This is a genomic window from Frankia canadensis (genome assembly GCF_900197875.1).
Lineage (GTDB): Bacteria > Actinomycetota > Actinomycetes > Frankiales > Frankiaceae > Frankia > Frankia canadensis.
Genome location: NZ_FZMO01000001.1, coordinates 1 through 57,671, shown reverse-complemented (window position 1 = coordinate 57,671; position 57,671 = coordinate 1). Strand labels below are relative to the sequence as shown.

At 67.7% G+C, this 57,671-nt stretch carries 47 protein-coding genes and 1 pseudogene (1 of these 48 running past the window's edge); 17 read left to right on the top strand and 31 right to left on the bottom strand.

All coding sequences use genetic code 11. From position 1 onward, the window contains the following. From C1A33_RS00240 to C1A33_RS00225, 4 genes are all read left to right on the top strand, one after another. A protein-coding gene (locus C1A33_RS00240) for an amidohydrolase family protein (protein ID WP_101829498.1) crosses the window boundary here: on the top strand, positions 1-1,088 show its 3' portion. It extends 133 nt beyond the left edge of the window; the window shows 1,088 of its 1,221 coding nt (coding positions 134-1,221); its start codon lies beyond the left edge, outside the window; its stop codon occupies positions 1,086-1,088. Positions 1,089-1,214: 126 nt separating this feature from the next. Continuing rightward, on the top strand, positions 1,215-1,568 hold the full coding sequence (locus tag C1A33_RS00235) for a hypothetical protein (protein ID WP_101829497.1): 354 nt from the start codon (positions 1,215-1,217) through the stop codon (positions 1,566-1,568). Position 1,569: 1 nt separating this feature from the next. Continuing rightward, on the top strand, positions 1,570-3,252 hold the full coding sequence (locus C1A33_RS00230) for a GMC family oxidoreductase (protein ID WP_101829496.1): 1,683 nt from the start codon (positions 1,570-1,572) through the stop codon (positions 3,250-3,252). Between the two features lie 86 nt (positions 3,253-3,338). Further along, on the top strand, positions 3,339-3,791 hold the full coding sequence (locus C1A33_RS00225) for a limonene-1,2-epoxide hydrolase family protein (RefSeq protein ID WP_133150517.1): 453 nt from the start codon (positions 3,339-3,341) through the stop codon (positions 3,789-3,791). A gap of 602 nt (positions 3,792-4,393) precedes the next feature. On the opposite strand, the gene C1A33_RS00220 is transcribed toward C1A33_RS00225, so the two are convergent. The 13 genes from C1A33_RS00220 to C1A33_RS00155 all read right to left on the bottom strand — a co-directional run bounded on the left by C1A33_RS00220 (position 4,394) and on the right by C1A33_RS00155 (position 20,213). Beyond that, positions 4,394-6,022 carry a long-chain-fatty-acid--CoA ligase gene (locus C1A33_RS00220; protein WP_207770081.1) on the bottom strand — a complete coding sequence of 543 codons (1,629 nt, stop codon included), beginning with the start codon at positions 6,020-6,022 and terminating at the stop codon, positions 4,394-4,396. Between the two features lie 112 nt (positions 6,023-6,134). Continuing rightward, positions 6,135-6,899 (bottom strand): SDR family oxidoreductase, encoded by a 765-nt coding sequence (locus tag C1A33_RS00215; RefSeq protein WP_243407040.1) that lies wholly within the window; start codon positions 6,897-6,899, stop codon positions 6,135-6,137. A 33-nt stretch (positions 6,900-6,932) separates the two neighbouring features. Then, positions 6,933-7,883: an MBL fold metallo-hydrolase gene (locus tag C1A33_RS00210; RefSeq protein WP_101829493.1), complete on the bottom strand. Its 951-nt coding sequence runs from the start codon at positions 7,881-7,883 to the stop codon at positions 6,933-6,935. Between the two features lie 30 nt (positions 7,884-7,913). Then, on the bottom strand, positions 7,914-9,386 hold the full coding sequence (locus C1A33_RS00205) for an aldehyde dehydrogenase family protein (protein ID WP_207770080.1): 1,473 nt from the start codon (positions 9,384-9,386) through the stop codon (positions 7,914-7,916). A gap of 61 nt (positions 9,387-9,447) precedes the next feature. Further along, on the bottom strand, positions 9,448-10,419 hold the full coding sequence (locus C1A33_RS00200; RefSeq protein ID WP_101829492.1) for an aminopeptidase: 972 nt from the start codon (positions 10,417-10,419) through the stop codon (positions 9,448-9,450). A gap of 102 nt (positions 10,420-10,521) precedes the next feature. Beyond that, entirely contained in the window at positions 10,522-11,538 is a 1,017-nt protein-coding gene (locus tag C1A33_RS00195) for a PDR/VanB family oxidoreductase (RefSeq protein WP_101829491.1), read from the bottom strand. A gap of 213 nt (positions 11,539-11,751) precedes the next feature. After that, positions 11,752-12,312 (bottom strand): cysteine hydrolase family protein, encoded by a 561-nt coding sequence (locus tag C1A33_RS00190; RefSeq protein WP_133150516.1) that lies wholly within the window; start codon positions 12,310-12,312, stop codon positions 11,752-11,754. Positions 12,313-12,360: 48 nt separating this feature from the next. Beyond that, a complete protein-coding gene (locus C1A33_RS00185; protein ID WP_207770079.1) occupies positions 12,361-13,497 on the bottom strand; it encodes an amidohydrolase family protein in 1,137 nt (378 codons plus the stop codon). Positions 13,498-13,547: 50 nt separating this feature from the next. Beyond that, positions 13,548-13,865: an AtuA-related protein gene (locus C1A33_RS00180; RefSeq protein WP_101829488.1), complete on the bottom strand. Its 318-nt coding sequence runs from the start codon at positions 13,863-13,865 to the stop codon at positions 13,548-13,550. Between the two features lie 4 nt (positions 13,866-13,869). Beyond that, positions 13,870-15,324: an aldehyde dehydrogenase family protein gene (locus C1A33_RS00175; RefSeq protein ID WP_101829487.1), complete on the bottom strand. Its 1,455-nt coding sequence runs from the start codon at positions 15,322-15,324 to the stop codon at positions 13,870-13,872. After that, on the bottom strand, positions 15,321-16,664 hold the full coding sequence (locus C1A33_RS33965; protein ID WP_165818157.1) for an acyl-CoA dehydrogenase family protein: 1,344 nt from the start codon (positions 16,662-16,664) through the stop codon (positions 15,321-15,323). The genes C1A33_RS00175 and C1A33_RS33965 overlap by 4 nt, the downstream gene beginning before the upstream one ends. A 25-nt stretch (positions 16,665-16,689) precedes the next feature. Then, the gene (locus tag C1A33_RS00160) at positions 16,690-17,478 is read right to left on the bottom strand and encodes an ABC transporter ATP-binding protein (protein WP_101829486.1); all 789 of its coding nucleotides are present in this window, start codon (positions 17,476-17,478) and stop codon (positions 16,690-16,692) included. After that, the gene (locus tag C1A33_RS00155) at positions 17,475-20,213 is read right to left on the bottom strand and encodes a branched-chain amino acid ABC transporter permease/ATP-binding protein (RefSeq protein ID WP_101829485.1); all 2,739 of its coding nucleotides are present in this window, start codon (positions 20,211-20,213) and stop codon (positions 17,475-17,477) included. The genes C1A33_RS00160 and C1A33_RS00155 overlap by 4 nt, the downstream gene beginning before the upstream one ends. Positions 20,214-20,587: 374 nt before the next feature. Here C1A33_RS00155 and C1A33_RS00150 point away from each other — a divergent pair, with 374 nt between their 5' ends. Beyond that, a complete protein-coding gene (locus C1A33_RS00150; RefSeq protein ID WP_165818156.1) occupies positions 20,588-21,775 on the top strand; it encodes an ABC transporter substrate-binding protein in 1,188 nt (395 codons plus the stop codon). Positions 21,776-22,300: 525 nt separating this feature from the next. Here C1A33_RS00150 and C1A33_RS00145 read toward each other — a convergent pair. The 5 genes from C1A33_RS00145 to C1A33_RS00125 all read right to left on the bottom strand — a co-directional run bounded on the left by C1A33_RS00145 (position 22,301) and on the right by C1A33_RS00125 (position 26,979). After that, complete coding sequence (locus C1A33_RS00145) at positions 22,301-23,086, bottom strand: SDR family NAD(P)-dependent oxidoreductase (protein WP_101829483.1); 786 nt, start codon at positions 23,084-23,086, stop codon at positions 22,301-22,303. Positions 23,087-23,456: 370 nt separating this feature from the next. Next, positions 23,457-23,933, bottom strand: coding sequence for a VOC family protein (locus C1A33_RS00140; protein WP_101829482.1), 477 nt, complete (start codon positions 23,931-23,933; stop codon positions 23,457-23,459). A 20-nt stretch (positions 23,934-23,953) separates the two neighbouring features. Next, positions 23,954-25,540, bottom strand: a complete 1,587-nt coding sequence (locus tag C1A33_RS00135) for an AMP-binding protein (protein ID WP_101829481.1) — start codon at positions 25,538-25,540, stop codon at positions 23,954-23,956. 129 nt (positions 25,541-25,669) lie between these two features. Continuing rightward, positions 25,670-26,182 (bottom strand): cupin domain-containing protein, encoded by a 513-nt coding sequence (locus tag C1A33_RS00130; RefSeq protein ID WP_133150514.1) that lies wholly within the window; start codon positions 26,180-26,182, stop codon positions 25,670-25,672. A 95-nt stretch (positions 26,183-26,277) separates the two neighbouring features. After that, complete coding sequence (locus C1A33_RS00125) at positions 26,278-26,979, bottom strand: GntR family transcriptional regulator (protein WP_207770078.1); 702 nt, start codon at positions 26,977-26,979, stop codon at positions 26,278-26,280. A 527-nt stretch (positions 26,980-27,506) separates the two neighbouring features. Between C1A33_RS00125 and C1A33_RS00120 the strand changes: the two genes are divergently transcribed. Both C1A33_RS00120 and C1A33_RS00115 read left to right on the top strand, forming a co-directional pair. Further along, positions 27,507-28,385, top strand: coding sequence for a sugar phosphate isomerase/epimerase family protein (locus C1A33_RS00120; protein WP_133150513.1), 879 nt, complete (start codon positions 27,507-27,509; stop codon positions 28,383-28,385). Continuing rightward, positions 28,382-28,909 carry a carboxymuconolactone decarboxylase family protein gene (locus C1A33_RS00115; RefSeq protein WP_101829477.1) on the top strand — a complete coding sequence of 176 codons (528 nt, stop codon included), beginning with the start codon at positions 28,382-28,384 and terminating at the stop codon, positions 28,907-28,909. Before C1A33_RS00120 ends, C1A33_RS00115 begins: the two co-directional genes overlap by 4 nt. A 372-nt stretch (positions 28,910-29,281) precedes the next feature. Here C1A33_RS00115 and C1A33_RS00110 read toward each other — a convergent pair whose 3' ends face one another. The 4 genes from C1A33_RS00110 to C1A33_RS00095 are packed head-to-tail and all read right to left on the bottom strand — an operon-like array spanning position 29,282 to position 33,474. Then, positions 29,282-30,373 carry a Zn-dependent alcohol dehydrogenase gene (locus tag C1A33_RS00110; RefSeq protein ID WP_101829476.1) on the bottom strand — a complete coding sequence of 364 codons (1,092 nt, stop codon included), beginning with the start codon at positions 30,371-30,373 and terminating at the stop codon, positions 29,282-29,284. 59 nt (positions 30,374-30,432) lie between these two features. Beyond that, positions 30,433-31,773 (bottom strand): acyclic terpene utilization AtuA family protein, encoded by a 1,341-nt coding sequence (locus C1A33_RS00105; RefSeq protein ID WP_207770077.1) that lies wholly within the window; start codon positions 31,771-31,773, stop codon positions 30,433-30,435. A gap of 31 nt (positions 31,774-31,804) precedes the next feature. Beyond that, complete coding sequence (locus C1A33_RS00100; protein ID WP_165818154.1) at positions 31,805-32,605, bottom strand: SDR family NAD(P)-dependent oxidoreductase; 801 nt, start codon at positions 32,603-32,605, stop codon at positions 31,805-31,807. Between the two features lie 56 nt (positions 32,606-32,661). Continuing rightward, entirely contained in the window at positions 32,662-33,474 is an 813-nt protein-coding gene (locus tag C1A33_RS00095; protein ID WP_101829474.1) for an enoyl-CoA hydratase/isomerase family protein, read from the bottom strand. Positions 33,475-33,671: 197 nt separating this feature from the next. Between C1A33_RS00095 and C1A33_RS00090 the strand changes: the two genes are divergently transcribed. The 3 genes from C1A33_RS00090 to C1A33_RS00080 are packed head-to-tail and all read left to right on the top strand — an operon-like array spanning position 33,672 to position 36,165. Next, positions 33,672-34,658, top strand: a complete 987-nt coding sequence (locus tag C1A33_RS00090) for a TIGR03621 family F420-dependent LLM class oxidoreductase (protein ID WP_165818153.1) — start codon at positions 33,672-33,674, stop codon at positions 34,656-34,658. A 41-nt stretch (positions 34,659-34,699) separates the two neighbouring features. Then, complete coding sequence (locus C1A33_RS00085; protein ID WP_101829472.1) at positions 34,700-35,128, top strand: carboxymuconolactone decarboxylase family protein; 429 nt, start codon at positions 34,700-34,702, stop codon at positions 35,126-35,128. Between the two features lie 32 nt (positions 35,129-35,160). After that, on the top strand, positions 35,161-36,165 hold the full coding sequence (locus C1A33_RS00080; protein WP_165818152.1) for an aldo/keto reductase: 1,005 nt from the start codon (positions 35,161-35,163) through the stop codon (positions 36,163-36,165). A 207-nt stretch (positions 36,166-36,372) separates the two neighbouring features. On the opposite strand, the gene C1A33_RS00075 is transcribed toward C1A33_RS00080, so the two are convergent. Together C1A33_RS00075 and C1A33_RS00070 are read right to left on the bottom strand one after the other, a co-directional pair. Then, positions 36,373-37,488, bottom strand: coding sequence for an acyl-CoA dehydrogenase family protein (locus C1A33_RS00075; protein WP_101829470.1), 1,116 nt, complete (start codon positions 37,486-37,488; stop codon positions 36,373-36,375). Between the two features lie 101 nt (positions 37,489-37,589). Further along, entirely contained in the window at positions 37,590-38,735 is a 1,146-nt protein-coding gene (locus C1A33_RS00070; protein WP_243407030.1) for an amidohydrolase family protein, read from the bottom strand. A gap of 193 nt (positions 38,736-38,928) precedes the next feature. On the opposite strand from C1A33_RS00070, the gene C1A33_RS00065 reads away from it, so the two are divergent. Genes C1A33_RS00065 through C1A33_RS00055 form a run of 3 tightly spaced genes read left to right on the top strand, consistent with a single transcriptional unit; the run spans position 38,929 to position 41,161 of the window. Next, positions 38,929-39,393 (top strand): VOC family protein, encoded by a 465-nt coding sequence (locus C1A33_RS00065; RefSeq protein ID WP_165818151.1) that lies wholly within the window; start codon positions 38,929-38,931, stop codon positions 39,391-39,393. Further along, entirely contained in the window at positions 39,383-40,186 is an 804-nt protein-coding gene (locus tag C1A33_RS00060; protein WP_101829468.1) for an SDR family NAD(P)-dependent oxidoreductase, read from the top strand. Before C1A33_RS00065 ends, C1A33_RS00060 begins: the two co-directional genes overlap by 11 nt. A 45-nt stretch (positions 40,187-40,231) precedes the next feature. Next, on the top strand, positions 40,232-41,161 hold the full coding sequence (locus C1A33_RS00055) for an SDR family oxidoreductase (RefSeq protein WP_207770075.1): 930 nt from the start codon (positions 40,232-40,234) through the stop codon (positions 41,159-41,161). A gap of 211 nt (positions 41,162-41,372) precedes the next feature. Here C1A33_RS00055 and C1A33_RS00050 read toward each other — a convergent pair whose 3' ends face one another. Next, positions 41,373-42,140, bottom strand: a complete 768-nt coding sequence (locus tag C1A33_RS00050; RefSeq protein ID WP_101829466.1) for a 3-hydroxyacyl-CoA dehydrogenase — start codon at positions 42,138-42,140, stop codon at positions 41,373-41,375. 272 nt (positions 42,141-42,412) lie between these two features. Here C1A33_RS00050 and C1A33_RS00045 point away from each other — a divergent pair, with 272 nt between their 5' ends. The 4 genes from C1A33_RS00045 to C1A33_RS00030 all read left to right on the top strand — a co-directional run bounded on the left by C1A33_RS00045 (position 42,413) and on the right by C1A33_RS00030 (position 48,380). After that, the gene (locus C1A33_RS00045; protein ID WP_101829465.1) at positions 42,413-43,576 is read left to right on the top strand and encodes an acyl-CoA dehydrogenase family protein; all 1,164 of its coding nucleotides are present in this window, start codon (positions 42,413-42,415) and stop codon (positions 43,574-43,576) included. 281 nt (positions 43,577-43,857) lie between these two features. Further along, a complete protein-coding gene (locus C1A33_RS00040) occupies positions 43,858-44,796 on the top strand; it encodes an NADP-dependent oxidoreductase (RefSeq protein ID WP_101829464.1) in 939 nt (312 codons plus the stop codon). An 856-nt stretch (positions 44,797-45,652) separates the two neighbouring features. Continuing rightward, positions 45,653-46,906 (top strand): ABC transporter substrate-binding protein, encoded by a 1,254-nt coding sequence (locus C1A33_RS00035; protein WP_101829463.1) that lies wholly within the window; start codon positions 45,653-45,655, stop codon positions 46,904-46,906. Between the two features lie 445 nt (positions 46,907-47,351). Further along, a complete protein-coding gene (locus tag C1A33_RS00030) occupies positions 47,352-48,380 on the top strand; it encodes an alcohol dehydrogenase catalytic domain-containing protein (protein ID WP_101829462.1) in 1,029 nt (342 codons plus the stop codon). A gap of 491 nt (positions 48,381-48,871) precedes the next feature. On the opposite strand, the gene C1A33_RS00025 is transcribed toward C1A33_RS00030, so the two are convergent. From C1A33_RS00025 to C1A33_RS00005, 6 genes and pseudogenes are all read right to left on the bottom strand, one after another. Further along, positions 48,872-49,720, bottom strand: a complete 849-nt coding sequence (locus C1A33_RS00025) for an ABC transporter substrate-binding protein (RefSeq protein ID WP_101829461.1) — start codon at positions 49,718-49,720, stop codon at positions 48,872-48,874. A gap of 219 nt (positions 49,721-49,939) precedes the next feature. Continuing rightward, positions 49,940-52,303 (bottom strand): acetyl-CoA acetyltransferase, encoded by a 2,364-nt coding sequence (locus C1A33_RS00020; RefSeq protein ID WP_101829460.1) that lies wholly within the window; start codon positions 52,301-52,303, stop codon positions 49,940-49,942. Beyond that, on the bottom strand, positions 52,297-54,771 hold the full coding sequence (locus C1A33_RS00015; RefSeq protein WP_101829459.1) for a CaiB/BaiF CoA-transferase family protein: 2,475 nt from the start codon (positions 54,769-54,771) through the stop codon (positions 52,297-52,299). The genes C1A33_RS00020 and C1A33_RS00015 overlap by 7 nt, the downstream gene beginning before the upstream one ends. 939 nt (positions 54,772-55,710) lie before the next feature. Continuing rightward, on the bottom strand, positions 55,711-56,922 hold the full coding sequence (locus tag C1A33_RS00010; RefSeq protein ID WP_165818149.1) for an ABC transporter substrate-binding protein: 1,212 nt from the start codon (positions 56,920-56,922) through the stop codon (positions 55,711-55,713). Between the two features lie 393 nt (positions 56,923-57,315). Further along, positions 57,316-57,462, bottom strand: coding sequence for a hypothetical protein (locus tag C1A33_RS34455; protein ID WP_165818148.1), 147 nt, complete (start codon positions 57,460-57,462; stop codon positions 57,316-57,318). A 24-nt stretch (positions 57,463-57,486) separates the two neighbouring features. Beyond that, positions 57,487-57,671: pseudogene (locus C1A33_RS00005) on the bottom strand (ISAs1 family transposase); the annotation flags it as partial.

Genomic DNA, 57,671 nt, shown 5'->3' with positions numbered 1-57,671 from the left:
CCGGCAAGCACGGCTACCGGGTCGTCGACGATCCCGACGCCCCCGACGCGGTCTGGGTCGACCAGTGGGAGTACGAGGATGTGCGCAAGGTCATCCCGGTAGGCGAGGCGCAGGTCGGGCCGCTACGCGACCGCTACTACCGGGACCTGGCCACCTACGATGAAATGGCCCCTGGCGTCCACACCCAGTCCGCCCGCCTCGCCGACATGGACCTCAACCACACCGAGGCGGCGATCTGCTTCCCATCGGTCTCCCGTTTTTGCGGACAGACCTTCCTTGAAGCTCACGACAAGGAACTGGCGCTGCTGTGCGTCCAGGCCTACAATGACTGGATGATCGACGAGTGGTCCGCGGGTGACGGCTACGGACGCCTCATCCCCCTGACACTCATCCCGCTGTGGGACATCAAGCTTTCGGTCGACGAGGTCCACCGCTGCGCGGCGAAGGGTGCACATGCCGTCGCCTTCTCCGAATGCCCGCCATACCTCGGCCTACCCAGCATCCACTCCGGCTACTGGAACCCGCTCTGGCAGGCCTGCGAGGAAACCGACACGGTCGTCAACATGCACATCGGGTCCTCCTCGACCTGGCCACGCACGGGCCCCGACTCCCCCGGCCTCGTGCCGAAGTCACTGAGTTTCCAGAACTGCCAGGTCGCCTTCACGGACTGGCTGGCCTCGGGCCTGTTCGAAATTTTCCCCACCCTCAAGATCGCTCTCACGGAGGGGCAGGTCGGCTGGATTCCCTTCATCGCCGGCCGCCTCGACAACGAGTGGGAACTCGGCGACCTGTTCGAAGAGAACATCCGTACCCGCCTACCCAAAGCGCCGAGCCACTACATCGAAGGCCACGTGTACGGCTGCGTCTTCGACGACGTCGCAGGCCTGCGGATGCGCGACCAGATCGGCATGGGGCAGATCATGTTCGAAACCGACTACCCCCACGGCGACACCAGCTTTCCGCATTCCAAGAAGATGGCGGAAAAACTCGTGACCGGGGCGGGACTCTCGCAGGACGAGATCTACCAGCTGATTCGCGGCAATGCCATCGAGGTCTACGGCCTTCACCGCTGGGGAATCACCCGCTGACCGGCCACGATCAACGCGGCGCCACCGGTTGGCGCCATCGAGCCGGATAACCTCGCCGTCAATCATGACCGCGAACCGAAGGTGGACTCTGCGGCCGCCAGTTGAGCTGTGGGAGCAGGGATCGTTATGACCGATTCGACGGACGCAAATGCGGTGGGTACCAACGCGCTTATCACCCTGTCGGACGTCTATGTCGCGGGACACTGGGTCCGGGTCGGCGATGAGCAGATGATCGACTTGGTGGACTCGAGCACGGAAGACGCGTTCGCTCGGGCCCCTCTCGCCGAGATCGAGGTGGCGGTTGCTGCCGCGCGGGCCGCGTTCGACTCCGGTCCGTGGCCGGCGATGTCACGCAAGAAGCGGATGGCGTCGGGTATCGGGCGTGAGTTCGGCCCGGAGCGCCTCGACCCGTATATCGAGGTTCGGGCGACCTTCCTGGACGGCGCGCCGCGTGTGGCGCTGGCTCCGAGCATGGCCTGAGATGACCACGACGTTTGACTACATCATCGTGGGCGGCGGCACCGCTGGCTGTGTGCTGGCCTACCGGCTCAGTGCCGATTCGGGTGCGTCGGTGCTGTTGTTGGAGGCCGGCGGTCATGACCGGTCGCCCAACATCCGAATTCCGGCGGGTACGCAGCGGCTTAGCCGCAAGTACGACTGGCAGTACCGTGCCGAGCCGGACGCGTCCCGCGGTGGCCATGTCGACACCTGGGCTGCGGGCAAGGTGCTCGGTGGCGGCAGCTCCATCAACGGGATGGTCTGGGTGCGGGGCGACCCGGCGGATTTCGACGAGTGGGCCAAGGCCGGCTGCGATGGCTGGTCGTATGCCAATGTGCTGCCTTACTTCAAACGCGCCGAGCATTTCCACGGCGTCGGCGACCCTGGCTACCGTGGGTCGCAGGGGCCGCAGTCGGTGAGCCCGATCCGGGTCGACCATCCTCTGACCACGTCGTTCATCGATGCCGCCGTCGAGGCCGGACATGCGTTGAACCCGGACTACAACGGGCAGACTCAACTCGGCGTCTCCCGGGGGCAGGCCAGCCAGCGCCGGGGCTGGCGGGCCAGCACGGCCCGGGCCTACCTGGCCCGAGCGGCGCGGAGGCGCAATCTCACCGTCCACACCAATGCCGTCGCCTCGCGTCTGCTGTTCGAGGGGACGCGGGCGGTCGGCGTCGAATACCTCCATCAGGGCGAGGTCAAGCGCGCGCACGCCAGCACGGAGGTGATCGTCAGCGCGGGCAGCATCGGCTCGCCGAAGCTGCTGATGCTCTCGGGTGTCGGGCCGGCCGGGCGGCTGACGGAGCTCGGCATCCCCGTGGTGGCCGACTCCCCACTGATGGGCGAGAACCTGCAGGAACACCCATATGCACACATGTTATATGGCGTCACCATGCGCACCCTGAATCGTGAGGTCACGCCGGCCGGAATGGTGAAGCACGGGCTGAATTTCGTCATCCGAGGCCGCGGAGCGGCGACGGCATCCCTGGGGCACGCGGTGGTTTTCGCCGGTAGCAAGGATCGCACCGAGATCGAGATCCTCTTCGGCCCGTTCGGCGTGAACTCCGGCAAGATAAAAAAAATGTCGACAGCGCTACCCGACAGTGCGGAACTGAGCGAGTACGAGAAGTTCCAGGCCGTGCTCGCGTCCTCCGCGGCCTATGACCACGACGTGCACGACATGCAGCTGCTGCGCACGTCCAGCGTGATCGTCATCCCGTCGGTCACGCATCCCAAGGGACGCGGCCGCGTCGGACTGCGCTCGGCCAACCCCGCCGACCCGCCGACGATCCACCACGAGCTGATCGGCCATCCCGACGACCTGCAGGGCCTCGTCAACGCCTGCCTGACCGCCCGGGAGATCTTCACCCAGCCCAGCCTGAGCAAATACGTCACCAGCGAGGAACTACCAGGAGCGGTCGCCCAATCCGAGGACGACCTGCGCCAGTGGCTGCGCAAGTTCGCACACCGCGGCTCGCACGCCGCCGGGACCGTACACATGAGCTCCAACCCGACCGCGCCACTCGACCCCACCCTGCGCGTACGCGGAGTGGAGAACCTACGCGTCGTGGATGCCTCGGTCATGCCGACGCTGACGAGCGGGAACACGAACGCCCCGACCATCATGATCGCCGAGAAAGGCGCCGATCTGATCCTCGGCCGCTAAGAAGTAAGACCGCTCTAGGCCGGCGGCGGACCGCATCCTCGGAATCATACCGGTGTCGAGGACATCCAGTGAGCAAGGAGAGATTCATGGGAGCCGCAGGAGATGTCGTACGGAAGTTCTGCGCCGCGTTCGCGAGTCTGGACGCCAGCAATCTCCGGCCCTTCCTGACACCGGAGACCGTCTTCGAGAACGTCCCGCTGACCGGGCAGTTCCACCGGGCCGTCGGCGTCAACGAGATCGTCTCTCGGATGCAGTCGAAGCTGAGCATCTGCGTGGAGACCGACTTCAAGATCCTTTCTCTGATCGAGGACGGCGGCGTGGTCTTTGCCGAGCGCAGCGACTACTTCCGCTTCCCAGCAGGAACCTTCCCCACAATCGACGCTCACGAGTGGTTGGTCTGCTCGAGATGGGACGTGGCCGACGGCAAGATCGCCCTATGGCGCGACTATTACGACGTGACGAGCAGCCTGAGCGCGCTGGGCGTGTCCTGGCAGGAGTACCGGACATACCTCGAGCGCGCCCGGGCGGCTCTGGCGTAGTTCGCGATAGACCTCGAGGGGCAGTCCAGAGCGGCCAGCGGCTGGCCAAACGAACGAGGCGAGCTCGTACTCGGTCGCGGCCGGACCTCTGGCTCGGTCTGCATGGGGATTCGTCAACGGGATTGCGAACAGCCTGCAATGCGATGGGAGGGTTCGGCGCATTCCGTTTCGCGACATCCTCTTCGGACAAGTGGCAGGCAGCGCGTGATCGAGCGAGAGTCGGCATTCATCGACGGGAGTGGCGCGAGGCGGACGGGGCGGACCTCGAGGCCATTGACTTCGACGACCGAGCTGCCATTCGGGCGGATGCGCCTGTCCGCGGCCAACCAGGCGGGCGAGGCCGTCCAGGCTGCGGTACGGGCCCTGCCGTACTGGAGCGGGCCCACATCGTTCTCGGCCGTGCCAACTGGAACTACTTCGTCGTGTCAGATCAGCGACGGCCCCGTCCGACGCGCATATCAGGCAGGCGCTCCTCACGATGGCCGAGCAGGGGCGGGCGACCCTGGTCGACGAGGACATGACGATAGCGCCGGGCGTACGCCTGGTCCGCGGTCCCGGGCACACGCCCGGTACTCACTCTTTGAACTCCAGGATTCCGCCCATCATGAATCCGCGCTCTGCCGATCGTCGCCGGATTCCACTGGCAGCGCCGCGCGAAGGTCCGCCTTACGGATCTTCCCCGCGGCTGTCCGGGGGATCTCGTCGAGGTATTCGAACCTGGTGGGCAGCCACCAGCTCGGATACTCGGGGGCAAGATGGTCCCGCAGCTCACGCGCGGTCGGGTGCGCGCCGGGCCTGGTCACGACGCACGCGAGCGGACGCTCCCCCCAGCGTGCGTCCGGAATCGCGATGACCGCCGCGTCGACGACCGCGGGATGCGTGCACAGGGAGGCCTCCAGCGCGATCGAGCTGATCCACTCCCCACCGGACTTGATGAGGTCCTTGGCCCGGTCGACGATCTGGATGAATCCGTGCGGATCGATCGTGACGATGTCACCGGTCAGCAGCCAGCCGTCCGCCGTGAAGGAATCCGCGCCGCGCTCGTGCAGGTACCCGCCGGTGACCGACGCGCCGCGCACCTCCAGCTCCCCCGCCGTCCGGCCGTCCCAGGGCACCAGGCCGGCGTCGTTGCGTGCCCGCACATCCAGGAAGGGAATCGGGCGGCCCTGCTTCGCCCGCTGCGCCCACCGTTCGTCGGCGCTCGCGCCGTCAAAGGCGCTGGTGAGCACCGCCATGGAGCCCATCGGGCTCATCTCGGTCATCCCGAAGCCCTGGACCACCGGAATGCCATGGCACTCCTCGAGGCGGCGCATAACGCTCGGGGCGACGGGGGCCCCGCCGAACCGCAGGATCCGCAGGCTCGACGTGTCGTAACGGCCGGGCTCCGCGTCGAGGAGCTGGAGGACGCCCTCCCACACCGTGGACACTCCACCGGTGTGCGTCACGCCGTGGCGCTCGATGAGCGTCAACAGGTTGCCGGGTGACAGGTCCCGGTGTGGCAGCACCAGCGTCGCGCCCGCGAGCGCGGCGGCGTACGGATGCCCCCAGGCGTTGGCGTGGAACATCGGCACCACGACCAGAATCGTGTCGGACTCGCGAATACCGTGAAGATCCACGGCCATCAGAGCGAGAGACTGGATCGCGAGCGCCCGGTGCGAATAAACAACCCCCTTGGGATTACCCGTGGTGCCACTTGTGTAACAGAGCGTGCATGCCTGCCGCTCGTCGATACGCGGCGGATCGGTCCCCTCGTCCACCGCTTCCGCGAGCAGGTCTTCGTACCCGACCGCCCACGCGGGCAGCCGGTCGCCCACGACGATGACGTGATCCAGCGGTGCGAGTTCGCGCGCCTCCTCGGCCAGGTCCAGGAGCGTCTCGTCGACGATGAGGACTCGGCTGCCCGCGTCGTTGAGGATGAACGCGACGTCGCGGGCGCTCAACCTCGTGTTGACCGTGTGCAGCACCGCCCCGACCAGGGGCACGCCGAAGTACGCCTCGAGATGCTCGATGGAGTTCCAGCACAGCGTCGCCACCGGCTCGCCCTGGCGCACCCCCAGCGCCGTCAGCGCCGCCCCGAGACGCCGCGCCCGCGACAGCGTCTCGGCCCAGGTCGACCGCCTGGCCTGCCCGTCGGCGCCATATCCCACGATGGCTCGACTTCCCGCCAACGACTCGGCGCGCCGCGCGATCGCGTCAATGCCGAGTTGATAGTCCATCGTCAGGCCGTCCACGACCCACGCCCCTCGCGCATCACGTGCCCGTGCCGTGCCGCCTGGCCACGAGCCGCACGGCCGCGCTCCTGGCCAAAGCCGCCACGCCCCCGGGTGGCAAGGGGTAACGCCGTCACCAGACGCTCTTCCCGCCGTCGACCACGATGACCTGTCCGGTTACGTAGTCCGACGCGGCTGACGCCAGGAAGAGCACCGCGCCCTTGATGTCGTCCGCTCCGCCGTAGCGGCGGAGCGGTACGCCGTCGAGGATCTGCTCGCCGGCCTTGTCCAGGGTGTAGCTAGACATCGCGGTCGGGAACCAGCCAGGGGCCACCGCGTTGACGTTGACCCCGCGACCGCCCCACTGACAGGCCAGGTCACGGGTGAGCGCGACCACCCCGCCCTTCGACGCCGAATAGGCGGCCGCCTGCCGAATCGACGGCGGGGCGCCGCGCAGCGCCGCCACCGAGGCGACATTCACGATCTTGCCGCCGCCGCGCTCCAGCATCACGCGTCCCGCGGCCTGCGTTACCAGGAAGGTGCCGGTCAGATTGACGTCGATGACCTTCCGCCAGCCGGCGAGCGGCTGCTCCTCGGCCGGGGCACCCCATGTCGCCCCGGCGTTGTTGACGAGGATGTCGATGCCGCCGAAGCGCTCGACGACCGTGGCGATCAGGCCGGTCACGTCGTCGGGATCGGCGACGTTGCAGCTCAGCCCCAGGGACTTGACGCCCAGATCGGCGATCTGAGACGCGGTCTGCTCGCAGCGCGCGCCGTCGCGCGCGCAGACGACGATGTTCGCGCCGGCTTCGGCCAGCGCCGTCGCCATGTGCGTCCCGATTCCCGTGGCGCCGCCGGTGACGACCGCCGTTCGACCTGAAAGATCAAACAGCCGCATGACGCCGCGGACTCTCGTCATTTCAGGCCCTTCTCATTGTTGCCCGCGCTCGCTCTGCCACGCTCCGCTGAGCACTCGGCCCGCTCGTAGCCCCGGGAAGTGGCAGCCGACCGCGAGACCTCCGTTCTGATCAAGTTCGCGGAGATATGCCTCGCGAGTACGCTTGGCCGCGACCGGGTCGACGTCGCTGGAGGCCGCCCAGTCCGTGTCGGTCAGCTGCGCCGGGCAATAGATCGCGTCACCGAACAGGATCGCCCGGTCGCCGTCGGCCTCCAGCACGTAGAGCGAGTGCCCGGGCGTGTGACCGGGACCGCCGACCAGCCGGACGCCGGGCGCGATGGTGACGTCCTCGTCCACCAGGGTCACCCGCCCCTGCTCGGCCATCGTGACGAGCGCCTGCCGGACATGTGCGGCGGATGCCTTCAGCCGGTCGGACACGACGAAGTAGTCCCAGTCGGCGCGGCCGAGGACGACCTGCGCGTTCCGGAACAGGGGCTCGCCATGCTGATCGGCGATCCATCCGGTGTGGTCGGCGTGTAGGTGGCTAAGCGCCACCACGTCGATGTCGTCGAACGAGAAGCCGAAATGGCGCAGGTGCGCCGGCAGCTGGCCACCGATCATCGCGCCCGAGCCTCCGATGCGCGGACCGTATCCTGCGTCGATCAGCACGTTCTTCTCACCTGGCCACAGGAAACAGCCGATCGGCATCCGGGCCGGTGAGATCCCGCTGGCCACCAAATCGTCGTGCAACGCCGTCGGGTTGTCGGGCGTCCCGAGAAAGCGGGGAACAGTCTCCAGCGAGAAGAACCCGTCCGACATCCCGAGAAGCGTCCGCGTGCCCACCGGGAGCCGCATCGTGGCGAGCGTCGTGAACGGGTCGCCGCCGAGCGGATGGTGGGCGAGCGGCTGCGGATGCGCGTGCTGGCCGACGTGGTCCGACTCGCTGGAGTCCCCGTCGCGCGCGTCGCCGGCGTGTCGGTTCACGCCGCGCCCACCAGCCGAGCACTCCCTGGGCTACTCAAGTGCGATCTGGATGTTCTTGTGGTGTACGAACTCCTCGATGCCGGCACGTCCGCCCTCCCGGCCGAATCCGCTAGCCTTCGTCCCCCCGAACGGCGCGCTGGCACTCATCTGGGGGAACGCGTTCACGCTGATGTAGCCGGCGTCCAGCCGGTCGGCGACCCGATGGGCCCGGATCAGGTCCCGCGTGTGCACGTAGCCGGCCAGGCCATAGCTCGAATCGTTGGCCAGCGCGACGGCTTCGTCCTCGGTGGCGAACGGGGTCACGGCCAGCACCGGGCCGAAGACCTCCTCGCGCGCCAGGCGGCTGTCGTTCGCCACGTCCGCGAACACGGTGGGCGCCACGAAGTTGCCGGCGGGCAGCCTGTCGGCCACGGCATCGGCGCCGGCGACCACACGGGCCGTCTGCCTCGCCTCGTCGACATACGTCCCGATCCGACGCACCGCGGCCGCGCTGATCACCGGGCCCATGACCGTCTCCGGGTCCAGCGGGTCGCCCATCCGCGCCCCTTCGGCGACCGCCTTGACCCGGCCGATGACGTCCTCGTACACGGATTCCTGCACAAGCAGGCGCGTCGGGAACAGGCAGCCCTGACCCGCCCCCAGCACGGTGCTCATCAACGCCGCCATCTGGCTTGCCCGGTCGAGATCGGCGTCCTCGAACACAAGATTGGCCGACTTCCCGCCCAGCTCCAGGCAGACTGGAGTGAGTGACTCTGCGGCCAGGCCCATCACCTTCCGGGCGGTGCCCGGCCCGCCGGTGAAGGACACCTTGGCCACGTCGGGGTGTCTGATGATGGCCTTGGCGGTATCCGCGTCACCAGTAATGATGTTGACAACGCCGTCCGGGATGCCCGCCTCGGTGAGGAGCTGGGCGAAACGCATGAGGGCGAACGGTCCGAGCTCGGGAGACTTGAGCACGACCGTGTTGCCCGCGGCAAGTGCCGGCGCGAGCTTCATCGCCGCATTGATGACAGGTCCGTTCCAGGTCACCAACGCCCCGATGACGCCATACGGCTCGTACCTGACGTAGTCCAGCGCCTCTCGTGGATACGTCGCGACCAGCTCACCGGCGAACTTGTCGCACCATCCGGCGTAGTACTCGAAGTAGTCGATCGCCTGCGCGAGACGGCTCGTGGCCAGGGGCGTTCCGGTCTCGAGCGCGCTGATCTGCTTGAGCTCGGACTCGTGCTCACGAAGAGTGGCGGCGACCTGGCCGAGGATCGCCCGGCGTCGGTCCGCGGGTGACCGCCGCCACGCCGGAAACGCCAGCCGCGCCGCGCGAACCGCCCGATCGACCTCGGGCGACCCGGCCACGGGAAACTCGGCGAGCTTCTGCCCGGTCGTCGGATCGACGCGTTCGAGGGTTCCACCCGCGCCGGTCGAGACTACCTCGCCACCGATGTAGAGGCCGATGTCCGGAAGCACCTTCACGGCGAGCGCACTGTGGTCCTCGACGTTCCTCACCGCTCTGCCTCCTTTTGTTTGCGGAAAGCGCGCGAATCTATGACCGGCCGCTAACCCATCGTCAAAACTTCAGCACGCCGTCCTCGACGACCAGCTCACCGTCGATGCGGATGGTGACGTTCGGAACGAGACCGTCCAGATGAAGGTCACAGACCACGTTGCCGCCGTAGCCATTCGCGCTGTCGCCCATCGCGATGTGTGCCGTGCCGCGCCGCTTCTTGGCTTCGGTGATGTCGTCCACCAACCGAGCTCCGGGGTTGATCCCGATACCGAGCTCGCCGATGTTGAGGGCGTTGGGGACACCCTCGATGATGCGGCGCAGGTGTTCGGCTTCCACCCCGCCCTTGATCTCAGCGACCTCGCCCTTGCTCACGGTCCACAGGATCGGCTCGGCCACTCCCCCGACGTCGGTCATGGCCACCTCGACGACCACCTGGCCCTCGGCCGTGCCCTCAACCGGCGGCAGGGACACCTCCCCGCCCGGCCAGGCCATCGTCTCGCAGGGGTTCTCCGCGATTCCGGACAGCCATCCGACCGCCTTGCGGTCCGCGATCGACATGGTGATGTCGGTACCGTTCGGCGCGGTCACGCGCGCCGTCGACCCCTCGGTGAGGATCTTGCGTAGCTTCGCGGCCGGCTGCCGAAGCTCGATGAAGTCGTACTGCATAGCGCCGTCCGACCAGCCCGACTCATGGGGTGGCGAGTTCAGCGCTCCCCGGACCCCGGCCTCCTGGGCCAACGGCTTGAGACTCGAGTGGTAAGGCGACCTGCTGCATGCGCTGATGACGACGTTCGCCGCCACCACGGCGTCAAGCACGGACTTCGGCAAGTCCTCACCGCTGGTGCGCCGCGGAGCGATGGTGATGACGATCGGCTCGGCGCCCGCTGCCAGGGTCGCCTCACTGAGCGCGATCGGGATCGACGGCGAGGTGACGGTGTCCACGAGGATGACCACCTGCTCCCCAGGCGTGACCGCCAGGTATTTCTGAATCGCTCGCTGGGCTACCGCGCCGATGCGTTCCTGCGGTGTCATCCTGTTCCTCCGCGCTTCTTTTGCATCCTGCATTCAGGACGTAGGTCTACCGCTGGCTGTCGGTCGAGCCCGGCAGTCGTCCGCGTTGGTGCGGACGGCGACTCAGATCTCCAGGGTCAGTGACTCGGTGGCTGCCCGTGACACGCAGATCATCATGACCTGGTTGCCGGCTCGCTCGTCGTCCTCCAGCACCGAATCGTGGTGCTCGGCCACGCCGGCGACGATCCGGGTCTCACACGTGCCGCAGATGCCCTCTTCGCACGAGGTGAGGACCTCGACACCGGCATCCTCCAGCGCCTCGACGATGGTCTTGTCGGCAGGCACCTGGATCGTGACACCGGATGTCCGGGCGATGAGCTGAAACGGACGGCGCCGCGTCGGATCAGCGAGCGCGTCGGGGTTCGCGCTGAACCGCTCGACGTGCAGGGCGATGTCCGCCCGCGCCGCGCAGACCTCCTCGAGCCGGTTGAGCAGACCGGTCGGTCCACAGGCATAGATCGACGTGCCGGCGGGGCTCTCAGCGACGATCCTCTCGAGGTCGAGCTGGCCGAAGACGTCCTCGGGCTGCAGGCGCACCTGCTCCCCGTAACGCGCGAGCTCGTCGACGAACGACATACGTTCGGCCGCGCGGCCGCCGTAGACGAGTCGCCATGGCTTGCCCGCACTGTGCGCGGCCGCGACCATCGGCAACAGCGGCGTGATCCCGATGCCGCCCGCGACGAAGACGTACTCGTCCGCGGGGCGCAGCTCGAAGTGGTTGCGCGGGCCCCGGACCGCCACGGGAAGCCCGGCGCGCGCCGTGTCGTGGACGAGCTGCGAGCCGCCCCTGCCGTTCGGCTCTCTGAGCACCGCGATCCGCCACCGGCTCAGGTCGGCGGGGTCGCCGCACAGCGAGTACTGGCGGACGAAGGAGCCGATCTCGACGTCGATGTGTGCGCCAGGGCTCCACGCGGGCAGCTCGTGCCCGGACGGATCGACGAGCGTCAGCGCGATCACGTCGGTCGCCACGGCCCGGACCTCGGCGATCTCGAGGGTGAGCTCCCGCTCGCCTCCGGACGCCGGGTCGACCGCGACGGACACCGACGTGCCGACGGCGTCGGCGGTTGAGTCAGCAAGCATGGTTGCTCTCCTGAGGGCAGTGCGGTCGATCAGTTACCCGTACGCTGGTGCAATGCCGTGAGCGGTGGAACTCGGGACCTCGGGGAGGTCGACGGCGAGCCGTCGCTCCGGCTCGCGGCAGGGGACACGACATCGGCGAGTCACCGGAGGCTCGGACCGGCGACTCCAGGAAGCGCCGTGCCCGTGCCAAGCCGAGCACCTCCAGAGCGGGAATCACGGCTCGGAGGCAGCCGTGTACGTCCAGAACTCCGCCGACGTCGCGACGCGACAGGATGAGCGCAACGCGTCGATCGTCTGGGCGTGCACCTGCGGCGTCAGGTCGACGCAGCAGTCCTCCAGCACGCTCACCCGGTAGCCGAGCGCCAGGCCCTCCTCCGCCGTGGCCCGGACGACGTACTGCGTCGCGATGCCGACCAGGACGATCTCCTCGACCCCGGCACGCTCCAGTTCGGCCTGGAGCTGACCGCCGGCGAAGGCACCGATGCCGTCCTTCAGGGCGAGGGGCTCGCCCGGGCCCGGCACTCCGATCAACGGGTCCGGCGAGGCGTCCCGCTCGGCCGCGTCGCGTCCGGACATCAGGCGGATGAAGTCGGGGCTGGGCAGCACCCACACCACCGTGTCGGCCGCCGAGCGCGCCGCGGCCAGCGCGTGCCGCAGCGGCTCGACCACGTCATCGAGGACCGACGGTGGCGAGATCAGCTGCCCGAAGGAGCCGTCCGGCCGCGTGGTCTGGCTACTCAGATCGAGCATGAGCAGCGCCCTGGATCTGGCCACCGTCAGTCGTCCTCCACGTGAGTGCCTGCGTCGTTCCCAGCCGCCCGGTCAGAACCGGAACAGGTCGCGGGCGTTCAGCTCGACGATGCGGTGCACATCGTCATCCGGTATGTCGGTCACGGCCTCCGCGAGGAACTTGCGGCTGTTCGGCCACTCCGAGTCGTTGTGCGGGTAGTCGGACTCCCACATCAGCTTGTCGAGGCCGATCGCATGCCGGTTCTCGATCGCGGTGCGGTCGCTGATGAAGCAGGTCCAGAAGTGGCGGCGGAACAGGTCGCTCGGGGAGATGCTGCGATCCACTCCGACGCGCGTCCTGGCCCAGGTGTAGTCCATGCGCTCGAGCAGGTAGGGCACCCAGCCCGACCCGCCCTCGGACAGCGCGATGCGCACCTGCGGGTACCGATGCAGCAGGCCGGAGAAGGTGAGGTCAGCGAGCGAGGCCATCGAGTTCAGCCCGCACAGCGAGATGGGGACGGCGTCGGAGTGCGCCTCGCTCTCCGGCGACGGGGTCGTCAGTTTGCCGGACGTGCCGACGTGCATGCACAACACCAGTCCGGTCTCGGCCGCCGCCTCGAACACGGGGTTCCAGTAGTCCGTCCAGAAGGACGGCAGGCCGAGCGGGGAGGGTGTCTCGATCATGGTCACCGCGCGAGCGCCCTTGGCCGCGCACCTGCGCATCTCCGCGGCCGCCGCCACCGGGTCCCACAACTGGATGCAGATCATCGGGATGAACCGATCCGGCGCGGCGGCGCACCACTCATCGATCATCCAGTCGTTGTAGGCCTGGATGCACAGGGAGGCCAGGACCGGGTCCTTGTGGTTGAGGAACCGCGTGCCGGCGAAGCGGGGGAAGGTGGGAAAGACGAGCTGCGCCCACACACCGTCCTCGTCCATCGCACGCAGTCGCGCGTGGACGTCGTACGCACCGGGCACCATGTCGTCGTAGTGGCGCGCGTAGAGATCCTCACCGGTTCCGTCGGTGCGGAAGATCCGGGTCGCCGGGCTGCCCAGCAGGTTGATGCTGTAGAGGTTGTCCTCGTATCGCCAGGCCTGCGTGTGGCCCGGCTGGTCGACGATTGTCGGACCCGCCTCGCGGTACGCGGCAGGAAGCCGGTCAACCCAGACCCCGGGTGGCTCGACGACGTGGTCATCGACCGAGATCAGTTTGAAGTCATCTCGCAACACAGGAACGCTCCTCCTCGTGACAACGCCCGAGCGCCCGGAATTCGGGTATGTCAGATCTCGTCGTCCAGGTCGATGTCCAGTACAAGTGTCTGATATGCCTTGCCGTGGGGGTCCAGGGTGAGCCCGAGACCGACGCCGCCGCGCAGCGCGCGGGTCATCACGAAGTTGACCACGTGGATATTCGGGTACTCGTACCGGGTGATCTCACCCTGCACGAGAGGCCCAAAGCGCTTCTTGATCCGGTCGATGGTCAGATGTGTCCGGAGATACTCCCAGTCATCGGCATCGTAGGGCCAGACCGCGACGTTGCTGGTGTCCGTCTTGTCGCCAGAACGAGCCATGGCGATGTCGTAGACCCTCGTCGACATCTTTTCATCCTTCGCTGATCGCCGGTTCAGTCAACGCTCCGTGGTACGAGCGAGGCTCCAGAAATTCCCGATACCCGAACTCGCCGTACTCACGGCCCAGTCCGGACATCTTCAGGCCGCCGGACGGGGCGCCCGCGCCGCCGCCCGCGCCGTTCACGGTGATGGATCCGACCTGGACACGTCGAGCGAGCTCGACGCAACGATCATGATCGGCACCCCAGACCGCACCGTTCAGGCCGTACTGGGTGTCGTTGGCCAGCTCGACGGCGTGATCGTCGTCGTCGGCCTCCATCACGACGAGGACCGGGCCGAAGATCTCCTCCTGGGCGAGCCGCGACGTGGGGTCGACCGAAGAGAAGATCGTCGGCGTGACGTAGTACCCGGTCTCGTGGCCGGCGGGCGGTTCGCTACCGCCGACGAGCAGGTTGAGCCCACTGGAGATGCCGAGCTCGATGTAGCTTCGCACCCGGTCGCGCTGGGTCGCGGACACCAGCGGGCCGACCTCGGTCGCCGGGTCGAACGGGTCTCCGACCGGAAACCTCGACAGACCCTCCAGCAGCTCGCGCTCGACGTCCGCCCGGCGCGTCCGCGGAACGATGAGCCTGGTGACCGCCCCGCACGCCTGCCCCGAGTTGTGCAGGTACCGCTCCAGCGCATGCTCGACGGCGGCGGACACGACCTGCGGGGTGGCGTCGGCGAGGATGACCGACGCGCCCTTTCCGCCCAGTTCCAGGACGGTCTTCTTCATGCCTCGGGCCGCCAGCTCGGCGACACGTACTCCGGCGCGGGTGGACCCGGTCAGGCTCACGACCGCCACGTCGGGATGCGTCGTCAGAGTCTCGCCGATCTCCGGTCCGGTTCCGGACACCAGGTTGAAGACACCGGAGGGCAGGCCCGCCTCCCGCGTCGCCTCGGCCAGCACATAGGCGTCCAGCGGGGCGATCTCGCTCGGCTTGACGACCACCGTGCATCCGGCGGCCATCGCGTACGCCACCTTCTTGGCGATCTGGTTGAGCGGGAAGTTCCAGGGCGTGATGCACGCGACCACGCCGGCCGGCTCGAAGCGCACTACGGTCCGATCGAAGCGCTGCTCGTGGTGGAATGCGCGTGCGGTGTCGGCGGCGAGCCGGAACAGGCGGATCGGCAGGCCCACCTGCAGGGTGCGGCACAGCCCGGACGGAGTGCCGACCTCCCGTGTGATGATCTCGCGAAGTTCGTCCGATCGCAGAGCGAGCTGGTGCGAGATCGCTTCGAGATACCCGGCGCGCCGGTCGACACCCAACGCCGCCCACGACGGCAGAGCCTGTGCCGCGGCCTGCACGGCCTCGTCCGCCTGCTTGGCCGTGGACAGGCGCACCCGTCCGAAGGGCAGCTCGGTGGTCGAGTCGACGACCTCGACGTCCGCGCCGTCGGCCTCGTGCCACTCCCCGCCGATGAATGCTGAATCTCGCTCGATCACGCGCCGCCTGCCATCACTCGTCCGACGGGAATGTCCCGAAACGGAATGCCCCTGTCGGCCGCGGGCTCGCGCGGCAGTCCCAGGATCCGTTCGGCCACGATCGTGCGCTGGATCTCGTCTGTCCCCCCGGCGATGCTCGTCGACGGAGAGGCCAGGTAAGCACCCGCGACGGTCCGGCCAAGGCTGTCGTCGGGTCGATACGCGATCGACCGGTTACCCAGCAGGTCCATCCGCGCCACAGCCACCCGTTTCTGCAGCTGTGTGTTCACCAGCTTCGCGACCGAGCCCTCGGACCCCGGCGCGACGCCACGCTCGCGCGCGGCGCGCACTCTTGCCTGCAACTGCTGTAGCACCAGGTCAAGGGTGTACAGATCGACCAGCTCATGGCGAAGGCAGGGGTCCTCGACCGGACCGAGAAGCTTGACCAGGCTCAGCAAGGGCGCGACCACGCTCGAATTGCCCTGTCGCCCTCCGGAGACCGCCACCCGCTCGTTGGACAAGGTGGTTCGCGCGACCGTCCATCCTTCGTTCTCCGCGCCGACGAGGGCCGTCGGCGGCAGCGGGACGTCGGTCAGGAAGACCTCGTTGAAGTTCGTACCGCCATCCATCTGCCGCAGTGGCCGCACCTCGACGCCCGGTGCATCCATCGGAACGATGAACATCGACAGGCCCTGATGCTTGGGCACGTCGAAGTTCGTGCGAGCCAGCATGAGTCCGAACTGCGCATGGTGCGCGACCGACGACCACACCTTCTGGCCGTTGACGATCCAGCCGTCCTCGCACCGTTCGACGCGGGTCCGCACTGCCGCGATGTCAGAGCCGGCGGCGGGTTCGGAAAACAGCTGACACCAGATCTCCTCGCCTCGCAGCATCGGCGGGATATAGCGAGTGCGTTGCCATTCGGTGCCGTGGGCGAGGATCGTCGGCCCACACATTCCGAGCCCGATCCCGACCACTCGGGAGGTCACCTCGAACTCGGCCGCGACCGCGCTGAAGATCTGCTGGTGGCGCGCCCCAAGGCCCTGGCCGCCATACCGGGTGGGCCAGGTCAGCCCCGCCAGACGGGCGTCGAACAGCGCGGCCTGGAACTCCTTGACCGCGCGGACGAGCTCGGGCCCGGACTCGTGGACGCCGCCCATCACGACACCGTCCGAGTCCGGGGAGATGGCACGCCGCGTCGCGTGACGTTCCAGGAACGAGCGCACCCGGGCCTCGAACTGCTCCAGAGTCTCGTCGCTCGCCTGCGCCTGCGGCTCCACTACTGCGTTTACTTGCTCGGCTGCGGCTGACACGTCATCACCATACCAGAATCCTGGATCCAGCACTGCCTCATCGCGCACCCACCTCCGAGAGGACGACCGTCCGCTATGCGGGAACCGAGCCTTGCTCGTGGTCGCCCGAGGCGTCCTCCCCGGTGGTGGACAGGTAGGCGGACTCGATCTCCTCAAGACGGTCGCCGATGTCCGCCGTGGCTCCTTCGAGGACCACCCGTCCACGGGACAGGACGTACACACGGTCGGCCACCTTGATCGCCTGGCGGACGTGCTGCTCGACGATGAGCACGGCGGCGCCCTTGTCCGCGGCGGTTCGTACCGCTTGCAGTAGCGACGTCACGATGAGCGGAGCCAGACCCAGCGAGAGCTCGTCGGCGAGCAGGACGGCGGGGCCGCCGGCGACGGCCCGCGCGAGCGAGAGGTACTGCTGCTCGCCGCCGGACAACAAGCCGGCGGGGCGTGACAGCAGCGGCTTCAGCGCCGGGACCACCTCGAGCGCGCGCTCGACGCTCCCCCGGCCGAGCCGGAGGTTGTCGTGCGTCGACAGCGACGAGAACACCGACCGCCCCTCCGGGACGAAGGCCAAGCCGCCCCGTGACCGGGCCGCGAGGCTGGGAGCCGCCGGGCGCCCCGCGAGCCAGACCTGTCCGCTGCTGAGCGGCATCGCGCCGGCGAGCGTCTTGAGCAGCGTGGACTTGCCGGCGCCGTTCGGGCCCAGGACCGCGACGACCTCGCCGGCGCGGACCGAGAGGGACACGTCGTGCAGCACCGGGACCGCCCCGTACCCCGCGCACAGGTCCTGCGCGTGGAGGGCCGTGTCCGCGGCGTCCGGGGGTACCACCGGCGCCGGCTTCCGCTTGACGGTCAACGTACCGATCATGAGGACACCGTCGCCTTCGAGTCGACTTCCGCCACCGCCGGGTCCGCCTCCGCGGCACCCAGATATGCCTCGATCACCGCCGGGTCCCGCCGTATGTCGGCCGGCGAGCCGTGAGCGATCACGCGCCCGAAGTCGAGCACCACGATCTCGTCGCAGGCACGCATGACGAGGTCCACGTCGTGCTCGACCAGCAGGACGCCGATGTCGCGCGCGGCGAGCCTGCGGATCAGCTCGACGAGTTCGACACGCTCCCGGTCGCTGAGCCCGGCCGCGGGCTCGTCGAGCAGCAGGAACGAGGGCTCGGCCGCGATCGCGCGCGCGATGGCGACCAGCCGGCGCCTTCCGTAGGGAAGTTCCGAAGGAAGCCGGTCAAGGTCCGCCGCCAGGTCGAACTCCTCGATCGCTTCACGGGCGACGCTGGGCAGACGCGCGACGCCCGGCATGAACAGGTCGCTGACGTAGCGGCCGAACGCCGGCCGTTCGGTCGCGATGAGGAGGTTCTCGAGGACCGTCAGGTCCTCGAACAGTTCGAGCGCCTGGAAGGAACGGGCGACCCCAAGGCGCGACCGGCGCCGTGGTGACATGCGCGTGAGGGGCGCGCCGTCGATGCTGACCGAGCCCGCGGTCGGGGCGATGAAGCCCGAGACCGCGTCGATCAGCGTTGTCTTGCCGGCACCGTTCGGGCCGATCAGGCCGAGCACCCTGCCCGCCGTGATCTTCAGGCTCACGTTGTCGAGCGCCCTGACGGAGCCGAAGGTGATCGCCACATCGCGTACTTCCAGCTCGGCGCCGGCCGTCGGCGGGTGCGTGGCCGCCGACGAGCGCGCGAGCACCTTCTGGCTCGGGCTCATGTGCTGTCGTTGCGGCAGAACCTTCTTCACTTGGCGGCCGATAAACCGGACGCCCTCACCGGCATGCGTCACCATTCCACCGGGCGACCGGATCAGCACTCGGATGAGGATGATACCGCTGATCAGCGGCAGGTACTTCTGGAATCCATCGCCGAAGGCGAGGACACCGATGTTGGTGCCGAGGCTCGCTGGCTGAAGGGTCGCGCCGAACAATGGGCCGATGACAAAGCCGATGCCGCCGACGACTGCTTCCGCCACGAGGGAGATGGAACCGAAGGCGATGTAGTCGGAGTACACGATGCTCGGGCTACGGAAGGCCAGCATCACACCCCCGATGGCGGCGATCACCGAGCCCACGACGAAGGCGTACAGCTTGGTGGCCACGATGTTGACGCCGAGTGACATCGCGGCGCGCTCGTTCGCGCGGGTAGCCAGGAGCTGCCGCCCGATTCGGCCACGGCGGAGGTTGGCCACCGCGAGAGCGACCAGAGTGAAAATCGCGATCGTGACGACGACGTACGTCCGGGGGTAGAGGATCGCGTTGATGTCGAGCCCGAAGATGTGCGGATCGCCGATCGACGTGCCGTCCCCGCCACCGGTCCAGTCTCTGTTGTTGAAGACCAGAGCCTCGATGGCGGCGCTGAGGCCCAGGGTCGCGACGGCGAGTTGCGAGCCCCGGGTTCTTACCGCGGGCAGGCCCACGACGATGCCGATCGGGATGGCGACCAGAATGCCGCACAGCAGCGCGAGTAGGAACGGCATGTTCTGTGTGGCGACCAGGCGCCCGGCGACGAACGCACCGAGGCCGGCGAGCGCGAACTGGGCCAGCGAGAGCTGGCCCGCGTAGCCGGTGACCACGATGAACGACAACAGCACGATGCCGACCGCGACGGTCACGCCCATGCCGTTGACCCAGTCCAGCGGGAGGAGCGCCAGCAGCAGCATCGAGCCGCCGAGCGCGGCGACCAGCCCGCCCCAGGACACGTTGCCGTGCCCGACCGCGGGCAGCCGCGACCGCTCGTGGGAGCGGCCCGGAATGGTCTTGCCGCGTAGCGCGAGCACGAGAATGATCACCAGGAACGGCGCCGCGGCGGACCATCCCGGGGCCGTGACGTACCAGCTCATCTCCGACTCGAGGATGCCGATGAGGATCGCGGCGGCCAGCGTGATCGGGAAGGACACCATCGAGCCGATGACCGCCGCCGCCAGCGCCGGGATGAGCAGGTTGGTCAGCTGCGTGACCGACAGTCCGGTGATCGGGGCAAGCAGGATGCCCGCCAGCGCCGACAGGGCGGACGCGATGCCCCAGTTCCAGGCCGCCACCATGTTCGCGGAACGACCGAGCGACTCGCTGACCATGACGTCGTCGGCCACGGCCGTGGTGGCGATCCCGAACTTCGTCCATCGGTACACCGCGGTCAGGCCGAAGATCAGGGCCAGCACGATACCAAAGATGATCACGCGGTCCTCGCCGATCCGCAGCCCCCACAGGTGCAGCGTGCCGGTCGGCACCGAGGACTGCATGGCCTCGGCCTGCGACGGATACCGGAGCTCGAGCGCGGACTGAAGGCTGACCAGTACGGCGATCGTCGCGAGCAGGCGGACCAGTGGCGACGCGTTCTGTAGGCGCCTGAGGAGGATCGCCTGGATCAGGAAACCGACTAACGCACTGACTAACAAGCTCGGCACGATGGCCGCCGCGAAGCTCCAGCCGTGGCGGTCGTGAAGCTCCCAGAACGTGTAGACGCCGACCATGCCGATGGCACCCATGGCGAAGTTGATCACTCCGCTCACCCGGTGCACGATGACGATGCCGAGCGCTACCAGGGCGTACAGCGCCCCGAGGCCCAGGCCAAGAACCGCGAATTCGATGAAGGTACGCATTGCGATAGATGCCCCCGGGACTGTCGGAGTCGTGGTCGGCTCCCGCTGCCGCGGTGGACACGGGGGCAATTTTGCATCCTGGACACAGGCTTTCGGTGACTGTAGTAGCGGCCCGATCCGCGGTCAAGGATCTACTCCGGGCCTCGCAGCAGCAGCCTGAGCGCCACTACTCCATCCCGAATCCTGGACTCAGGCTGCCGTCGCTGCTACCGTTCGCCAACCCGGCAGGCGCTCCACCGCCGGTCTCTGGCGCCGTCAGCGGATTGCGCCTTCACAACCCAGCACCGGACATCGAGCGGGAGGGCCTCGTGGCCAGGAATATGACACGCAGTGCCAGGGACAGTGGTCCAGTTCGAACGCCGCGGTGGCGACGCTTGCCGATCTTCACCGCCACGGCGGTCGCCGCGGTCACCGCGGTCGCCGCGTGTTCGTCGGGCGGCTCGTCGGACAGCTCGGGCGACTCCAAGTCGCCCATCAAGATCATGGTCATCAGCACGCTCCAGTCCGCGGCGTTCGGCTTCCCCGAGGCCGTCGACGGCGCGGAGGCGGCGGCCGCTAAGATCAACGCCGCCGGTGGGGTCGACGGTCACCAGATCGAGATCTCGTCGTGCAACGACCAGTTCGACCCGAACACCGCGTCCGCATGTGCCCAGAAGGCGGTCAGCGAGAAGTTAGCTGGCGTCGTCACCGGGTACACGTCCTACGGCAACAAGATCCTTCCGGTTCTTGCGGCCGCGAAGATCCCGTTCGTCGGGCTCATTCCGGCGACCGACACCGAGTGGAAGAGCTCGCTCGCGTTCCCGTTCGGCGCGGGTAGCACGGGCAACTTCACGGGTGTCACGATCAAGCTGTACGAGCAGGGGTGCAAGAAGCTGGGCTCGATCGCCAGCGTGGCCGCCGCCTCGATTGACACCGGTAAGAGCGTGGAGAACGCGTTCAAGCACCTCGGTGGTGAGGTCGTCTACACGGCCACGATTCCTCCGACCGCGGCTGATGTCTCGCCACAGGTGGCGGCCCTGGTGAAGTCCGGCGCCGAGTGCGTCGTCACGACGATCCCGCCGGCGGTGGAGCTGAGCTTCATCAAGGCCGCCTACGCCGCGGCCCCTGACATGCCGATCGGCCTGGCCGGCATCGACGACGAAGTGGCCGCGAAGGTCGGCCCTGCGGGCAAGAACATCGTGAAGGGCGACACGGCCTACCCGGCCACGTCCAACGAGCTGAAGCCCTTCGTCGAGGCGCTGCACGCGTTCAACGCGTCCGCCGCCGTCTCGTCCTGGTCGCTGAACGCCTACGACGGCGTCGAGGTCATCGCGCAGGCCGCGAAGGGCCTGGACAAGGTGGACGCCGCCTCGATCACCGCGGCCCTCAGCAAGTCGACCTCGGTGAAGGTGACCGGTTACCCGGAGCCGATCGACTTCTCGAAGCCGCAGCCGGTCAAGGGCCTGCCGCGGCTGTTCAACCCGAACGTCGTGGTGTCGCACTTCGACGGCAAGCACTTTATTGCCTTCCCCAAGCCTGTGAACGTCCTCAGTGCCCTGCAGGCGGTCCGCGGAACGGCCTGATCTTTCCGCGGTAGGCCAGCGCCATCACCGGCGTCCGCGCCGCGCTGACCGGCTGACCGACGACACGAGCAACGCGAAATCCTCTGAGCCGGATGTGCCGCTCGCGGCACTGGGCTCGGAGGATTTCGTCTTTCACCAGAACGCTCGCCCGCCCGTGCGCGGCGCACGAGCTGGGCCCGGGCGTCCAGGCGGCCACGCCGAAGCCGTTCAGGCGGCGCGCCCGGCGGCCAGCAGGTCCTCGCCCGGCCCTGACGCCGCCACCCCGGCCAGCGCCGCGAGCGGAGCGACCCACCGCCGGCGCCGTCGAGGACCGCATCCGGGGCCTTCGGCAACCGTTCGTTCGCCTCACCGGACCCGCGCCCCGCCGCAGCTCGGTCTATCGACCGACCGATGGGCTCTCCGGCGGAGAGCAGAAAAAGTGGCCCGGCCATGCGGCCGGGCCACCTCGAAAATTCAAAGAAATTCAGCTGTCGGCCGCGATCCAGTGCTCTTTCCGCGCCAGCCAGGCACAGCACCCGGGCCGCGTCAGGCGATGTTCCACTGCCCGCCGAAGCAGGTCATCACCGTTCCGGTATAGAAGCTCGCACGGGGCGAGGCGAGGAAGCCGCAGGCGTACGCCGCGTCCTCGGGCCTGCCCAGACGGCCGACGGGGATCCGGGGAATCGACGCACGCCGGCCCCCCTCATCAGGCGCGTCCCTGGTGGTGACGTGTGGGTGCGACCGCTCGTTGTGCTCCGTGTCCATTGCACCGGGCGCGAGATCGTTGACCGTGATTCCGTACGGGCCGAGCTCGATCGCGAGGCATTTGGTCAGCGCGCGCAGGCCCGCCTTCGCCGCGACGTTGTGCGGACGGTTGGCGACGCCGATGAAGGCGTCCGGCCCCGTAATGTGGATGATGCGGCCCCACCGCTTCTCCATCATTTTCGGCGTGAACGTCTTGGCCAGCCTGAACGAGGCGTTGAGCTGAATGTCGAGGATTCGCAGCCAGTCCTCGACAGTAGTGTCGAAGAATGACTGGAACGGGCGTAGCGCGGCGTTGCTCACGTAGATATCGACTGACCCGAACTCAGCTTCAGCGGCATCCTTGAGCGCGTCGATGGACTCCTGCCGCGAGATGTCGCCCAACTGCACGATTGCCTTCGCACCGAGTTCACGGGCGAGCTTCGCCGTCGTCTCGGCCTCCTCGCGATTGGAGTTGGCGTTGACGACGACATTCGCTCCACGCGCCGCGAACTCCAGTAAGATCGCACGGCCAAGATTTCGACCCGAACCTGTCACCAACGCCGTCTTGCCCTCGAGATCCTTCTCCATGGCTATCCCTTCCTGAGCCGAGCAGCGACGGATACCTGACGTCGTGGTCGGCCGGGCGATCGCGGTGCCGTCGTCGACGGCCCCGGTGGCGCCAGGGCCGAGTGCCGCGGCACCTGACGCTTCTGTGTCCGAGAGCTGGGCCGCGCCGGTAGCGCCCGGCGGACGCCGCGGGCCCGGACGGCCTACTCGTTCGTCCGGAAATCGGGCAACGGCCGACCTGCCGCGAGCCTGGCGACCAGTCTGCAGGAGCGGACAGAGCCTGTGGCCGCGGCCCGAGCCCGGACCCGGCGGGACGACTACGGAGACGGGCCGAGCCAGCGCTGTCGCCGTTACCGGTGCCCGGCGCGGCTCCCCGCCGATCGACGAGCGACTACGCCGTCAGCCACTGATCGAACTGAATGACGTTGCGGTCGGGATCGAGGACCATGGCTGTCATGACCTCGTGGCCTTCCGCGGGCTCGGCGTTGGCCGGCCCGTCATGGATCGAGCCCGAGAACCACACGTCGAACCCGGCGGTCTTGACGGCCTCAACCAGCGCCGGCAGGTCAGGGGTGCGGAACGACAGGTGATGCACGCCGACGTCGAACAGCTCGGCGGCCTGTCCCTGCGGCGCCGGCTCGATCCGTTGGTCGAGCACGACGTAGGTGGCGCCCGGCCGGTCGTCCCAGCGAAGGTAGCAGGCCCGCCTGTTCTTCGGGCGCTCACCTCCGTTCGCTTCGGTGCGGTCGACGGTCAGCGTCATCCCGAGCACATCGCGATAGAACCGCAGCGACGCCTCCATGTCGGTGACACCGATCGCGACGTGCGAGATGCCTGTAGTAAGAGGTTCCTCCATCGTGGCACCCATCTCGTTCGATCGTCGGATCGTCAGATCTTGCGCCCGTCAGCCTGCCAGTACCGGTCACGTATCCGACGCTTATAAAGCTTCCCGTTGTCGGATCGCGGCAGCGACGCCTCGAATTCCACGCTGCGGGGCACCTTGAACTTGGCGAGCCTCTCCTGGCAGAACTCGCGAATCTCCACGGCGAGCGCTGGCGACGGCTCCAGGCCCTCGGCCAGCTGCACGACGGCCTTGACCTCCTCGCCCCACTCGGAGTTCGGAACACCGATCACCGCGACGTCGGCGACGGCCGGATGTTGCAGGAGGACCGCTTCGATCTCAGCCGGATAGATGTTGACACCCCCGGAGATGATGACGTCCGTCGATCGATCGCGCAGGAAGAGGTAACCTTCCTCGTCGACGTATCCGAGGTCCCCCGTGGTGAACATGTCACCGATGACGGCACTGGCGGTCTTGCCCGGGTCGTTGTGATACGTGAACGGTTCCCTGAGCTTCATGAAGACGCGTCCGATGGTGCCGGGCGAGACCTCATGGTCGTACTCGTCGACGATCTTGATCGCCGCGTTGGGTGACGGCCGACCGACGGTACCTGGGCGCTCGAGCCATTCCTGCGAGGTGACGCGAGTCCCGCCGCCCTCGGACGCCGCGTAGAACTCGTTCAGGATCGGTCCGAGCCACTCGATCATCGAGCGCTTGGTCTGTATCGCGCAGGGTGCGCCCGCATGGGTGATCACCCGCAACGAGGACAGATCATACGTGTCACGGATCGAAGCCGGCAGCTTCAACAACCGCTCGAACATCGTCGGCACCATCGTCGCGGAGGTCACGCGATGCCGCTGAACGACGCCGAGGAATTCTCGCGGGTCCCACTTGCCCATGAGCACCACCGTTTGACCGAGGTGCAGGGCGCCAACCGCCGCTCCCAGCGGGGCTGCGTGGTAGAGGGGACCCGACACCAACGTGACGCCGTCTTCGGCGAGCTCACGGCCGGACGATTCGAACAGGGCTTTGCTGGAACGCACGGCGAGTTCGTCGGGGTCGCCCTGGTTCCGGGGCTTGACGACACCTTTGGGACGTCCTGTTGTCCCAGAGGTGTAGTACATGCGCTGTCCCGGCTCACGATGCGCCGGCGGCGCGTCGCTGAGCCCCGCGATGAACTCGTCCGCGGCGAGGAAACCCTCGACCTCGCCCAGCGCGACTCGAACCGGCGCCCGCCGCGACACCTTCGCGGTGGCGACGGCCGTCGCCGCGGCGACGGCGTCCGGCAGGTCCGCATCGACGACCACGACCGCCGAATCGGAGTCCTCGAGCACGTACTCGATCTCGGCGGCGGTCAGGTGGAAGTTGACCGGGACGAGCCGCGCCCCGATCTGCATCGCGGCCAACACCACGACGAGATACTCGGTGCCGTTCTGCGCGACAAGGGCTACCCGGTCGTCGGGCTTGACGCCGGAGGCCTGGAGAGCGTTTGACCAGCGATTGACGCGGGCCTGAAGCCAGCCGTACGTGTACTCGACGTCATTCTTGTCGATCACCGCACGGCGGTCCGGGTCACAGCTGCCCCGCTGCCACGCGGACAGGTCGTTCGAGCCAGCAGAACCGCCCTTGGACATAATGCGCTACCTCTCAGCTGGTGAGCGGCCACCGACGACCGTTACCAGATCTTGCGAGGGCACACGGAATCCGTCGGTCAACCGATCGAGGCCGTCAGCCTACCGCGGATCCTGGATGCAGCCAATTGGTCAGGTCGGAGTGCCGAGCTTCGTATCCCAGAGAGAGCGAGCCCAGTGGGACGGGTTGTCGTCATCCCACCAGATCTTGAGGTCCTCGATCCGGTCCTTGCGGATCTCCACCAGTCGACAGCCCTCCGGCCCAGCCGCCGTCGAGTACGGGACCATGGCCTTGGTGAAATACCCTTCGCCCGGTTCGAACCAGCGGCGACCCTGCCTGGCACGCCCCTCGAGGACCAACACAAGCTGGTCCATGTTGTGATGATGGCGCGGAATGACGAAGTTCGGCGCCAGCTTCATCTCGAGCATGTGCAACGAGCCGACCTGTTCACGCCTGGTAAACAGACCGCCCCGGAAGTATTCGAGGACGTCAGCGGTCTCGCGCACCACTTCCGGCACGTTGCCGTCTGGCGATTCGATATTCGGCTTGGACTGCTTCCATCCCTCGTCGACATCCAACTGAAAGTATGCGACCTTGGGAACGTCAGCACTGTCGAGGGTCATTTGAACCTCCTTGCGGCCCACGGCGGCCCTTCTCGCGCCAACCGACTGATGGCGCCGTTGCCGGCCGCCGCAAGTCCAGTATCCAGGATTCTACCCGCGAAGGGAAGAGGTACTGGTCAACGCCGCACGAGCTCGGACCGCATCGTGCGACGGATGTGTCGACGAGCGATCGTCTCGGCGTCGGAGGCCCCGCCACGGCGAATGGCCTCCAGTACCGCACGGTGATCGACTTCGCCCTCGGAGAGCAGGTTGGCGGTCACCGCCGGCTCCTCGGTTCCGAGTTCAGCGATGCGTCGCGCCAGCATCTGCGAGGTCAGCCGGACCATCGGAGCCTGGTTGATCACCAGCCGGTTCCTGGACAGCTCCACGATCCTCACATGGAACGCCGCATGCGCCGCCGCCCGCGCCGCCCCATCGCGTGGCGCGCTTGGATCGTAGGAATGCATCTCGTCGATGCGCCCGCTCAGCATCTCGTAGTCAGCGTCCGAGATACCTCGCTTGGCAGCCAGTCGAGCCGCGAGCCCGTCAATCACTTCACGGAACTGGTACAGCTCGACGATGTCGTCGTTGGTGAGCTCGACGACCTCCAGCGTCTTGTTCCCGTTCGTCACCCGCACGAAGCCCTCGTACTCAAGAATCCGAAAGGCTTCACGAAGCGGGGTGCGACTGACGCCAAGCTTTTCCGCCAGCTCGATCTGCAGCAGCGTCGTCCCTGGCTCCAAGGTGCCATCGATGATCATCGATCGCAGTCGAGCTGTCACGTCGTCCACGAGACGCGTGCGCTCGAACGTCGGGAACGCCACCCCTGGCTCGACCATGGACGACATAGTACAGCACGAATGCGGGATGCAGGTTACCTTCGGGTCCCGCAATCGCGGAGATCGCGATGCGACGGCGACCACATATGCCTGGCCGGCGGCCGCGGCGGCACATCCGACAAGCGCCGTCCGCCCCGATGGCGCGGTCCCGCCACGCGCGGCGCCTGGAGCACCCCGCTAGCCCCTCGTGCACTCGGGTGCCGGACTCCGGCGCTGGGCGACTCACGAGCCGGCCGCCGCCGATGTTGGCCGGTCTCGCGCGGCCGCGGCCTCGGTAGCGGGCCGCGCACAAGGGGCACAGGCAGGACTGCCCCGTCGGGCGTGAGCAAGACCGTACCCGACCAGAAGGCCGACGCCGGACGCTGCTCACCGGTCCCGTCGGTCGTCACCGCCCTCACTCGCCGAAGCATGCGGACCAGGTCATCGACGGCGACCACAGCCCGCACCGTCCTGGATCCTGCATCCGCGTGTTGGTAAAATCGGGTCATCGCCCGCGGCAGGCGGGCCGACGAACGAGGTGATCCGCGGTGCCCGACCCTCGCAGCCTTGGTAGAGGCGACTTACTCGCGTGCTACTACACGCTCTCCGGCGCACCAAACGGCCAGCCGGCGCGGCATTCTTTTGACGCCCGGGTGCACGCGGCCGCTCGCGCAGGATACGCCGGCATCGGAATGACCATGTTTGATCTCGATGCGTGCACTGCTGAGGGTCGCACGCTCTCGGATATGGCGCGCGTCGCCGCCGACGCAGGTGTCTCGGTCGCCGAGGTCGAGACACTGGCGATCAGCCCGACGCCGACCACCGAGGAACGCGCCGTCGCTCGACGAATGGTGGACGCCGCGCGCCAGCTGAACGCCCGGCACATCAACGTGCTTATCGACCGGCCGCCCGCTACGCCGATCGACAACGACGAGGCGGCGGCAGGTTTCGCCGAGATTTGTGATCTTGTGGCGGAGGCGGGGCTCCTCGCCGCGTTCGAGTTCATGCCGTTCAAGGCCGTGGCCACCTTGGACGTCGCGACCGAGATCGTGGTTCGCGCTGGGCGGGACAACGGCGGGCTGGTCGTCGATGCCTACCACTTCTTCCGCGGCGGATCGCGTCTCGAGGACGTCGCGCGAGTCTCCGGCGACCGCATTGTGACGCTTCAGATGTCCGACGCGCCGGGCAGCGCGCCTGACGACCTGCTCATCGAGACGCGCACCGCCCGTCTGCTGCCCGGCGCGGGCGGCCTGCAGCTCGAGGATCTCCTCAGGGCGCTTGACGCCACCGGCACCAACGCCACCGTCGGTGTGGAGTTGTTGTCCGACCCCCTCCGGGAGCTCGACGCCGACGAGGCCGCACGAGCGAGCTACACGGCGACCCGCGCCCTGGTCGACCGCGTGCGGGAGCTGGAGACGTCCGGATGACGCGGATCGAGCCGGTCGATCCGGCGGAGCTCTTCCCCAAGGTCACTTCCCGCTTCCGAGAGGGGGCCTTCTCGCTGTATGGCGGTCGGCTTCCGATGTTGTATCGGGTGCTTGGCAACTCGCCGACGTTGCTGTCGGCCTGGCTGGACGTCGCGTGGGCGCTGCGCTTCGAGTCGACGTCCCCGCGAGCGCTACGCGAGATCGCTATTCTTCTCGTCGGGCATAGGCTCGAGGCACCGTATTGCATCGGCGCGCATGTGCGTATGGCTCGGGAAGCCGGCGTATCCGCGGCCGAGATCGAGGCGGTGCCGGCCTGGTCCACGTCCGAGGTATTCAACGCACAACAGCGCGCCGTGCTCGGCCTGACCGAGGCGATGCTCGGCCAGCACGTCGGTGGCGACACGCTCTCCCTGGTCACAGACCTGTTCGGTCCCGAGCAGACCATCGAGCTCGTCCTGACGATCGCCTTCTACCAGATGGTCGCCTCGACGACGAAGACGCTGGATCTCGCGCCCGAGGGATAGTCTCGCGTGCGCTGTCTCGATCCGTTCAGCAACGATGTGACGTTGTTACCCGGCGGAAGCCAGGCCCCGGCTTCCGCCGGTGTTGCTTTCTGCCGGCAGAAGTTGGCCCGCGTGAACTGGCGTGCCGGAGAAGGCACTGGCATCAGCCAGCACGGGCCGAGCGGCTCGGCACAGACGACCCGGTCGCACAGACGACCCGGTCCGACACTTCGGGCTCATACATGACGGATCCGCCGTTTCCGGTGTGCTGGCAGCCCTTGTCACACATGGCCTGGGCGTGTCGCCACCGGAGACAGCGGATCTTCGTGACCGCCGGGCGGATGCCCGAAGACGCGTCAGATGTTCCTCGCGGCGAGCCCGCCGCCGGGAGCCTCAGAACGCGATCACGGACCGGATCACCCGGCCGGCCTGCAGGTCGTCGTATGCGTCGTTGATGTCCTCCAGGCCGATCGTCTGGGACACCAGGTCGTCGAGGTTGAACCGGCCCTGGACATACAACTGCGCGTAGTGCGGAATGTCTTTCTTGAAGTTCGTGGAGCCCATGTAGACGCCGTGAACGGAGCGTTGCCGCAGAACGAGGTCGGCGAACGGGTCGATCACCAGCTCCGTTCCTGGGCGCTGCATGCCGATCATGTAGGCGACTCCGCCGCGGCGGAGCATCGACAGCGCCTGCTTCGCGGTCCCCGGCGACCCGACGACCTCGAAGGAGTGCTGCACGCCCTTGCCGCCGGTCAGGTCGAGCACCGCGTTCACGGCGTCGTCCTTCGAGGCGAGCACGGTGTCAGTGGCGCCGAACCGCCGGCTGAGCTCCAGTTTCGACTCCGCCGTGTCGATGGCGATGATCTGCGCCGCGCCGCACAGGGCGGCGCCCTGGATCGTGCTGAGCCCGACACCGCCGCACCCGATGACGGCGACTGTGTCACCGAACCGGATCTTCGCGGTGTTGATCGCGGCCCCGGCCCCGGTGATGACCCCGCAGCCGAGCAGCGCCGCCTGGACCAGGGGAACGTCGTCGTGGACCTTCACCAGGTTGGACTCGTGCACCAGCATCTGCTCGGCGAAGGCGGCGAGCCCGGAGACCTGCGTCACCGGCGTGCCGGCACGCGAGAGTCGCGGCGGCAGGTCGTCACCGCGCGCGGCGGCCCCCGGCCGCGCGCACATCCAGATCTGGCCGGAGACGCACTCCTCGCATTGACCGCAGAAGCCGGTCAGGCAGCCGACCACCTTGTCGCCGGGGCGCAGCCCGCCGACCAGGGGCCCCACGGCGGCGACGACGCCCGCCACCTCGTGGCCCAGGACGGCCGGCATGGGGTGGCCGTAGTCGTTCTGCGACACCGACAGATCGCTGTGGCACAGCGCGCTGCCCTTGACGTCGACGAGCACCTCGGCGCCACGGGGCTCGTCGACGGTGATGTCCTCGATCTCGAATCGCGCGCCGATCTTGTTAAGGACTGCGGCTTTCATGGCTGATCCTCGGTTCTCGCTGTTCCGGGTTGCTGGGTCGTCAGGCAATCAGCGCGGACTCACACCGTCACGATCTCGGCGGTGAGCTTGAACTGATCACGCGGCAGGTAGATGGGCGTGGGCGCGATGTGGCGGGAGTTCTGGATGAGCCCGGTGCCGCCCTGCCCAACTGTGATCCACACCGCCTGCTTGCCGACCTCCTCCGCCACCGCGTCGGCGACTTCCTTGTCCCGCACCAGCAGCGAGGCCCGCACCTGGACCTCCGCCGGCTCGGCGGTGGTCAGGGCATCCCCATAGAGGGCGTTGTAGCCGACGTAGCCGAAGTGGGTCGCGTGAATCGCGTCGCCGTACTGCTCGAACCGCTTGCGGAGGACCTCCTCCACCATCCGCGCCCGGGCAAGGCAGTTCGGGCCACCCAGGTTGGTGTAGCCGATGACGCGGTAGCCCCAATCGACGCCGACCAGCACCTTGAGCATGTCGGGGCGCCGAGTTCCGGTGATACCCGTCACGCGCACACGGTCGTCGCCCAGATCCTCGACCTCGGCGTTCTGGAAGTCGGCCGTGACGTCCGGTGTCAGATACCGCGCGGGGTCGTGAACCTCGTAGCTCAGCTGGGCGATCACCGTGTCCTTGGTGACGCCACCGCCCGTCCCGGGCAGCTTGGACACGACGATGTTCAGATCCTGGTCGACCGTCGCGTACGGGAAGCCCAGGCGCTCCATCCCGGTGAACATGCGCTTGCCTGGGTCGTTGAAGTTGCCGCCCGTCACGTGCTGACCGCACTCCAGCAGGTGTCCCGCCGCCGTCGCGACCCCGACCCGCTGCCAGTCGTCCAGGCTCCAGCCCAGTTCGTGGCAGATCGGGCCGACGTAGCAGGACGGGTCGGCCAGCCTGCCGCCGATCACCCAGTCGGCACCCTGCTCCAGGCACTCGACGACCGGCTCCGCGCCGATGTAGGCGTACGCCCCGACGAGCCGGTCCCCCAGCTCCCGCACCGACGACCCGATCTCGGGGAGCTGGATGTCCTGGGCGAGCACCGTCTCCAGACAGTCGTCGCCGTGCACGATCCCGACCTTGATCCCGCTGTAGCCGAGCCGCCGAAGCTCATTGACGATCAGTTCGCCGGCCGAGCCCGGGTTGGCCCCGCCCTGGTTGGTGACGATCTTGCCGCCTCGGGAGACGAACGGCGCGAACCCAGGAATGGTCCGGGGAAGGTGCTCGTTGTAACCCAGCTTGGGATCGGCCATCTTCCGAGCGTGAGCGAACGCGAGAGTACGCTCGGCGAGCGCGTCGAAGCCCATGTACGAGACAAGCCCTGAATTGGCCAGCTCGACGGGCCAGTCGATACGCTCCGCCGCGTCGGCCGAACCACAGCCAATACTGATCGACTCGGCTGCCACAGATCCTCCTCGATTCGACACAAGATAGCTTTCAGTGACCCACGGGACTGTCTGACTGCACCGGGGGTCGCCAGGTGCCCGCCGAACCACCACCGTCAACCGTGATGACCTGCCCGTTGACGAAGGAGGCAGCATCCGAACAGAGCCATGCGACCGCGTTCGCGATGTCCTCGACGGCAGCGAGACGTCCGAGCGGCACCTTCCGTGACTGATGCGCGAGAAACTCGGGGTCGGCAACGAGGTGTGCGACCCGCTGGGTTGGTGTGAAGGACGGGCGCACCGCGTTCGTCCGTACACCGCGCGGGCCTAGTTCGAGCGCCGCGATCCTGGTCACCACTTCCAACCCGGCCTTTGCGGCAGCGTAGGGAGCGACATACGGCGCCGCGTCGACCACCGAGCTCGAGGAGATGTTCACGATCGAGCCCCGGCCACGTGTGGCCATTCCCGGCCCGAGCGCGCGGATCAGTTGCACCGACGTGCGCAGGATCAGGCCGAGCTGAAGATCCCACGCCTCGTCCGGCGTTTCGAGGAACGGGAGCCGCCCCTGGCCGGGCGCCGCGTTGTTGATGAGGATGTCCACGTCGCCGGCCGCAGTGGCCAGATCCGCGACCGCCGTCGGGTCGAGCAGGTCGACCACGTGCAGCTCGGCCTGCCCGCCGGCACCCTCGATCGTCGCCCCGGCCTTCTCCAACCCAGGCTCGTCGTCCGCGGCGAGGACGACCGTCGTGCCCATCGAGGCGAGGAGAACCGCGATCGCCTCACCGATGCCACGGCTTCCACCGGTAATTAACGCGCGCCGGTCGGCCAGCGCGTCGGAACGAAACGTCTGCATGAGAACGTCCCTTGTTGTCGGATACATCCGGGAGTGGAACCTGACACCGCGGTCCGCTAGCGACCGCTGTAGGGCGGAGGTTCCTGGGTCCGATGAGCGGCCGCCTCGCGAGCGAGAGCGCTGTCCTCCATCGTCTGGAGGTAATACCCGTACGACCGCTCGAGATCGTAGAACTCGGACACCGCGAGTGCTTTGCGTACAAGATGGCGAGCGAACGCCACCGCGACCGGGGGCTTGGCCGCGAGCTCCTGACCAATCTCGACCGCCCGGTCAAGCGACTTGGCGTCAGGCACGATCTCGTTCACCAGTCCGAGCGTCAGCGCCTCGCTCGCCGGTATCCGGCGGGAGTTCAGGATCATGTCCATCGCCCGATGCTTGCCGACCGTCCGTGTCAGGTAGACGGCGCCGCCCGCGAAGGGAGCCTGGCCGACCCGCATCTCGAAGCTCCCGAATATGGCGGACTCGCCGGCGACCAACAGGTCGCAGGACTGCGCGAGCTCCCACCCGCCGCCCAGGCAGTAGCCGTTCACGGCGCCGATGAGCGGTTTACGGAAGTTGTGCAGTGTCTCCCAGACCTGTCCGTAGGCGTATCCATAGGCGAGGCGCATCGCCTCGGTGTCCTGATCATCCTGCGGGTACCTCGCCGGGCGCTTCTCGCCGAGGTTGGCTCCTGCCGAGAACGCCCGGCCCCGACCAGAAATCACGACGGCCCGCGTCACCCGGTCGCGCCCGAAGGAGAGCAGCGCCTCGTTCACCTCGGCGAGCGTCGTCCGGGCGTCCGTTGGGTTCAGCCGCGCTGGATCATTGAGTTCGATGATACCGACCGCGCCACGACTCGACGTGACGACGGTCTCGACAGCCTCGTCCATGCCCGCCCCTCCGCACCGGCCCTGAGCATCCCACTCGCAGGCATCCTGGATGCAAGGTCTAGCACAACGAGCTAGGCTGCGGAAGGGCCGGGGCGGTCGCGCCAGCCTGGGCGCCGTCGACGGGCATCTCGCGCCGAGGGTGGACGGCGACCCATCCGACCGCCTGGTAAATCGCGATCAACGCTACGGAGCTGCCTGTGTCGCATGATCCTCAACCGTTCCGGTTCGGGGTGCGCGCCGGATCGTCGGCCACACCCGCCGAACTGGTCGACACCGCCCGCGAGGCGGAGGATCTGGGCTACTACTCGGTGTTATTCACCGATCATTACCTTGGCCCCGGTCGGGCCATGGCCGCGGCCAACCATCCCGCGCAGCCTCTTGCCGCCATTCCCTCAGCCACCTTCGCGGCCGCACGCACGTCGACGATCCGGGTCGGCTTCCGCGTGCTGTGCATCGACTACCACAACCCGGTGGTCCTGGCGAAGGAACTGGCGACCATCGATCAACTCAGCGGCGGACGGCTCGAGATCGGGCTGGGTGCCGGCTGGATCCAGTCGGAGTACGACGCGATGGGCGTCCCGTTCGACACCGCCGGCACCAGGATCAAAAGGCTCGGCACCGTCGTCGAGCTGCTGCGGGCGGCCTTCGGGCCTGGTGAGGTCGACGTCGACGGCCACGGCGTGCGCGCGAGCGGCTTCGAGGCACTGCCCAAACCGGTCGCCGCGACGGGCCCACCGATCGCGATCGGCGGCGGCGGACGGAAGGTGCTCACCCTTGCCGGCCGCGCGGCCGACATCGTGGCCTTCAACCTCAACAACGCCGCCGGACGCCTCGATCCCAACGGACCACGGTCCTCGACGGCGGCGCTCACCGACGAGCGCGTCCGCTGGGTGCACGAGGCCGCCGCCGCAACGGCCCGAACGGCGCCGCCGATGCTGGAAGTGGGAATCGCGGCGACCGCGGTCAGCGACCACGTCGAGCAGGCCGCCGGGCAGTTCGAGGCGTTCTTCGGCCTTCCCGGGAAAGAGATCGTCGACCATCCACATGCACTCATCGGGTCGGTCGATGACATCTGTGAGACGTTGCTCGAACGAAGATCCCGCTACGGCTTCTCGTATATCACCATCCGTGACCGGGTGATGAAGTCGTTTGCCCCCGTCGTCGACCGGCTGGCCGACCGATAACCCGGCGCCTTGATCATGAACACCTACGGAGGAGGAAGACTATGAGCGAAGCATCGTTCGACGAGGACGAACTCATGCGGTGGGTCATGGGTGACGAGGAGTCGGTGAAGCGTTTCAAGGCGCGGCGCCGGTCACCGCTCAGCACTCCACACGCGGACATCATGACGTCGACCAGCCAGGCTGTCTGGTCGCGTCGAGTCCTGGACGGCAAGACCATGGCACTCGTCAACCTCGGCATCATGTCCGCCATCAACCGTCCCCACGAGCTCGAGACCCGAATCCGCGGCCTGCTCCGCGGCGGGATCAAGCCTGAAGAAATCGCGGAGGTGTTCCTTCAGACGGCCTTCTACTGTGGCAACCCCACCGGGGTCGAAGCACTGATCACCCTGGTGGACGCTGTCGACGACATGCGTGAGCGGGGCACACTCGCGCACGAACCCGTCGATCCCGACACCGCGCCCGCCACGTGAGGTACCGGCCGCTCGGAACGACCGGGCTACTGGTGTCCGAACTCGTGCTCGGCGCGGCCAACTTCGGCGACACCGTCGGCGACCAGGACGCATGCTCCCTGGTCGCCGCGGCGCTCGATCACGGGATCAACACGTTCGACACCGCTGATGTCTACGCCGGCGGGCGCAGCGAGGAGATCCTCGGTGCCGCGCTGCGGCACCGGCGCGACCAGGTGATCCTTTGCAGCAAGGTGGGGTCGCGGGTCGGCGACACCGAGGCCGACCTGCGCAAGACCGTCGGTGGCGACCGCCTCGACCACGGCGCTCGCTGGCAGGCAGGCATAGCGCCCAGCGACCAGGGGCTGTCGCGCAAGCACCTCGTGTCCGCGCTGGAGTCCAGCCTGCGCCGTCTGGGCACCGACTACATCGACCTCTACCAGTTACACCGCTTCGACCCCCATTCCGGAGTCGAGGAGGTCCTCCGCACGCTCGACGACATGGTGAGCGCCGGAAAGGTTCGCTATATCGGATGTTCCGGCTGGGCGGCCTGGCAGCTGTACAGGGGCCTGTGGCTGTCCGACACCGCCAAGCTGGCGCGGTTCCAAGCCCAACAGGTCCCGTACAACCTCCTCGACCGTGAAGCCGAGCGTGAGATCCTGCCCGCCTGCCTCGCCGGCGACGTGGGTGTGCTCGCGTTCCGCGGACTCGCCGGGGGCCTGCTGGGCGGACGGTACCTCGACGGCACGGCTCCCCCACCGCAGACGCGGCTCGGGTCACGCGAGGGCATACGGGCGCGCTACCTGACCGTTAGCGCCATCGCCGGAGCGGCCGTGGTCGCCGACTCGGCCGCGCGCGACGACCGGTCGGCGACCGACCTCAGCATCGCCTGGGTACTCGCCCAGCCCGGCGTCACTGCCATGCTGTTCGGAGCGTCATCGCCCCGGCAGCTGTCCGAGGGCATCGCGGCGATCGACCGTCCCCTCGCCGCGGACCAGGCCGCCCAGTTGGCACGCGCGGTTGCCGAGGCAGTCGCGGGGGCGCAGAACGTAGGAAGGTAGCCGGCCACGAGTTCGTGGCCGGGCCGCCACGGGTGCGGTGGCCACTCGTCGAGATCGAGTGGCCACCGCGACCCGTCGACGCGCGCCGGTCCCCGCCCGCCCGGGTGAGAGCCCAAGCCCGTTGAGCGTTCGGGCGGTCACGGTTTCGCGGTTCAGCCTGAGCACGAACCGCCATCATCTTCATGCGGGACAGCGCGCCTGGAGCGCCTAGATCCCGATCAGCTCGGCGACGCGGTCACGGTGAAACCCCGGAGCGCCGAACAGCTGCTGCGCGGACTTCGCCCTCTTGAAGTACAGATGGGCCGAGTGCTCCCAGGTGAACCCGATGCCACCATGCACCTGGATGTGCTCGGCCGCGATCTTCAGGAAAGCATCGGAACAGCATGCCTTGGCAAGGCTCGCCGCCAGTCCCGACTGATCGTCCTCCGTCGCTAGGAGCAGGCACGCGTAGTGAGCGGTCGAGCGCGCCGACTCGAGCGCGATGAGCATCTCGGCGCACTTGTGCTTGATCGCCTGGAACGAGCCGATCGGGCGCCCGAACTGATGTCTCTCCTTCGCGTAGTCGACCGTCGACTCCAGGCACGCCGAGGCGGCTCCGACCTGCTCGGCGGCCTGGGCGACGATCGCTCGATCCATAACCCATCTGAGGACCTCTTGGGCGCTGTCCCTCGACTCGATCACGTGGGCGGCTACGCTGTCGAAGTCGAGCCCGGCGATGCGTCGCGTCTGGTCCAGCGTGATGAGCGGCGTTTTGGTGAGACCAACCGCGTCGCCAGCCACCTCGAACAGCCGTGTGCCGTCCGAGGTCGAGCCTCGGACGAGGATGTGATCCGCGGTGGCTCCGTCCAGTACGAACGGCTCTGTCCCGCTGAGAACCCATCCCTCGCCGACCAGCCGCGCCTCGATGGACGGTGCGGGCAGGTCCCAGACGCCGTCGGGCCCCGCAACGGCCACGGTCGCCGTCGCTGCGCCGGACGCGATTGCCGGAAGCAGTCGCGCGGCGACCCTTTCGTCGCCGGCCCGCATGACGGTGCTCGCGGCGAGCGCCACCGTAGAGAAGTACGGCGAGCAGAACAGCGACCGCCCCATCTCCTCCAACACGATGAACGACTCGACGAAGCCGGCGCCCGATCCGCCGAATCGCTCGGGAATCGTCAACCCCTGCAGGCCGAGCTGCTGCGCCATGAGGCGCCAGAGATCACGGTCGAAGCCGAGGTCGCTCGCCATGTCGGCCCGGACCTTGCCCTCAGGTGACTTTTCGCGCAGAAATCGTCGCACCGTGCGCTGGAGTTCTTCTTGGTCTTCACTCAGCTCGAGAATCATGTCAGTACCGAGGTCCGTGGTCTCTCGAAGGGCGTGGACGTCGAGACCCGTGCGCCCCGCCAGACATCAAATGTCTGGCAACGGGCGGACGGGCGCCGCCGTCAGGCCAGCGGGAAGCGGAACAGACGCTCGGCATTACCGTGCGTGATCAGCTCGATCTCGTCGTTGGGAAGCCCACCGAGCGACTTGTGGACGATCTCCTGCGACTCCGGCCAGGTCGAGTCGGCGTGGGGGTAGTCGACCTCGATCATGATCTTGTCGACGCCGATCCGGTACCGCGTGTCGATCGTGGACGGGTCGTCGAGGCTGCAGAAGTAGAAGTTGCGCTGGAACACCTCGGCGGGCGAGATCTCCGTCGAGGACCAGGTGTTGCCGAAGGATCCGGCCCGGTCCTCCATGTACTCGAGCCGGTCGCGGTACATCGCCACCCAGCCGATGCCGCCCTCGGCGAGCGCGATCTTCAGGTTCGGGAATCGAAGCGGGATCTCCGAGAAGAGCAGGTCCGCCGCCGCGACCATGGCGTTGACCGGGAACAGGGACACCCGGATCGTCCGCGGACCGTCCGAGTTCGGCCGTGGCGCCCAGCGGCCAGACCCGGTGTGGATGCACACAACGGTCTCGGTCTCCTCGCAGGCCGCGAAGAAGGGATCCCAGTGTGCCGTGTGAAAGCTCGGCCGACCGACGTTCGTCGGGTACTCGGGGAAGGTCACTGCGCGGAACCCGCGCTCGGCATTACGGCGGATCTCCTCGGCGGCCAGAACCGGGTCCGGAAGCCAGGGGAGCTGGAGAGGAACCATCCGCCCCGGATACGTTCCCGCCCACACCTCGTGGTGCCAGTCATTCCACGCCCGCGTGCAGGCGAGCCCCAGCTCCTGGTCCTTGCTGTCGGCGAAGGTGACGCCCCCGAACCCGGCGACCTGGGACGGGAAGCACAACGACCCGGCGATGCCCGCCGCGTCCATGTCCGTGATGCGCGCGTGGATGTCCCAGGCGCCCTTGCGGATCGCGTCGAAGCGAACCGGCTCGTATCCCCACTGGTCCTTCGGGAGTCCGACCACCGCGTTCACCGCGATGTTCGGGAAGATCTTCCCCTCGTAGGTCCAGACCTGGGAGCCATCCTCCTGCTCGATGACGCGCGGCGCCCGATCGGCGAGCGCCGCGGGCAGCCGGCCCTCGAACATGTCCGGAGGCTCGCACAGATGATCGTCGACCGAAAGGATCTTGTAGGAACGGTGCGGCTCGGGCATGGCTAGCATCCTCTCGTCAACCTGGATGCAGGATACATGTGGCTGCATCCATCCGCCACCCGTACTATCGTCATCCTGGACGCAGGATACATGTCGAGCTGGCCTGTCGCACCGCGTGCGCCGAGCCACGCCGAGCCGGAGAGACCCGAGGGGGCTGCCGGCGGCCGTTTCCCGAAAGGAGGAGTCACCGACAGTGATCGAGTTATTTCACGTCGGGCTCTGTGTCAGCGACCTCGACCGGTCGATCGATTTCTATCGCTGTGTCGCGCGCATGGAGGTGGTGGAGAAGCATGTCCGGGCCTCGCCAGAGTTCGACGCCCTCAGCGGGAATCCGGGCAGCGAGGTGCGGGTCGCCTACCTTGGCGGCGAGGATGGCTTCCGCCTGCAGCTGATCGAATACGCGCGCGGTGGAGCGGGCAGAGCCACGGTGGCACACAACCGTGTCGGCAGCCCCCACCTTTCCTTCTTTGTCGACGACGTCAGAGCCGAGTACGAACGCCTTGAAAAGGCACCGAACGTACGGCTGACCTCGAAGGTCGTCGTACTGAACCCACAGATGACGAGCTTCTATACCGCCGACCCCGATGGCGTGCCGGTCGAGTTGCTGGAGCTGACCGAGCCGTGGCCTGGCGTCGCGGAGCGCCGGCATGGGCGCTGAACGCCCCCGCCTGGATGCGCCCACGGGGTGGGGACCGTTCTCGCTGACCGGCCGCCGCGCGCTGGTGACGGGTGCCGCGGGAGGAATCGGCCGTGCCATCGTCACCCGGCTGCTGGACGCGGGCGCCGAGGTGGTGGCGACCGATCGCCATCTCGACCGCACCAACGAACTGGCCGCGCTCGTACCTGAGTGCCGCTACCTGTCCGCCGATCTCAGTGTCCCGGACGAGGTCGAGGCGCTGTTCGCGCGGGCGGTCGCGGCCGCGGGCCCCATCGATCTGCTCGTCAACAACGCGGCGCTGATCACGAGCGCGCTTCTGCCCGAGACCGACGCGGACCTGCTCGACAAGGTCTACGCCGTGAACTTCCGTGCGCCGATCCTGCTCAGCCGCGCCTACGCCGAACTAGCCGCGTCAGATTCTCCGGGCGCGATCGTCAACATCGGGTCGGCGGGAGGCGTGCGTGCCGTTCGTGTCGGGTCGTCGGCGTACGGCTCGTTGAAGGCGGCGCTTGGCCAGGCCACCGCATACCTCGCTCGCGAGTTGGGCCCACGCGGCATCGTGGTCAACGCGGTGGCCCCGGGGTCGATCGCGAGCGGGCACAGCGTGGGCCGTTCGCGCGAGGCATCCGCAGCCTCACGGCGACTACGCGACGAGATCCGCGGCCGGTCGGCCCTGGGCCGGCTGGGCGTACCTGACGACGTCGCGCTCGTCGTCGTCTTTCTCGCCTCGCCGGCAGCCGCCTTCATCACCGGTCAGACCCTTCTGGTCGACGGCGGCTGGCTCCTCGGCTGATCTCACTGTTCGCGATCCTCCCGTGCTCCAGGCAGCCGGCTCGCCATGAGCCGAACCCACCGCCCCCGCCCCAGCCGGCACCGGCTGTTCGGTGGCCCGCACGTCGAGCGTGGCGGCCTGGCGCCCAGGTGGCAGCCCTGTCTGCACGACCGGAAATTAGATCTTCGAATCCAGATTGATACATCCGACCTGAGAGCACGGAGGCATGACATGTCGGGGCTGGTGGCAGGCAAGGTCGCACTCGTCACAGGAGCCGCGTCCGGAATTGGGCGGGCCTCGGCCATGGCTTTCGCCCGAGAAGGCGCGATGGTCACCGTGGCCGACGTCGACGCCGACGGGGGCGCGGAGACGGTGAGGCTGGTGGAGGCCGCCGGCGGCGAGGCGATCTTCGTGCGGTGCGACATCGCCGACGAGGATGACGTCCGGTCCGCGGTGGCGGTGACCGTCGAACGTTTCGGTCGACTCGACTGTGCCCACAACAACGCTGGCCTGGGCCACGGACAGGCGAAGCTGGCCGAGATCGATCGGAATCGGTGGGACCGCACGGTGGCGGTCAACCTGACTGGCACGTGGCTGTGCCTGAAGTACGAGATCCAGCACATGCTCGAGCGCGGTGAGGGCGGCGCGATCGTCGTCACCTCTTCCGCCACCTCGCTCCTGGCGTTCCCCCTGACCGCGGGCTACGCCGCGACGAAGGCGGGGATAAACCAACTCGTCCGCTCGGCGGCCAAGGAGTACGGCCGGGATGGGATCCGTGTGAACGCGGTGCTGCCCGGCCCGATCAGTACGGAGATGGTCGCGCGGTCGTTCGTCGAGAACCCGAGCCTGCAGAAGCACCTCGAAGAGGACGTGCCACTCGGCCGACTGGGCACGCCGGAGGAGGTCGCCGACACCGTGGTCTTCCTGTGCTCGGGGAACGCGGGCTTCATCAGTGGATCGATGCTGACGATCGACGGCGGGCAGACGCCCTGGTAGATCGAGTGCTCCGCATACCCGATCCTTCCCGGGGTCGACAGGTTCGCCGCGCTTCGTCCGCCGGGCCGCCGGGCCGCCGGGCCGCCGGGCCGCCTAACAACTTACGGAGCACGCAGGCCCGGGGCACCAGAGATCATTTCGATGGATGATCGTCGGTGCGAGTCTGGGCCCCGACCGGAGGCGGATCAAGGCCCAGACTCGGCGACCGCGATCAGCGCGGCCCCATCCGGATGGCGCCGTCAAGCCTGATGACCTCACCATTGATCATTACGTTGTCGACGATGTGCGCGACGAGGTTGGCGTACTCGGCCGGATCGCCGAGCCGGCTTGGATGCGGCACCTGCGCGCCCAGCGACTGGATTGCCTGCTCGGGCAAGGTCCTGAACATTGGAGTCAGGAACAGTCCCGGCGCGATGGTGACAACCCTGATCCGGTGCTGCGCCAGGTCGCGGGCGATCGGCAGCGTCATGCCAACGACACCGCCCTTGGAGGCCGAGTAAGCGACTTGGCCGATCTGGCCCTCGAAGGCGGCGACGGAGGCGGTATTGACGATAACGCCGCGCTCCTCCGCCTCGACCCCCGTCTGAGCGATCATCGCAGCCGCCGCCAACCGGATCACGTTGAAGGTACCGACCAAGTTCACCTCGACGACTTTCTTGAACGTGTCGAGAGGATACGGGTTGCCGTCCTTGCCGACGACGCGGATCGCGTTGCTGATGCCGGCGCAGTTGACCGCGATCGCGAACGGACCGTGCGACACCGCGGCGTCAACGACGGCCCTCACCTGCTCCTCGTTGCTCACGTCAGCGGGGACAAAACTTGCTCCTTGGCCGAGCTCGTCCGCGATCGCCTTCCCGTCACTAGTTGGCAGGTCGACAATGACGACGTACGCGCCCTGGCTGTGCAGCCGTCTGACGGTCGCCTGGCCGAGGCCTGACGCACCGCCGGTGACGATGGCGGACTTGCCGTCGACTTCCATAGAGGATACATTCTCCTTTGTCAATCCGAGCAGTCATGAGCGCGACCGACGGAGGCTGTCCTGGCGGAGCCGCCTGGCCACGCCCACCATCACGCCGACTACGCAACCTCGTCGTCCAGAATCCAGGATACTATTTTAGGACTAGGGTGGGACACGGCACGAGCACCATGCCCGATGCGTCACGCCCGCTCCGCATCCTGATCAACGCGACGCGCAGCCCCACTCGAACGCGGCGGCGATACTCCGCTCCTGGCCTCAGAAACGAGCTGAACGTGGACTCCGATTTCGATCTGTACCGGCTGCCGGACGAGCATGTCGCGTTGCGCGAGGCGGTGCGTGACCTGGTCGAGTCCGAGATCGTCCCGCACGCGGCGGACGTCGACGAGCACGAGCGCTTCCCGCAGGAGGCGTTGGACGCGCTGAACCGGGCCGGGTTCTCGGCGGTGCACGTCCCGGCCGAGTACGGCGGGGAGGGCGCGGACGCGGTCGCGACGTGCATCGTGATCGAGGAGGTCGCCCGCGGCTGCGCGTCGAGCTCGCTGATCCCGGCGGTGAACAAGCTCGGGACGATGCCGATCCTGCTGTCCGGCTCGGAGGAGCTGAAGAAGCTGGTGCTGCCGTCGGTGGCGGCCGGGGAGGCGGTGGTCTCCTACGCCCTGTCCGAGCGGGACGCCGGCTCGGACACGGCCTCCATGCGGGCGCGCGCCACCCGTGACGGCTCGGACTGGGTCCTCAACGGGACCAAGTGCTGGATCACCAATGCCGGCGTCGCCACCTGGTACACCGTGATGGCGGTGACCGACCCGGAGGCGACGCGGAAGGTCGACGGGATCTCCGCGTTCGTCGTCCACAAGGACGACCCGGGCTTCGAGGTCGGTTCCAAGGAACGCAAGCTCGGCATCAAGGGCTCCCCGACCCGTGAGATCCACTTCGTGGACTGTCGCATCCCCGCGGACCGGATCATCGGCGCCCCCGGTACCGGCCTGCGCACTGCGCTGGCCACCCTGGACCACACCCGGCCGACGATCGGCGCGCAGGCGGTCGGCATCGCCCAGGGGGCGCTGGACGCCTCCATCGCCTACACCAAGGACCGCAAGCAGTTCGGCCGGCCGATCGCCGACAACCAGGCTGTCCAGTTCATGCTCGCCGACATGGCGATGCGCATCGAGGCCGCCCGGCACATGGTCTACGTCGCCGCCGCCCGCGCCGAACGCGGCGAGCCGAATCTCGGCTTCATCACCGCCGCCGCGAAGTGCTTCGCCTCCGACACCGCCATGTCGGTGACGACGGACGCCGTGCAGCTGTTCGGCGGCGCCGGCTACACCCGCGACTTCCCCGTCGAGCGCATGATGCGCGACGCCAAGATCACCCAGATCTACGAAGGCACGAACCAGATCCAGCGCGTCGTCATGTCCCGCCACCTCCTCAAGGGCTGACCGCCGTCGGTCCTCCGCTGGCGGGTCGCGGGATCGAAACTCCGACGGGTCGGTGACGTCGGTCGCAGACCATATTGGGGTCGGGGTCCTCGGTGGCTCTGGTCGGCCGGTAGCACATGGACCAGGAACCGCCTTGCGCCCGGTCGGCCGCTCCGTTTCCGTAGGCAGAGGCAGACGACATCTGTCGCTGACGAACAACGCTCCGCAAAATGCCCGATGAGTATCGCCGGAGTCACCCAGCGTCGGGGCCCTTCCTCCGCGGACCTATTAGGATATCGATCATGCGCGCGGTCGGGGTGAATACCTGGGGTGGACCCGAGGTCCTCGAAATCGTCGAACTGCCCGAACCACATGCCGGCCCGGGGCAGATCCGGTTGCGCGTCCACGCGGCGACCGTCAATCCCGCCGACACCTTGATCCGCAGCGGCGCGCGCGCCGACCGTATCGGGTCAATACCCCCTCCGTACGTACCTGGTATGGAGGTGGCAGGGATCGTCGACGAGATCGGTGACCGTACGGACGAGCTGCTGACACTCGGCTCGCCCGCGATGGCGATCGTGTTGCCCCTCGGCTCCTACGGCGCCTACTCGGAGTACGTCGTGGTCCCGAAGGGTTCCGTCGCGCCTGCCCCGGCCGGAACCGATCTCGTGCACGCGGCCACTCTGCCCATGAACGGATTGACCGCGCGGCGGGCGCTCGACCTGCTCGATCCGCCGCCTGGTGCAACCGTGGCCGTCACCGGGGCGGCGGGCGCGTTCGGCGGCTACTTCATCCAGCTCGCTGTGAACGCCGGACACCAGGTCGTGGCCGATGCCTCTGAGACGGACCGGCAGTTGGTCGCCGACCTCGGTGCGCACATGGTCGTTTCACGCGGCGCGAAGGTGGCAGAGCACATTCGGCAGGTCGCCCCGGACGGCGTTGCTGCCCTGGCCGACGGGTCCGTGCAAAAAGAGGCCGTGCTTGCCGCCGTTGCTGACGGCGGAGCGATTGCGTCAGTGCGGGGCCCCGCCGGTGTCACCGAACGCGGAATCCGGTGGACACCGGTGAGCGTGTATGACGTCGCCGAGGACCGCGCTCGGCTGGACGGTCTCCGCGTTCTCGTCGAATCGGGTGCCATCACACTCCGGGTCGCAGCAAGCTGCCCGGCCGAGAAGGCGTCGGAAGTCCACGAAAGACTGCAGCAGGGCGGCACTCGAGGACGATTCGTCCTCACCTTCTGAGAGCCTGTCCTGAATCTTGATCTTATGGGCCGCTCGCGGCCTATCCCGGACCTTCGTGGCGTGGTGACGTGAACCGCGAGACGGGCTGATCGCGGAAGGAACTCGGGACGATCTCGCCGCTATCCCTCCGACATATCGACTGCGGAGTGAATGTACGTCGCGCCGCTGCTGCCGGCGCCGAACACGGCCCGCCTAGAGGCACGATCGGCGCGATATCGTGGAAACGATCCCGTACGTGGCCGACAACGGGGTCATCTGACGGGCGCTGCCGGCGGACTTCTCGCGCTGGAAGAACGTCTACCGATTCTTCGACCGGTGGAAAACCAAGGCATTGTCACCCGCGTCCACGACGGGCTGCGCGACCATCTTTGCTGGGCCGAAGGCCGCGCGTCCGAGCCGACCGCCGGCGTAATCTGAAGACGAGCGCGAGCACGACCCCGAAGATGATGACCCTGCCCTCGCCGAACCTGGCACCCCACACGTGATGACGCCGAGCGCCACCAGCGCGTATCGCGCCGCGAGTGCCGGGCCAAGAACCGCGAACTCGGTGAAGGTGCTCCTTGCGAGGTATGCCTCTGGGGCTGTTGGAGCCGTCGCCGGCTCCCACCGCCAGAGACGACGCGGGTGAGTCCAGGATCCTGGATACAAGATGGAGTCGGTTGCGACTGTGAGCCATCCCCGGGACATGCGATCTCCCCGACACCCGGGCAACACCAGGCAAAGGCTACCTGCGACTAGCATCCTGGACTCAGGATGCTAGTAATGCTACCGTGCGGAACCCGGCAGCGGCGGCGTAGCCGGGCTCTTGGGCCGTCTGCGCCTCGCAACCCAGTACCGAACGTCAGCGGGAGGCTCTATGATCAGAAACGTTTTGACACGCGGCGCCGACAATGGCCATTTAGACCGAAAGCCGTACCGGCGCTCGCTGGTCGCCGCGGCCGCGGTCACCTCGGTCGCCATGGCGACGGCAGCCGCCGGGTGTTCCTCGAACGACTCGTCGACGAACGGCGGCAAGTCGCCGATCAAGGTAATGGTGATCAGCACCCTCCAGTCCCCGGCTTTCGGCTTCCCCGAGGCTGTCGACGGCGCGAAGGCCGCCGCCGCCAAGATCAATGCCGCTGGCGGTGTGGACGGGCGTCAGATCGAGATTGAGTCGTGTAACGACCAATTCGACCCAAATGCCGCGGCCGCGTGCGCCCAGAAGGCGGTGAGCCAGAAGGTTTCGGGTGTCGTCACCGGGTACACGCCGTACGGCTCGAAGATCCTTCCGGCCCTCCAGGCCGCGAAGATCCCGTTCGTCGGGCTCATCCCAGGTACCGACACCGAGTGGAACAGCCCGGCCGCGTTCCCGTTCGGCGCGGGCAGCACGGGCAACCTGGTCGGGGTCGCGATCGAGCTGGCCGACCAGAAGTGTACCAAGGCGGGCGTCATCACCGGCGTGGACTCCACCTCGAACGCCACCGGCGAGGCAGTGAAGGCGGCGTTCAAGCAGCGGAACGTTGACGTCGTCTACACGACGACGATTCCTCCGACCGCCGCCGATGTCTCGCCCCAAACGGCGGCCCTGGTCAAGGCCGGAGCCAAGTGTGTCGTCACGGTCATCCCGCCGGCCGTGAAGCTGAGCTTCATCAAGGCCGCGTATGCAGCGGACGACTCGATGCTCATCGGACTGAGCGGACTGGACGACCCGGCGGCTGCCAAGCTCGGTCCGGCGAGCAAGAACCTCGTGAAGGGTGACACGGTCTATCCGGCCACCTCCGACCAGCTGAAGCCCTTCGTCGCCGACCTGCACGCGTTCAATGCGTCAGGCGTCGTCTCCACCTGGTCGCTCAACGCCTACACCGGTGTACAGGCCATCGCCCAGGTCGCCGGAGGCCTGGACAAGGTGGATGGAGCGTCGCTCACCGCGGCTCTCAACAAGGCGGCCGTGACCCTGACCGGCTACCCGAAGCCGGTCAACTTCTCGAAGCCTTTGGCGATCAAGGGTATCACCCGGATGTTCTCCACGGATGTGGTCACGGCATCCTTCGACGGCGCGCACTTCATCGCCTATCCGCAGCCTGTGAAGAATGTTCTCAGTGTCATGCAGGCCATCGGAGGCGCCTCCTGAGCCCCGGGATCGGCCGTTACGGGCGCGCGCCCGCAAATCACTGGTGACACGGGAACCTCCGAGTCGCTGTGCTGATCCAAGGCACACGACCCGGAGGTTGCCCATATGACCAGAACCGTGCGGGGCGGTGGTGCAGCGCGCCCGGCGCGGGGCGTCTCACGACGAGGAGCGGCCAGTCACCGTCGGCTACCTCGCCCAGAACGAATCCGTCGTCAGCCCAGTTGAGGGTCTGCACGCCAGGCCGGGGCTCTCATCCGTCAGGTCGCGGCTGGCTCTCGGGTCGGTGGTCATCGAGGTCCAGCAGAGCGGCAGTTCCGCTGTCCAGAGGTGGCGGTCAAGGATACCCCTATCGGGTACGGCGCGGATTCCAGATGCCATCAGCCTCCCGTTCCCCCGCCGACCAGCCAGGTTTCAGACCAGTCTCGCCATCGCCAGGGGAGCTTCCATGCGTGCCTACCGAGTCACTTCGCCCGGACGGTCCGAACTCGTCGACTGCCCGTTACCCACTCTTGGCTCAGGCGAGGTGCTGCTGCGCGTGCAGGCGGTCGGCCTGTGCCACAGCGACGTCTTCCACCGGCAGGCTCCCCCCGTCCTTCGCCAGACCCTGCCGGTCACCCTGGGCCACGAGGTGGTCGGCGTCGTCGAGAAGGCCGCCGCAGACGTCACCGACTGGCGGCCGGGCACGAGCGCCGCGGTCTACGTGCTGGTGGGCTGCGGCCGCTGCTCCGCCTGCGCGCGCGGCGAGGACAACTTGTGCCGCACCGGCTACCGGGGTATCGGCACGCACCTGGACGGCGGCCTCGCCGACTATATGGCGGTCCCCGCCGGCAACCTGGTCGCCGCCGACGGGATCGACCCGGTTCTCGCGGCGCCGATGACCGACGCGGGAATGACCGCCTACCATGCGGTCGCCTCGGCTCTCGGACTGCCGAGATCCTGGGATGTCGGTCTCGTCATCGGAATCGGCGGGCTCGGCCATCTCGCGGTCCAGATTCTCGCCGCCGCCAAGGCTGACGCACGGCTCATCGCGGTGGACGTGGACCCGGCCAGGCTGGAGTTGGCGCGGCGGCTGGGGGCCACCGACACCGTGCTGGCAGGCCACGACACGGCCGCCCGGGTCACCGAACTCGTCGGCGGCCGTGAGGTGGACGCCGTCCTCGACTTTGTCGGCACCGACGGGACCATCGAGCTCGCCGCAGACCTGACCAACCGCGGCAGCGCCATCGTCGTCGCCGGCCTCGGCGGCGGCTCCGTGCCCTTCGAGGCGCAGCTGGCGACCCGGGTGAGCCCCGAGGTCACGCTGCGGCGGGTCTCGGCAGGCAGCCGCAATGACCTGCGCCACGTGCTGGACCTGGCCCGCGCCGGTAGGCTGCGAGCCGAGACGGTGCCCTATCCGCTGGAGAAAGTGGACGAGGCGCTGGCCGCGCTGGAGGCGGGCACCGTGCTCGGCCGCGCCGTGATCACGATCGCATGAACGGACTCGGACTCTCCTCATGGGGTTGGACACACCGGCGGCCTCGGGCATTCGACAAGGGCGACCGACGGTCGTGAGACCCGGTGGGAGGCATCCTTCGCACCGCCAGCGGGCACGACCGCCGTGGCCCGCGACACCGTGGCCGCAGTCTCGGCCGCCCTGCGACCGCAGCCGACGCCAGCTGAGCACGCGCCCTACGCACTCATCGAAGGCACCAACCAGATCCGGCGCGCATCATGTCCCGCCACCTCCTCAAGGGCTACCCGGAATCCCGAGTCCGGCGGGGGCTTTGGCTTCCTCGCGTGCCCAGCATCACCGAGGGCGCAGAAGCACGCCGGCGACATCCATCGCTCGCGAGCGGGCGGTGACAGGAGTCGGGTGCGTACGGCGTGGCCGCGGCCGCGGTCCGCCGGATCGCGGCCGCGGCCCGGACAGGCCGGCCGCCACCGCGGCCAGACGAACGTCATAATCCTGGCCGCGGGCCCAGCAGATCATTGACCGGCGACGCGGTCTCCGCACCATTCATTGGTGCCGGCGTCACTGGGTACTGTCTCGAAACCGGTCCCGGCGGCGTTGACGCGCACGAAGAAGTAGCAGTTGGGGCGGCCCCCGAGTGGTTCGTTCAGATTCACCGGCGATGGAAGCAGGCCGTCCGCGTCATATTTGGTCGACCGCAGGGCATCGATGAATTCTTGACGCGTCGGGCAGGATCCGGCGGCTTCGAGCCCGTGGAGGAATAGGTCCGCGGCGATGTAGCCGTCCATCGCGAAAACCTGCGCGGCGTTTCCGAGCTCGGGAGCGTAGTGATGCATGGCCTCCTGATACTCCCCCATCTCGGGAGTCTTCTCCTCGAATGGTTCGTAGTAGATGGAGACAGACATTCCCGCGATGGCGGGACCATAGCTCTCGACGAGGGCGCGGTCATATCCCGTCGGGCTGAAGGCGGCCTTGAATCCGATGTTCGCCGAGCGGAGCGCCGCGACCACCGACGCCATCGCGGAACCCGACACGGCGCCGATGAGCACATTGGCACCGGAGGCCGCGAAGTCGGCGGCCACCGCGCTGGGAGGCGTGACACCGTCGCTGAACTCCGCGCGTCCCACGACTGTGATGTCCTGGGAGGCGAGACTGGTGACCAGATTTCCAGCAACCTCGGTGGAGGACCGCGACAGTGGGGCAGTGAGCACGAAAGCCTTCGTGCCGCCGGACCTCCGGGCATACAAGCCAAAGGTCGTAGTAGCCTCGCCGACATATGGGAACGCCACGGCGACCATGTTCCGATGCAGCGCCCAGGCAGGTTCGACCGCGGAGCCGATCACCGGAACGCTATTCTCATCCAGGTACTAAGACAAGGGTCAAGCCAGTGCCTGTCATCGCTGCCGGCCGTCTCCGTTGCTTGCTTCCACCCATCGGTGTCCCTCCCAGTACCTGCCAGCGAATGACTCGCGACGGTTGCGCGAGATTCGCGTGTGTGGTGGCCGCCCTGGTCCGCGGGGTGGCAGCGCGTGAGCGGCACGTCGAAGACCGCTTGCACCACTGGCGTGGCAGGGCTGCCCAGGTCATCGGTTGCGCCACCGTGGCGAGCGCTTCTGTGCGAACGCGGCGAGTCCCTCTCGCATGTCGTCGCTGAGCAGGACCGCGTCGCGGGCCCGAGAGACATGCTGGACAGCGTCGTGGGGGTCGGCGATGCCGGCGGTCTCGTTCATCACCTGCAGCGAGGCGTGAACCGACGTCGGCGAGCTGGCGAGAATATCCGCGGCCAGCGTGCGCGCGCCCTGCAGTGCCGTGCCGGCCGGCACGACCCGGTTGACCAGGCCGTGGGACAGTGCCTCGGCTGCTGGCATACGTCGACCGGTAGTGATCATCTCGGTGGCGATCTTGATCGGGATAGTGCGCGGTAGCCGTACCAGGCCGCCCGCGCCGGCGATGAGACCGACTCGCGCCTCGCTGAGCGCGAAGGTCGCCGTCTCGTCAGCGACGACGAGGTGGCAGGCCAGCGCGATCTCGCAACCGCCGCCCATCGCGTATCCGTTGACAGCGGCGATCACGGGTTTCGTCATGTCGCGACGGCTGGTCAGACCGGCGAACCCGCTCCGAGGAAGGCTGACAGCTTCGCCTCGGGCGGACCAGACCAGGTCGTTGCCCGCACTGAAGGCTTGATCGCCAGCTCCCGTCAAGATCGCAACCCACAGGTCGGCGTCGGCGAAGTAGGCGTCGAACACCTCATCGAGTTCGCGGCTTGCGGGCGGATGTAACGCGTTGCGCACCTGTGGCCGGTTGATCGTGATTTCGAGCACGTGCCCGTCGCGGTGGACGAGCACGTGCTCGAAGTCGTCACGCAACACCGGCGCCCGCCGCGGAACGAGGCGGTCCATCGCCGCCGGGCTCGTCGCGACGCGGTTGCCGTTACCGAAGGCTCGCGCGAAGATCCGCTCGCCGATGGGCTGCTCGTCGCCGAGCAGCGCGAGCATCTCCTCGTCGCCCGCCACGGCGGTCGCCAGAAACCGTCGACCGTCCCGCTCGAGGCGGCCAACGACAATGCCAACCGGCGCGTCCGCGCGGTCGTGGCCGACAGTGAACGTCTCGATCGTGGCCCAGCCGTCGGCATGGTAGGCGACGGGAGCCGGGTCCCACGCGTCGATCTCGGCCTGCAGCCGCCCGCTGTCATCGAGCCGCCACGGGGTGGGCGCGGTGGAGTAGATCCCGACCGAATATTTGCTCAGCGCACCGCCGTTGGCGCCGACCAGACCGTAGGTTCCGGGCGAGGCCCGCATCGCCCGGACGGTCTCGGCGATGGCATGCATCGAGTAGTTGTTGCCCGCTCCGCCGAAAAACGGAAGTCCACCTGTCAGGGTCAGACCGCGCGGGTCATCCGGGCTAAGCCCAAGCCCGTCGCAGATGTTGAACACCGCGATTGGAAAGCAGCTGTACAGGTCGAACGTGGAGATCTGCTCCAGAGTCAGGCCGGCGACGTCGAGCGCGTGTTGGACGGCCATCACCGCCGCTGGGCTGGTCGTCAGGTCAGCACGATCGAGCAGGTCGCGCTCCCGCAGGTCGGCGTGGCCGTGCAGAAAGACCCACTTCTGCTCCGGCACGTCCAGCCGCCGCGCGGCGGCGACCGATGTGAGCAGCACCGCGGCGCCCTGGTTGACCTGGTCGCGCGCGATCAGGAACCGCGTGTACGGATCAGCGATAATCCGGTTGCGCACGGTGGGTGTCACGAGCTCCGCCGGGTTTCGCTCGACTGGAGCGGCCGCGAACCGATTCGTCGCGGCGACCCGGGTGAAGGGCTCGAACAGCCGTCCCATGGCTCTGGCGTAGGCCGTTCGGCTCAGCTTCAGCCTCGCCCGGCGGGCGTTCTCGAACAACGCGTACTGCCGCGGAGCGCCAGTCAGCTGGTGCTGCTGGAAATACCGCGTCACCAGGCCTTGTAGGCCGTAGCCGCGGTCCTCAAGATCTCCGCCGACGTGCTCGGTGAAGTCTGGCCGATCCTCGGTCAGGGCCAGCGCGCGCGCCGTCGAGATCGCCTCCGAGCCGAGCAGCAGGACCACCTCGGCCCCACCGGACGCGACGACCGCGGAGAACTCGTTGACCAGGTGCTGCGGTCCCTGTCCGCCGGACACCTCAAGCACAGCGCGTCGCGGGTCGGCGCCGATCCGCCGGGCCACCGCCCGCGGATAGTTGTCCGAGCGGCCCAGCGGCGCCCGCGCGTCCGGCGCGGATATCTCGAACTGACGCACCCCGGCCACCGTATCGATCACCGTTGGATCGATGCCCGCGTCCTCAAGAGCGCGGCGCGCGGCCGCCGCCGCCAGGTCGACTGGCGACATGCGGGCGTAGCCGGGTTCGTCCAGGCGTTCGGCGTACTGGCCGGCGCCCACCAGAACCGGCGTTGCGGGATCGAGGTCGTCAAGGTTCACCATGTGGGCGTCACCTCAAGAACCCCATCCTCGATAAGATCATCGATTTCGATGTCGGAAAGGCCCAGCAGTTTCGCGGCCAGCTCCCGAGTGTGCTCCGCGACGAGCGGCGCGGGGCCGACCACTGGATCCGCGACCTCGCGAAATCGGGCCTCACCATTCTGGGTGAGCAAGGGGGCGGCGAACTGCGGCTGCTCCTGGCGTACGAGGAACCGCCGCTCCACAAACTGCGGATCACTCGCCAGGTCATGGATACGGTGCATCTGCCCGGCGGGAACACCGTGCGCCTGGAGCACGTGGGCGACCTCGGCCGGTGACCGCGCCGCGGTCCACTTCTCCACAGCCGCCCGCAGCATGTCGCGGTGGGCATCCCGCAGCTGGGCCGTGATGAACCGCGAGTCGCCCAGCCATTCGGGATGGCCGATTGTCGTGGCCAGGCGTTGGAAAGTCTCGTCCCCGCGGACGTCGATGACACACCACTCGTCGTCGCCGGCGCAGGCGAACAGACCGCGCGGTGCGTCACCGCGCCGGTCGTTGCCCTCCGGTCGTACCGAGCCCGGCCGCAGATGCTCCTTCGCGAAGCTGCCAGCCATGTGCCAGCAGATCGTCTCGATCTGGGCCACGCTGGCCGTGCCGCCACGCCCCGTACGACGGCGGTTGATCAACATGGCCAGTGCGGCCGTCGCGCCGACCCGCGCCACGACATGATCAGGATAAACAGTGATCGCATCGCAGATTCCGTTTCCGGCATCCGGATAGCACCACAGGTTGCTCAGGCCGGCGGTCGCCCGCACAAGCGGCCCATAGCCAAGGCGTCGGCTCCATGGGCCGGTCGCCCCGAAAGCGCTGCTCTCCACAAAGATGATCTTCGGATTCACGGCGAAGAGGTCATCGTAGCCCAGTCCGAGCGATTCCATCGTCCCAGGCTTGAAGTTCGACACCACCACGTCCGCGTCCACCACGAGGCGCAGAAAGAGGTCACGTCCGTGTGGGTGCCGTAGATTGAGTCCCAGGCTTTTCTTGTTACGGTGGCCCCGGGCGAAACTCTCACTGACCTGGCCGCTGGCGTCACCTTGGCGACCGCCGTCGGGAAACGCCCTGTTCTCTATCTTGATCACCTCGGCTCCGTGGTCGGCGAACAGTCTGCCGATCTCAGCGCCGACCACGATGACACCCAGATCCAGTACCCGCAGCCCTCGAAACGGGTGACGTGGCGCCGGTTCATGCGCCGCCACGGCCGGAATCGCCGTCCCGCGGCGCGGCGCCGGGTCGTACGGAGCATCGCTGGCCGAATCCGCCTCGCGCCGCCAGATCTCGACGAGTTCGTCAGGATCGCACTCGCCCAGCGCCGGTGGCCCGGATCGGTAGCCGGCGCGCTGCCCATTGATCTCGACAAGCCCATCGGGGACGGGAACCGTCACGCCTGGCGAGAGCTCGATGGACCTGAACGCACCACGTGCCTGAGCGTGGCCGCTGGCCACGACCTCCGCCGTCTGGAGCAATGCCGCCGCAGGCACGCCGAACTCGACCGACTCCGCAATGATCTGGTCACGTGTTCGATCGGCGAACAGCGCCGAGATGAGTGGGTAGAGCTCGCCGGCGGCGGCGAATCGGGCGCCGAGATCGGCGTATCTCGGATCTGCGAAGCGTTCTGGCCCGCCCAGCCAACGCAACATCCCTCGCCATTGCCGGGGGCTCAGCACGCAGATCCGTACGAGGCCGTCGGCACAGCGGAAGATCGGGTATAGGTGACGGGCGTCCGGCCGCTCTCTCGGCAGGTCCTCGATACTCGTCCCGGCCCGTGCACTGCCCGCGATCCCATATCCGGGATCGATGGTCTGGGCGACGGCCTCCAGTCTGGAGAAATCCACGATGTCGCCCCGACCCGTGTCCAACCGGTTCGCGTGTGCCATCAGAGCCGCCCACGCAGCCTGCGCCGCGGCGCACTCGTCAGCGAGAAACTCGGGCGGCAGCAGCGGTGGAAGGCCAGGCAACCCCGATCTCGACAACAGTCCACCGACGGCCATCAGCACGTCGGGCGTCGCCGTCCAATCCCGATACGGTCCCGTCGAGCCGAAATCACTGATAAGGACTACGACGAGTGTCGGGTTGGCGGCGAGGAGGGCGTCCGGTGCGAACTCCTGCGTGGCGTGTTCGCCAGGCGACGAGGAATCGAGCACGATGTCCGCCTCGGCGAGCAGTCCGCGTAGTCGCGACCTGCCTATGGCCGAATGCGGGTCGAGCACGACCGACCGTTTGTTGATCGATCGGATGGCAAAATCCAGGCCAGCGCCAGTGAGAGGATCCAGGCGGCGAGCTGGTACCCCTCCTGGCGGCTCGACCCGAACGACCTGCGCGCCCAGCTCGCCCAGGTAGCGGCCGGTCGCCTCGCACCGTCCGTCCGTCCAGTCCAGCACTCGCACTCCCGCGAGCGGCAGGCCAGCGGGGAGCAAGGGCCCTGCCTCGAACATCCCACGTCCTCTCAGCACCCGACCACCCGGTCGCTGCGTTCCCACCAGACTCGGTTCCGCCTAGGTCATCCGGCGGCCGCCTGGTGAACGAGTCAGCCCTCGTTGCCGACCAGCTTCCGGTGACGCTCGACGATCTCCGTCTTCTCGATGACGTCGCTGTCATCCACGGCCTCGCGGTACGGGCACGCCACCGAGGGATCCGGCATGTGGAAGAAGCCGTCAGGTACAGGCCGCGAGCGCGCCGCGCTCCGGTCATGTACATCTCCGCAAATCTCGCATCCTGGACTCAGGATGCAGAGAGGTTATGCCGGCGCCGGAGGCAGGTCAAGTGCTCATGGTCCGGGAGCGGGCGCCACACGACGAAGACGATCACTTCCGTGAGCCGTCGCGGCGTTGGCTGCATCTCGGACCGCGGCACCCACTCGGCTGCCGCTCGGGCATCCTCCCCCGATACCGCCCCTTCCGAGCTACCGTCAGTCCTCGTCGTCATCGCGCCAACGCCGATGGATGTGTACACCACGCATTCCTTGTCCTCGACGCCGCACCGCGGGGTGGGGCCTCGTGCCTGTGCGCCACCGTCCAGTAATCCGACCGAACCGATCTACATCTAGGACCGTGAGTTCGGCCGGCTCGGCTACGGGCGCGCGAGATCATGGCGCCGACGGTCGATACTCTGGACGAAGACCTGGCCGGAGCCCGTCACCTGTGCTGGCAGGCTGCGGGCGCGGGCGGCGGCATCCTCGAACAGGGCATCGGCCCGCCTGACCGCGACGGCGGCGCGCAGTCCGGCCGCCGCCGCGGTCAGGCGCCAGGTCGGCTCACGATGGGCGATTACACCTCGGATTCACGCCTACACGCATGCCGGCGATGCCCTCGTCGGTCCAATCCAATGCACCGCCCCCGCAGACCATGAGGCCTGCAGACCACGAGCACAAAAGATCACTGACCGGCGACACGATCTCCGCACCACTTGGTGGTCTCGGCGTCGCTGGGTACTGTCTCGAAACCAGTTCCGGCCGCATCGACGCGCACGAAGAAGTAGCACATTCTGCGATCCCCGAGCGGCTCATTCAGGTTCAGTGGCGACGGGAGCAAGCCACCCGCGTCGTACCTGATTGACCGGAGCGTGTCCATGAATTCTTGACGCGTGGGACAGTCGCCGGCGCGTTCGAGCCCGTGGATGAAGAGGTCGGCCGCGATGTAGCCGTCTAGCGCGAAGGGCTGGGTGACCTTTGCTAGCTCGGGCGCGTAGCGATGCATTGCCTCCTGGTACTTCCGCATCTCGGGGGTCTGCTCCTCGAATGGCTCATAGTATATTGAGACCGACATTCCAGCAATGGCAGGGCCGTAGTGTTCCACGAGAGCCTGCTCATATCCTGTCGGACTGAAGGCCACTTTGAACTCGATATGCGCTGAGCGAAGCGCCGCCACGACGGAAGCCATCGCGGGACCGGAGACGGCACCAGTAAGAACGTTGGCACCCGAGGCCGCGAATTTAGCGGCGACCGCGTCGGGAGGCGTGATGCCGTCGCTGAAATCCGCGCGTCCAACGACCGGAATGCCCTGGGAGGCGAGGCTGGTTACCAGCTTTCCAACGACCTGATTGGATGACTGTGAAAGCGGGGCGCTGAGCATAAAGGCCTTGGTGCCGCCGGACTTGCGGGCGTACAGGCCAAAGGTCGTGGTGGCCTCGCCAACGTACGGGAACGCTATCGCGAACATATTTTTGTGCAGCGCCCATGCAGGTTCCACCGCGGAACCGATCACAGGAACATCATTCTCGTCGAGATACTGCGCCGACCCGGCCGCGACGGCGGTCTCCTCGATGAGACCGAAGACTCCTCCGCGCTCGACCAAGTCGTGGGCGGCCGCCGAATTTCCGCCTGGCGACGAGGCGTCGTCCCGCCAGTCGAGCACCACGCGGCGGCCGTGGATTCCGCCGTTGTCATTGGCAAGACCTATGCGGGCAGCTATTCCAGCGCGCACCGGTGACTCGGTCGACGCCAGAATGCCGGTATTGGGGTAGAGCAGGCCCAGACGAACCTCGGTCGGGCTGAACCCTGGGGAGGCGCACGCTCCGGTGGAGGAAGGCCCCGCCGAAGCAGAACAGCCTCCCACTAATAAGACAACGGCCAAGCCAGTGACTGTCATCGCGCCCGGCCGCTTCTGTCGTCTGCTTCTGCCCATCGCTGCCCCTCCGAATACATGCGGACGAAAGGCCCGCGGCGGTTCCGCGGGATTCGCATGTGTGATGGCCCTTCCCGCCCCACCTCACCGAGGTGACAATGCGTGATCGGTCGCGTCGAAGACGGTGCACCGATGGCCAGAAGCCGGCGATGTCGCAGGTCGGATCCAGGTTGCCCACCTCCCACGCACCTCACCATCCCACAATCCAGGATGCAGGATAGCGACAAGTCGGTAAGAGTAGGATGGGGGATCCAGGATCCGCAATGCTGCGATGGACTAGTTGATCCTCCGATGGTGGTGCGGAGTCCCTGTTGCATCGCTGCGCGCCAAGGAGGGTCAACCCGACAGCCCTGGCAGCTAGGGCGTTTCTCGTGGATCTTCGGCGAGCCAGATCATGATCGAGGCGATGATGACCTCGAAGAGCAGATCGGCGAGTTTGAAGCGGGCGTCGAGGTTGCCGGCGTCTGCACGTGCTCCCAGTTCTTCGACGTCGCGAAGTCCCACGAGCAGATCAGGGCGCCGTCAAAGTCAGGTTGTGCTGATCAGGTCGATGATCTGGAGGACGCGTTCGGGTCTGCGGGCGGTGGCTCGCATGGCCTGGGCGATGCTCTGGTGGCCCGCCGGGCGTAGCGCGCTGATCGCGGTGTCGCGGGCGATTGCCCAGGCGAGAGCGGCGTTGCCGGTGCGGACGGCGTGGCGGTCCTCGTCGAGCA

What these genes read in the sequence shown, in the direction of transcription:
- C1A33_RS00235 (WP_101829497.1), top strand. Translation starts at nt 1,215, where the DNA reads ATGACCGATTCGACGGACGCAAATGCGGTGGGTACCAACGCGCTTATC.
- C1A33_RS00230 (WP_101829496.1), top strand. Translation starts at nt 1,570, where the DNA reads ATGACCACGACGTTTGACTACATCATCGTGGGCGGCGGCACCGCTGGC.
- C1A33_RS00225 (WP_133150517.1), top strand. Translation starts at nt 3,339, where the DNA reads ATGGGAGCCGCAGGAGATGTCGTACGGAAGTTCTGCGCCGCGTTCGCG.
- C1A33_RS00215 (WP_243407040.1), bottom strand. Translation starts at nt 6,899, where the DNA reads ATGCGGCTGTTTGATCTTTCAGGTCGAACGGCGGTCGTCACCGGCGGC.
- C1A33_RS00200 (WP_101829492.1), bottom strand. Translation starts at nt 10,419, where the DNA reads ATGACACCGCAGGAACGCATCGGCGCGGTAGCCCAGCGAGCGATTCAG.
- C1A33_RS00195 (WP_101829491.1), bottom strand. Translation starts at nt 11,538, where the DNA reads ATGCTTGCTGACTCAACCGCCGACGCCGTCGGCACGTCGGTGTCCGTC.
- C1A33_RS00180 (WP_101829488.1), bottom strand. Translation starts at nt 13,865, where the DNA reads ATGTCGACGAGGGTCTACGACATCGCCATGGCTCGTTCTGGCGACAAG.
- C1A33_RS00160 (WP_101829486.1), bottom strand. Translation starts at nt 17,478, where the DNA reads ATGATCGGTACGTTGACCGTCAAGCGGAAGCCGGCGCCGGTGGTACCC.
- C1A33_RS00155 (WP_101829485.1), bottom strand. Translation starts at nt 20,213, where the DNA reads ATGCGTACCTTCATCGAATTCGCGGTTCTTGGCCTGGGCCTCGGGGCG.
- C1A33_RS00145 (WP_101829483.1), bottom strand. Translation starts at nt 23,086, where the DNA reads ATGGAGAAGGATCTCGAGGGCAAGACGGCGTTGGTGACAGGTTCGGGT.
- C1A33_RS00140 (WP_101829482.1), bottom strand. Translation starts at nt 23,933, where the DNA reads ATGGGTGCCACGATGGAGGAACCTCTTACTACAGGCATCTCGCACGTC.
- C1A33_RS00135 (WP_101829481.1), bottom strand. Translation starts at nt 25,540, where the DNA reads ATGTCCAAGGGCGGTTCTGCTGGCTCGAACGACCTGTCCGCGTGGCAG.
- C1A33_RS00125 (WP_207770078.1), bottom strand. Translation starts at nt 26,979, where the DNA reads ATGGTCGAGCCAGGGGTGGCGTTCCCGACGTTCGAGCGCACGCGTCTC.
- C1A33_RS00115 (WP_101829477.1), top strand. Translation starts at nt 28,382, where the DNA reads ATGACGCGGATCGAGCCGGTCGATCCGGCGGAGCTCTTCCCCAAGGTC.
- C1A33_RS00110 (WP_101829476.1), bottom strand. Translation starts at nt 30,373, where the DNA reads ATGAAAGCCGCAGTCCTTAACAAGATCGGCGCGCGATTCGAGATCGAG.
- C1A33_RS00100 (WP_165818154.1), bottom strand. Translation starts at nt 32,605, where the DNA reads ATGCAGACGTTTCGTTCCGACGCGCTGGCCGACCGGCGCGCGTTAATT.
- C1A33_RS00095 (WP_101829474.1), bottom strand. Translation starts at nt 33,474, where the DNA reads ATGGACGAGGCTGTCGAGACCGTCGTCACGTCGAGTCGTGGCGCGGTC.
- C1A33_RS00085 (WP_101829472.1), top strand. Translation starts at nt 34,700, where the DNA reads ATGAGCGAAGCATCGTTCGACGAGGACGAACTCATGCGGTGGGTCATG.
- C1A33_RS00075 (WP_101829470.1), bottom strand. Translation starts at nt 37,488, where the DNA reads ATGATTCTCGAGCTGAGTGAAGACCAAGAAGAACTCCAGCGCACGGTG.
- C1A33_RS00070 (WP_243407030.1), bottom strand. Translation starts at nt 38,735, where the DNA reads ATGCCCGAGCCGCACCGTTCCTACAAGATCCTTTCGGTCGACGATCAT.
- C1A33_RS00060 (WP_101829468.1), top strand. Translation starts at nt 39,383, where the DNA reads ATGGGCGCTGAACGCCCCCGCCTGGATGCGCCCACGGGGTGGGGACCG.
- C1A33_RS00055 (WP_207770075.1), top strand. Translation starts at nt 40,232, where the DNA reads ATGAGCCGAACCCACCGCCCCCGCCCCAGCCGGCACCGGCTGTTCGGT.
- C1A33_RS00050 (WP_101829466.1), bottom strand. Translation starts at nt 42,140, where the DNA reads ATGGAAGTCGACGGCAAGTCCGCCATCGTCACCGGCGGTGCGTCAGGC.
- C1A33_RS00040 (WP_101829464.1), top strand. Translation starts at nt 43,858, where the DNA reads ATGCGCGCGGTCGGGGTGAATACCTGGGGTGGACCCGAGGTCCTCGAA.
- C1A33_RS00035 (WP_101829463.1), top strand. Translation starts at nt 45,653, where the DNA reads ATGATCAGAAACGTTTTGACACGCGGCGCCGACAATGGCCATTTAGAC.
- C1A33_RS00030 (WP_101829462.1), top strand. Translation starts at nt 47,352, where the DNA reads ATGCGTGCCTACCGAGTCACTTCGCCCGGACGGTCCGAACTCGTCGAC.
- C1A33_RS00020 (WP_101829460.1), bottom strand. Translation starts at nt 52,303, where the DNA reads ATGGTGAACCTTGACGACCTCGATCCCGCAACGCCGGTTCTGGTGGGC.
- C1A33_RS00015 (WP_101829459.1), bottom strand. Translation starts at nt 54,771, where the DNA reads ATGTTCGAGGCAGGGCCCTTGCTCCCCGCTGGCCTGCCGCTCGCGGGA.
- C1A33_RS00010 (WP_165818149.1), bottom strand. Translation starts at nt 56,922, where the DNA reads ATGACAGTCACTGGCTTGGCCGTTGTCTTATTAGTGGGAGGCTGTTCT.